We start from the raw sequence: 56,059 nt of genomic DNA on the forward strand, positions 1-56,059 counted from the left end.
TGGTGGTACGCCGCACCGGCGACGTGCTCCCGGACAAGACCTTCACCGTCGTCTTCAACGACATGAAGACCAACAACCTCACCCAGGCACCCGACTTCACCGCCGAACTCGGTGAACGCGTGGAGTTCATCGTCATCGCCCACGGCAACTTCTTCCACACCTTCCACATCCACGGACACCGCTGGGCCGACAACCGCACCGGCATGCTGGAAGACCTGGAGGACCAGAGCCGGATCATCGACACCAAGACCACAGGACCCGCCGAATCATTCGGCTTCCAGGTGATCGCCGGCGAACGCGTCGGCCCCGGGAAGTGGATGTACCACTGCCACGTACAGAGCTACTCCGATGCGGGGATGGCCGGGACGTTCACGGTGACCGGCGCGAGCGAGAAGGTGCCGCTGACCGTCACCGCCGCATCCCGCTGCGTGGGCACGTCGGTGTACGTCGCGGTCACGGCCGTCAACCACGGCGACGTGGCGGCGACCGTGACACTGACCACCCCGTACGGTTCCAGGACCGTGGCCGACGTGGCCCCGGGCAAGCAGGCGTACCAGTCCTTCAACACGCGGGCCAAGCAGATCGGCGCGGGCAAGGCCACCGTGACCGGGACCGCGACGATCGACGGCAAGAAGGTCACCTCGACCTACGAGACCGACTACAGCGCGATCAGCTGCGGCTGACCTGGCAGCGCCAGCACCGACCATCCTCCAGCTCGGACCACCCCCAGCTCGCCGCACCCGGGCGAGCGCCGTCACCGATTGGGAACCATGACCGAGAAAAACACTGATGTGACGCGACGCCTGCTCTCCCGGCGCGCCTTCGCCACCACCGCGGCGACAGCCGCCGCGGTCGCGCCGTTCGCCGTGGCGAGTCAGGTCACCGCCGCGCCCGCGGACAAGGCAGCGGGCAAGACCGCGGCCGGGGCCGGGGTCAAGACCGCCGGCACGCCGGGTGACGTCCGCCGCATCACGCTCTATGCGGAGAAGCTGCCCGACGGTCAGCTGGGCTACGGCCTGGAGGCCGGCAAGCCCACGATCCCCGGCCCCCTCATCGAGATGATCGAGGGCGAGACCCTCGAAATCGAGCTGGTCAACAACACCGACGTCACCGCCAGCCTGCACGTCCACGGAGTCGACTACGAAACGACCAGCGACGGCACCCGGATGAACAACAGCGTGGTGGAACCGGGAGGCCGGTACGTCTACACCTGGCGCACCCACACCCCGGCCACCCGCCCGGACGGCACCATCGCACCCGGCAGCGCCGGCTACTGGCACTACCACGACCACGTCGTGGGAACCGACCACGGCACGGGCGGCATCCTGCGCGGACTCTACGGGCCACTGGTGGTACGCCGCACCGGCGACATACTCCCGGACAAGACCTTCACCGTCGTCTTCAACGACATGAAGACCAACAACCTCACCCAGGCACCCGACTTCACCGCCGAACTCGGCGAACGCGTGGAATTCATCGTCATCGCCCACGGCAACCTCTTCCACACCTTCCACATCCACGGACACCGCTGGGCCGACAACCGCACCGGCATGCTCAAAGACCCGCAAGACCAAAGCCGGATCATCGACACCAAGACCACCGGACCCGCCGAATCATTCGGCTTCCAAGTGATCGCCGGCGAACGCGTCGGCCCCGGAATGTGGATGTACCACTGCCACGTACAGAGCCACTCCGACATGGGAATGGCCGGGACGCTCATGGTGACCGACGCGAACGGAAACGTGCCGGGCCACTCCATGGACGACATGCCGGACCACTCGATGAGTGGGATGCCGAGCCACTCCATGGACGGCTCGTAACGGCGACGCCGTCACACGTCCGGATCGGGGCTTCGGCTGGAAGCACTCCCTATGCCGTGAAGATCTCTTCCCTGGCCTGGTCGAGCGCGGCGAGGACGGCGCCGCGCAGCACCGGATTGCCCTCCACCTGGCTCGTGACGACCTGCGGCGGGACCGGGCAGATGCGCGCGACCGCCTCTTCCACGCGGGTGGTCAGCGCCGCCCCGCCGGCCCGGCAGACCTCTCCGGCCAGCACCACGAGGCCGGGGTCGAGCACCACGCACACCGACGCCACGCCGAGGGCGAGCCGCGAGGCGACCTCGTCGAGCAGGGGCTCGCCCGCGGACCCGGCGGCGACGGCAGCGGTCACGCAGTCGGCGGCGGTGTCCCCGGCGAAGCCGTGCCCGCGGGCCAGTTCGGTGACGGCCTCGGAGCTGACCAGCGACTGCAGGCCGCCCCCGAGCGACGGCAGCCGCCCGGGGACCGCCCTCACGTCGTCGGCGAGCGGCACGCCGGGCACCGGGAGGTAGCCGATCTCCCCCGCGCTGCCCGACCGGCCCCGGTGCAGCCGTCCGCCCAGCACGACGGCCAGGCCGATGCCCCGGCCCACCCACACGAGCACGAAATCGTCCACCTCCTGGGCGGAGCCCTTCGCGCGTTCGGCGATCGCGGCGAGGTTGACGTCGTTCTCGATCGTGACGTCCCGGCGCAGGTCGCGTGCCAGCGCCTCGTGGATGCCCTCGTGCCACTGCGGCAGGTCGAAGGAGAACCGCACATCGCCGGTGCGGGGGTCGACGACGCCGGGCGTGCCGATGACCACACCGCGTAGCCGCGACAGCGCCACCTTCGCGCTCCTGCAGGCCTTCACCACGGCCGCGTGCACCAGCGACACCGGGTCGTCCTGCCCCTCGGGGGAGGCCGTCACCTCGGCCACCACGTCGCCGTTGATGTCGGCGATCGACGCCGACACCCGGTCGGGGCCCACCTCGAGCCCCGCGACGTACGCGCAGGAGGCGATCACGCCGTACAACGCGGCGTTGGGTCCCCTGTTGCCCGCCTGCTCCCCCACGACCTCCACCAGGCCGCGCTCCTCCAGACGCGCCAGCGTCTGGGACGCGGTGACCTTGGACAGGCCGGTGAGCTCCCCGATCTGGCCGCGCGTCAGGGGACCCGAGGCGAGCAGCAGTTCCAGGGCGGCCCGGTCGTTGATCTCCCGGAGCAGCCGGGGCACGCCAGGACGTCGCTCCATGCTCCTGCTTCCCATCGTCTGAGTCTCCGGCCTGCCGTCGGTGCGCCCACCCACGCCCCTCCGGTCCGCTCGGCCCCCGGCGGCGCTTCGACCATGTGCGCCCGTGAATGAACAACAAGGTTTCCAGCAAGCTTAGCGAGCCGACAAGGGCGGGGAACGCCCCAGGTCGAACGTATTGGTAACGCTCCCATGTTTCATGAGGATGGCTCATATGAGCCTGAAGGGAGCGCCATGACCGAGACGGCCAGGCAGCCGCGCACCACACCGACCCGCCGATTTCCCGCTCCCCCGTGGCCACTGGTCATGCTCGTGACGGGCGTCGCGCTCCTGTTCGACGTGATGCGGGTGTTCCTGCCGTCCCTCATCACCCTGTACGGCAGGGCGGGCGAGACCGACCCCGCGAGCATGGGGATGTACGCCGCGCTGTGGTTCGTCCTGCCGTTCGCCGCCGTCCCCGCGGCGCGGCTCACGTCGCCCCGGATCGTCAGGACGGCGGGCGCGGTGGCGCTCGTCGTGGCCCGGCTCGGCCTGCAGGCCGCGGACGGGGGCGCCCCCCAGCTTCTGCTCGCCTCCGCCGGGGTCACGGCGGGCCTGGTCTTCCTCTACGGCTGCGCGCGGACGGTGGCGGACACGTGGGTGCCCGCCGGACTGATCGGCGGCCTGGCCGGCGCGTCGATCGTCCATCTGGCCCTCGACCGGGTGGACCTCGTCTGGCGGCTCGGGCCGCTCCCCTGGTTCGCCGCCGTCGCCCTCTGCGTCGCCTTCCTGCGGTCCGTACGGCTCTCGCCCGCATCCCCCATCCCCGCCCCGGCGGCCGTGTGGTTCGCCTTCGGCCCGATGCTCATGCTCGCGGGCATGTACTGCGGCGGCCCGGCCATACTCGCGCAGGACACCGCGCAGCACAGTGCGCCCTTCACCGCTCTGGCGGTCGCGCTCCAGGTCGCGGCGCTGTGCGCGGCCGTCGTCTACGCCTGGACCACGTCGTGGGGCTGGACGGCCGGGCTCTTCCTGATCGCCGGGGTGGCGGCGGCGGAGACCGGCGTGCAGGGCCTGCCGGCCCTCGTGACGACGGTCGCCCTCGGAGCCTGCGCCGGCGCCGCCGGGCGGCACACGGCCGCCACCTCGGGGAGCGCGGGAGGGCGCGGGGGCGTCGCGGTGCTGGGCGGGATGCTCGTGTTCCTGGCCGGGGCGTTCCTCTACTACGCGGCCTTCGACGCCGACCTGGGGTTTCCCAACACCCTGGTCCCGGTGGCGGTCGCCGTTCCGGTCGCCGCCGTCGCCGTACGCGGGGGCCGGCGGCGCCAGACCGCCCCGGCACGGCGGGCGCCGCGCCGATGGGGGTCGATCGCGGTGTCGCTGGCCCTGCTGACCGGCCTCCTCACCTGGCAGTCACCACCGGCCACGAAAACGATCACGGGGAACGAGTTCACACTCGTGGCGTACAACATCCGGATGGGCTTCGGGCTCGGCGGGCGGCTCGACCTCGACCGCGTCGCCGCCTGGGCCGCGACGCGACGCCCCGACGTGGTGCTGCTCAGCGAGGTGGACCGGGGCTGGCTGCTCAACGGCGGGCACGACGACCTGGCGAGGATCGCCCGCGGCCTGGGCATGCGCTACTACTTCGCCCCCGCCGCGGACCGACTCTGGGGCGACGCGCTGCTCACGAACCTGCCCGTCGCCGAGATCGGTTCGACCCGGCTGGGGCGGCACGGATACCCGACCGGCGCCCAGGCCCAGTCGATCGTGCTGAACATCGGCGACCACGAGGTGGGGATCGTGAACACGCACCTGCAGGAGCCGCGCGGGCAGGCACCCGAGGTGGCGGCGATCGCCCGGCGGCTCGCCGCGAACACCCTCCCACCCGGCATCGGTGTGGCCGACCCACGACCGGTGATCGTGGCGGGAGATCTCAACACGACGCCGTCCGATCCCCAGATGCGCGTGCTGGAGGCCGCGGGCCTGTCCGACCCCCTGCGGGCGCTCGGCGACCCGCCGACCTCGCCCGCCGACGCCCCCGTGCGGCGCATCGACCACGTGCTGATCTCGGACGGGCTCACCGCGGTGGCGGCCGACGCGCCCCGGGTTCCGTTCTCCGACCACCTCCCGCTCGTCGTGCGGCTCCGGCTGGATTAGGCCCGGCCGGGCCGTGTTGGCGGGCGGGCGTCCTACCGATGCCAACCAGGCGGGATAATCGACTACATGCGACTTTCTGCCCGTGTCGACTACGCCCTCCGTGCCGCCGCCGAACTCGCCGCGGCGGGTGAGGGACCCACCACGGTGGGCGAGCTGGCCAAGGAGCAGGAGATGCCCCCCAAATATCTGGAGAACATCCTGCTGCAGATGCGCCGCGCCGGACTGGTGCGCGGGCAGCGGGGCCCAGAGGGGGGCTATGTCCTGGCACGGCCGGCCAGTCAGATCTCGCTCGCCGACGTGATCCGCGCGGTGGACGGGCCGCTGGCCAACGTGCGGGGCGAGCGGCCCGAGCACGTCGGCTACCAGGGCGCCGCCCAGGCGCTGCAGCAGGTGTGGATCGCGCTGCGGGCGAGTGAGCGGGCCATCCTCGAAGAGGTCACCCTGGAGCAGATCGCCAAGGGCGAGCTGCCGGACCGAGTGACCGAGCTCGCCGCCGACCCGGCGGCGTGGGACTCACACATGCCCGTGTGAGCCGCCTGAACCCGATCCTCCCGGGAGGAGACCCGTGCCGGAGGGTGACGCCGTCTACCGGACCGCCAAGCGGCTCAGGCAGGCCCTCGACGGCCGGAGGCTGACCCGCAGCGACTTCCGGGTGCCCCGGTACGCCACCGCCGATCTGCGCGGCCGGACCGTGCTGACGACGGTCTCGCGCGGCAAGCACCTCCTGACCCGGGTGGAGGGCGGGCTCACCGTCCACACCCACCTGCGCATGGAGGGAAGCTGGCGCGTGGGCCCGGCGGGCCGTCCGGCGCCGAGAGGCGACGTGGTCCGGCTGATCCTCGCCAACATCCAGTGGCAGGCGGTCGGCACACGGCTGGGGATGGTCGATCTCGTGCCGACCGACCGTGAGGAGCGGGTCGTGGGGCATCTCGGCCCGGACCTGCTCGGGCCGGACTGGGACGCCGCCCTCGCCGTACGGAACCTGCTGCGCGCTCCGGAACGGACGATCGGGGAGGCGCTGCTCGACCAGCGCGACCTGGCGGGCATCGGCACGATCTGGCGGGCCGAGACGCTGTACGCGGCGCGGATGTCCCCGTGGCGCCCCGTGGGGTCGATCCCGCAGGACGAGCTGGAGGCGCTGGTCACGGTCGCCCACCGTCTGATGGACGCGAGCAAGGACACGCCGCTCCCGGTGACGACGGGCGATCCGCGCCCAGGGCGGTCGCTGCTCGTCTACGGCAGGGGACGCCGCCCGTGCCGCCGCTGCGGCGCCCCGATCAGCGGCGGGGAGATGGGACCGCAGCCGGCCGAGCGGCTGATCTACTGGTGCCCCGCCTGCCAGCGGGACTGAGAACCGACAATAGGGCGGTACGTAGACACGAAGGGGATTCCGTGCCGCCCACCGCCGCCCGCGTCATGCTGCTCGTCCTGTACACCGATCGGCTGGAGGAGTGCCGCGCCTTCTACGGCGCACTCGGCGTCGAATTCACCCGGGAGCGGCACGGCCGAGGCCCGGAGCACTACGCCGCCGTCCTGGCCGACGGCACCGTGTTCGAGTTGTACCCGGCGACCACCGAGCGCAGAACCGGAGCCGTACGGCTCGGTCTCCATGTTGACGGCGCCACCGCCGAGCCGCGGTTGGAGCCCGGCCGGCACCTCATGACCGATCCGGACGGCAGGGTGGTCGAGATCCAGGCGTCGTGATCACGGCGGTCAGCGAAGACAGCCGTACGGAGACGAGGGAGCCACGCGACCGAGGGACGTGAGGACGCCGCGGGACCGCGGTGCGGAAAAGGCCGCAGAGACGGGAGTGGACGAGCGCGGCCAAGCGCGAACGGGGCCCGAATGGGCACGCCGGAACGGAACGGTGCCTGCGAACCGGGCCTGCGAACCGGGCCTGCGGGGGCCAGGCGCCCGCCCGTGGGATCGGGACAGGGCACCCGGGTCCGGGTCGAGCCGGACTGCGAGCGCGGGGCCACGCCTGGCCTTCTGCCGGGCGTGTCCTATCGAGCCGTGTCTTATGGGGCCTGCGGGGACGGTCAGGCGAAGTCGTGGAGACGCCGACCGCCGGCGCGGCGGGGCGTCGAGACGCCGCCTAGGCGGCGACCATGTCCTTGACCTCGGGGAAGCCCTCGAATTCCGGCCCTGCGGGGACGGTCTCCGGGATGGGCAGGCGCTCGTGCTCAGGCACCTCTGCCAGCACGGGGGCGGCCTGCAGTTCGGCCAGCGCGAACTGGTCGGACACCTCGCGCAACACCTGGGACAGCGGGACCCCGAGCGCGCCGCAGATCGAGGCGAGCAGTTCGGAGGAGGCTTCCTTCTGACCGCGCTCGACCTCGGACAGATAGCCGAGTGAGACACGCGCCAGAGTGGAGACCTCGCGAAGGGTGCGATTCTGCCGCACCCTCAGCCGCCGCAGCACGTCACCGAGCAGCTGACGCAGCAGGATCATCTGTCGCTCCCTCCCCAAGGGGGGCGCCTTCACGACGCCTCTCACGGTGGGCTCATGTCGCCCCTTCTTCGTCTGCCCTTCGTACATACGCCTCGCCGTCATCATGGGTTCGCTCGGCCCCTTCGCCGGGCGTGCGCCTGTCTTGCTCCTCGCCTTTGGCTCACGGACCTCACTCACAGCTCCACCGTACCTGTAGAGGGCGACACCGCGGCAGACCGAGGCGAGCATGTTCGCTGGGGACGTAACGCGGTAATCACCCCGAATGTTCCCCCAAATTTGCCTTCAGCACACCTTCCAGCAGGGTCAACGCCTCCTGACAGGTGGCAGTTCTGATCCCGTCCCTGTCTCCGGTCAACCGCAGGTCGCGGTGCCAGAGCCGCTCTCCCGGTCCCGCCAGCGCGATGTGGACCGTGCCGACCGGCTTGCCGTCCTGGGGATCGGGGCCGGCGACCCCGGTCACCGCCAGGCCGTAGTCGGAGTCCGCGAGCTTGCGCACTCCTGTGGCCATGGCCGCGGCCACGTCGGGGTGCACCGCTCCCTCCCTGCCGAGGAGGTCGGACGGCACGTCGAGGACGCTCGCCTTGAGATCAGTGGCGTAGGCGATCACCCCGCCCCGGAAGGCGGCCGAGGCCCCCATCGGACCGGTCATCGCGGCCCCGATCAGGCCGCCCGTGAGCGACTCCGCCACGGCGACCGTCGCGCCCTGGCGAACCAGCAGGGACAGCACCTCGCTCGCCACGCCCATCATCGGCTTCGCGCGCTCCTCGCCACCTGCCGCAGCCGCACCGCCCGCACCACGTAGTCGGCGCCGGTTCCCACCGTGATCACCAGGGCGAGGCCCATGGCCGCCCACCTGACCAGATCCGGCACCCCCGGCACGATGTAGAGCGCGATGGCCACGATCTGCAACACGGTCTTCACCTTGCCCCCGTAACTGGCCGGGATAACCCCGTGCCGGATCACGAGGAAACGCAGCAGCGTGACCCCCGCCTCGCGGGCGACGATCACCAGGGTGACCCACCACGGGATCTCGCCGAGGTACGACAGGCTGAGCAGTGCGGCGCCGATCAGCGCCTTGTCCGCGATCGGATCGGCGATCTTCCCGAAGTCGGTGATCAGCGCGTACTTCCTGGCGAGCCAGCCGTCGAGCTGGTCGGTGAGGGACGCGAGCAGGAAGACGCCGAGGGCCGCCAGGCGCCAGCCCTCCCCCTCGACGAACAGGAAGACGGTGAAGACGGGGACGATCGCCAGCCGGGCGATGGTCAGGACGTTTGCGATGTTCCAGGTGCTGACGTGGCGCACCGTGCCGTCTCCTGCGCCCTCTACTGCGACCGCTCCGGCCACGTCGGCGGACGCCGGTATCGCCACCGGCGCGGCGGGCACGGCGGCGACCGGCGGCGCCGCGGGCTCCGGTGTCACCTCTCCCGGGCCCGCCACGTCCACCGGCGGCTCACCGCGCTCCGTCATGTGCCTGCCTTGATCCGGGCGATGAGGTCGACCCCCTCGGAGTCGACGGCGACCGCTTGGACGATCTGGCCGGGGACCAGGCCGATCCCCTGGACCGTGACCGCACCGTCCACCTCGGGGCCCTGGTGCGCCGCCCGGCCCTCGTATCCGCCGTCCCCGAGGTCCTCCTCGATCAGGACCTCCAGCTCGGTGCCGATGCGCTCCTCGGCCCGCTGGGCGGTCAGCTCCTCGGCGAGCTCGGTCAGCGTCGCGACCCGCTCCTCGATCACGTCCTGGTCGAGCTTGCCGTCGAAGCCGTACGCCTCGGTGCCCTCCTCGTCGGAGTAGCCGAAGACGCCGATGACGTCCAGCCTGGCCTCCTCAAGGAAGCCCACCAGTTCGTCGAACTCCTCCTGGGTCTCCCCCGGGAACCCCACGATGAAGTTGGACCTGATGCCCGCCTCCGGGGCGCGGTCGCGGATCTGCGCGAGCAGGTCGAGGAACCGCTTGGGGTCGCCGAAGCGCCGCATCCGCCGCAGCACGGTCCCGCTGGCGTGCTGGAAGGACAGGTCGAAGTAGGGCGCGACCCCCTCGGTGGAGGCGATCACGTCGAGCAGCCCGGGCCGCAGCTCGGCCGGCTGCAGGTAGCTGACCCGCACCCGCTCGATGCCCTCGATCGCGGCCAGCGGGGGCAGCAGCTTCTCCAGTGCGCGCAGGTCGCCCAGGTCCTTGCCGTACGACGTGGAGTTCTCGCTGACCAGCACGAGCTCCCTGACGCCCTGCCCGGCCAGCCAGGCGGCCTCGGCGAGCAGGTCCTCCGGGCGGCGCGAGACGTACGAGCCGCGGAAGGCCGGGATCGCGCAGAACGTGCAGCGCCGGTCGCAGCCCGACGCGAGCTTCAGCGAGGCCACCGGCCCCGAGCCGAGCCGCTTGCGCAGCATGCGCGGGCCGCTGGCGGGGGCGACGCCCTCCGGCAGCGGGTCCTCTTGGGCGTGACCGGGAATGTGGGCCCGGGCGGCCGCGCGCTCCACCGGCGTGATCGGCAGGAGCGTGCGACGGTCCCGCGGCGAGTGCGGGACCAGCGGCCTGCCCGAGAGGACGTCGTCGAGACGCTCCCCGATCTCGGCGTAGTCGTCGAAGGAGATCACGGTCGCCTCGGGCAGGGCGTCGGCGAGCTGCGCGCCGTACCGTTCGGCCATGCAGCCCGCCGCCACCACCTTCGCGCCCGAGTCGGCCGCGGCGAGCAGGGTGTCGATGGAGTCCTTCTTCGCCGAATCGATGAAGCCGCACGTGTTGACGACGACGACGTCGGGATCGTCGTCATCGGTGTGCCAGCCGGCGGCCTCCAGCCGCGCGGCCAGCTCCTCGGAGTCGACCTCGTTGCGGGCGCAGCCCAGCGTGATCAGCGATACGGTTCGGCGAGAAGACATGATGCGAACTACGGTATCGGCAGTCGGCGATTAACGGGGACTCGGGCCGCCCGCGTCGAAGGTCCGCCGGATCATCTGGCCGTCCTTGCCGGGCGTGCCGAGGTCCCTTCCGTTGACCTCCAGCCGCACCGCCCCCGCGTCGCCGATGGTCACCTTCATCCGGTCCTTGGCCGAATAGGTCGTGGTCTTCCCCTCGGGCAGCGTCCCCTGGAAGATCTCATGGCCCTTGGCGTCCCTCACGTTGAGGTAGGCCGGCTTGCGCGCGGTGACCTTCACGACCACGAGGCCGGGCGCGACGGCCTCCTCGAGGGTCTTCCTCTCGTGGCCCTTGTCGTGACGCGCGTGCGCGTGCGGCGCCGTCACCGGGAGCTGGGCGGCCGTCGGGCCCGTCTTCCCGCCGGAGCCCCCGAGCATCCGCGCGACGACGACGACCGCGACGATGGCCAGGGCCACCGCGACGGCCATCGTCCAGCTGGGGGCCCTGCGGGCCCGCTCCCCCACGTCGCCCCTGAACACCGCCGACGCCTTGACCGGTGACGCGATGTCGGCGTTCTCCTGCTCGTACTGCCGCAGGATCCCGTCCGGGTCCAGGCCGAGGTCGGAGGCGATGGTCCGGATGTGCCCGCGCGCGTAGAAGTCGCCCACCGAGAAGTCGTCGCGCTCGAAGCGTTCGATGACGGTCTCGCGGATCCGCGTGCGCTCGCTGAGCTGACGCACGGTCAGCCCGGCGCGCTCACGGGCTTCGGCCAAAACAGCACCAACGCTCATCGTTCCGCCCCCTGTCCGAGCTGAACAGCTCGCCCCACAATGCGTAGTTAGTCACATTCAATCAGTAACTGGCTACGATGGGTACCCGTGGGTGGGTCGAATATGCACGGAGAGTGCACGCCGGGGAGCGGCCCGGGGCCCGTTCAGCCGCGCCGCAGGGGCTTCAGCGCGAGATAGAGCCCGGCGGAGATGAGGAACCCGGCCTCGAACGCTATGTCCCCCACCTGGGGCACGCTCCGCGGCACCACGCCGACGTACTGCTCCTGATTGGAGAACAGCCAGACCGACAGGACGACCCCCGCCACCATCGCGACAGGCCCGGCCCAGTTGGCGTGCCGCCGGTCGAACATGAGCGGTTCGAGCGCGCGGACGTCCTGGCCGCGCCGCAGCAGCATGTCCGTCAGCACCACGCCCAGCCAGGGGCCGATCCAGTACGCGATGACCAGCAGGAACGCCTCATACTTGTGCCCGGCGTCCTCCAGGCCCGACAGCGCCACCGCGAAGCCGATCACGCCGCAGGCCAGCGCGACGATGGCCCGCCGCATCGTCAGCGGCAGCCGTACGCCGAGGGCGAGCAGCGACATAGCACCCGAGTAGACGTTGAGCGCGTTGGCCGACACGGCCCCGAGGGCGATCGCGAGCAGCGTCAGGTTCGCCACGAGCGCGGGCAGGTGGCCGGTGAACGCCGAGGTGGGCTGCCCGAGGGCGTCGCCGCCCCCGATCGTCACGGACGCCGCGCCGACGACCTCCAGCAGCACGCACGACACGAACACGCCGAGGCCCGCCGACAAGCCGGTGGCCCGCCTGCTCGCGTCCTGCGGCAGGTACCGCGTGTAGTCGGCGGCGTACGGGTTCCAGCCGGCCGCGTAGCCGAACGTGGCGCCCACGGTCAGCAGGAAGCCGCCGAGCCCTCCCCCGCTGCCCGCGTAGCCCGGCTCGGCCTTCGACAGGATGATCACGGAGGTGACCGCGAAGATCACCGCGAGAACCGGGAACGCGTACTTCTCGAAGGCCTGCACGAGGTTGTGGCCGAAGAACCCGAGCACCACCATGACCGCGACGACGATCAGCAGACAGGCCCAGCCCGGCAAACCCGTCAGCGTGTTCAGCGCGAGCGCGCCGCTCACGCTGTTGACCGCGAACCAGCCGATTCCGGCGGCGACGGAGTTGAACGCCGAAGGGATGACGTTGCCCCAATAGCCGAACGGCAGCCTGCCGAGCACCATCTGCGGCAGCCCCGCACTCACGCCCCTGGCCGACAGCACGCCGTGGGTGAGGGCCCCGAGGCCGCTGCCCACGACGACGGCGAGCACGGCCTGCCAGAAGCCGAGCCCGAACGCCGCCACGGCGAGGACCCCGAGGAAGATCGTGGCGAACTCCAGGTTCGGCGAGGTCCACGTCCAGAAGAGCTGCCGGGGCCTGCCGTGGCGCTCGGAGAGGGGGATGAACTCGATGCCGCCCGGCTCGATCGCGGCGACCTTGTCGCCGTACCGGCCCTCGCGTACGGCGACTTCGGGGGGTTCCAGAACTGTCATACGGTGATCGCCCTCAGCTTCTCGAGGAGGTAGTCGGACGCGCGGACGGGCTCGTGGGAGACCCGGCCGATCGGGGGGCCGAGCGACTCCACCTCGGCCAGGGGGTTGCACTCGTAGAAGTAGATGAGCGAGATCAGCTCCTCGTCCGGCGCCGACGGGTCGGGCGGGAGCACCCGGTGCCGGGTGGAGCGCCAGCGGTCGCCCGTCCAGCGGGCCAGCAGATCGCCGATGTTGATCGTGAACGAGTCCGGCACGAACGGCGCGTCGATCCACTCGCCGTCGAGCGTGTAGACCTGCAGGCCGCCGACGCCCCGCTGCCGGTCGAGCACGGTCACGGTGCCGAAGTCGGTGTGCGGCCCGATCCGGAACTGCCCCGGCTCCGGCTCGCCCACCTGCGACAGCGGCGGGTAGCGGTTGATGTTCATCGTGTACGACGGGTGGTCGGCCCGGGAGGCGAAGAAGTCCTCCTCGATTCCCAGAGCGGCCGCGCAGACCACCAGGAGTTCGCCGGCCAGCGAGCGCATCTCCGCCAAGTAGCGGGTGAGCAGCATCTGGAGTTCGGGCACCTCGGACGGCCAGACGTTGGCGAGGAACCAGTCGGTGTCGATCTCCGGGACGCCGATCGGCTGGTCGGCGCCCACGGCGAAGGTCTCCTTGAGGTCGGGCGGGGTGGGCGTGCCCTCGGCGTAGCCGTTGGCCTCGACGCCCGGCGGCAGCCAGCCCCGCTCCCCCACGGTGGCCGCGTACCGCTGCTTCGCCTCGGCGGGCAGGGCGAAGAACCGCCGGGCCGCGGCGCGCACGTCCTCGCGCAGCGCGGCCGGCACGCCGTGCCCGGTGACCAGCAGGAAGCCGATCTCGCGCAGCGCGGCGTCGACCTGGGCGGCCACCCGCGCCCGGCCGTCCGCCTCACCGGAGAACCAGGGAGTCAGGTCGACGACGGGAACCGAATTCATGTCTCATCTCCGATGTCCTCGTTCCAGACGGCGGGGTTGGCCGTGATGAAGGCCGTCATGAGCCCGGCGCACTCGGGGTCGTCGAGCACGACGACCTCCACCCCGGCCTCGGCGAGCCACTCGTGCGCGCCCATGAACGTGCGACACTCGCCGACCACCAGCCGCGGAATGCGGAACTGCCGGATCAGGCCGCTGCAGTACCAGCAGGGCGACAGGGTGCTCACCATGGTGGTCCCGCGGTAGGAGGGCTGGCGGCCCGCGTCGCGGAAGGCGGCGGTCTCCCCGTGCACCGAGGGGTCGCCGTCCTGAACCCGGCGGTTTCGCCCGCGCCCCAGCAGGCGGCCGTCCGGGCCGAACAGGGCCGCGCCGACCGGCACGCCGCCTTCGGCGAACCCCTTCCTTGCCTCTTCCAGGGCCACGCTGAGCATGGCTGCGTCGCTCGTCATGCGCTCACTATCCCTCCCCGCCGGGCCTTCGGGAACGGACGAAACGTCCGTACTATGACGACCCTTAACGGACGATCCGTATAGGGGTGCACCGATGCCTCTGACCCTGCGCGAGCTGCTGTCCTTCGAGGTGCTGCGGGAGGCCCGGCCGGAGGTCCTCGCCGGGAAGGGCGCGCTCGACCGGGTGGTCCGATGGGTGCACTCCAGCGAGATCTACGAGATCGGTCCCCTGCTCACCGGCGGCGAGCTGTTGCTGACGACCGGGCTCGGCCTGGCCGGCACCGACGCGGGGGCGCGGCGGCACTACCTGCGGGAGATCGCCGCCAGGGGCGTGGCCGGGGTCGCCCTCGAACTCGGCCGCACGTTCCCCGAGACGCCGCCCGAGCTGGTGGAGGAGGCCCGCAGGCAGGAGCTGCCCTTCATCACCCTGCACGCGGTCGTCCCGTTCATCCGGATCACCGAGCACGTCAACACGCTGATCGTCGACTACGCGAGCCGGCGGCTGCGGGTGGGCGACTCGGCCACTCGCGCCCTCAACGAGGCGCTCATCGCCGGCGCCGGGGTCGCCGGGGTACTGGCGACCGGAGCCGAGGTGGTGGGGGCACCGCTGATGCTGCTGTCCGCCAGCGGCGCGCTGGTCGCCGCCCACGGCGTGGGCAGCGACCGGGACGCCTGGCGCGCGGCTGAACGTGCGGTCTGCGAGTCACCGGTCACCCTCCACGGTCACCCCTGGGGGCGGCTGGTGGCCGGCCCCGGTTCGGCGCTGCCCGCCGACGACCTGGCGATCGCGCTGGAGCGGACGGCCGTCGCCCTCGCCCTCGCCATGCTCAGGACGGGCAGTCCGCCGAGCGAGCGCGACCGCCAGGCGTCCGCGCTGCTGCGGGACCTCATCGAGGGCACGGCCGAGGCCGACCCCGGCGTACGGGCGGTCATGGCGGGCCTGCCCACCGGGCCCGGCCACCTGCTGGTGGGCGTGGCCGTGGACGCCCTGGAGACGGCGGCCGCGCTCGCCGTGCTCGACCGGGCCGCGCACATCCTGCACACGACCGCCCTGCGGGGGCGGGTGAGCCGGCTGGTGCTCGGCGCCCTCGCGGTGCCGGTGGCCGTGGCGGACGCCGCCGGCGCGGCCGCCCAGGCGCTGGAGGAGGCGCTGCGGCGGCTGCACACCCCCCAGCTCAGAGTCGCCGTGGGGCACGCCGCGACCGGCCTGGCCGAGCTGGGCGGTTCGCTGCGGGACGCGCGGGCCGCGCTCGGGCTGCGGCGGGGTGCCCGGCTCGTCACCACCCGCGCGCTCGCCCTCGAACTGGAGCTCACCCGCCACGCCGACGCCCGGCACGCCGCCGAACTCGTACGGCGGACCATCGGCCGGCTGGTGGACTGGGACACGGCCCACCGGACCGACCTCGTCGGCACGCTGGAGGTCTTCCTGCTGCACGGGTGCAGCGCGACCCGGGCGGCCGCCGCGCTACACCTCGGGCGGCAGACGTTCTACCAGCGGCTGCAGCGCATCGAGACGCTGCTGGGCCACCCGGTGACCGACCCCGGCGCGCACGCGGCCCTGCTGCTCGCTACCGCCGCCCACCGGGTCGCCGGCGCTGATGTCAGGTGATCCAGCCCGTGCAGACGTCGGGGCCCCAGGCGCTGCCCAGCCACTTCTTGACGCAGGCCCGCGACGGGCGGTTCGGCGCCCACGCCTGCCTCCTCGGGCTCAGGCGTTGGAGGACGTCGTCCGAGGGGCCGGCGTGCACCCGTGCGCCGCCGAGGCGCGCCGGTTGGGTCCCTGAAGAGCCTGGCGAGGCCCGGCGGCTACTCGCCGCCGCGGAGGTCGGCGAGCAGGCCGGGCAGTTCGTCGGGCTTGACCAGCACCTCGCGGGCCTTGGACCCCTCGCTCGGACCGACCACGTTGCGGCTCTCCAGCAGGTCCATCAACCGCCCGGCCTTGGCGAAGCCCACGCGCAGCTTGCGCTGGAGCATGGACGTCGAGCCGAACTGGGTCGACACGATCAGCTCGGCGGCCTGGATCAGCAGGTCGAGGTCGTCGCCGATCTCCTCGTCGATCTCCCGCTTCGCGGCGGCGGGCGCGGCGACGTCCTCCCGATACTCGGCCTGCATCTGGGCCTTGCAGTGGGCGACGACCTCCGCGATCTCCTTCTCGGAGATGAACGCGTTCTGCAGCCGCATCGGCTTGCTCGCGCCCATGGGCAGGAACAGCGCGTCGCCCTGCCCGACGAGCTTCTCGGCTCCCGGCTGGTCGAGGATGACCCGCGAGTCGGCGAGCGAGGAGGTGGCGAACGCCAGCCGCGAGGGCACGTTCGCCTTGATCAGGCCGGTGACGACGTCCACGGACGGCCGCTGGGTGGCGATGACCAGGTGGATGCCGGCGGCCCGGGCGAGCTGCGTGATGCGGACGATCGAGTCCTCCACGTCGCGCGGCGCGACCATCATCAGGTCGGCCAGCTCGTCCACGATCACCAGCAGGTACGGGTACGGCTGGTAGACGCGCTCGCTGCCCGGCGGCGGCACCAGCTTGCCCGCGCGCACGGCCTTGTTGAAGTCGTCCACGTGCCGGAAGCCGCTGGCCGCCAGGTCGTCGTACCGCCGGTCCATCTCGCCCACCACCCATTCGAGGGCCTCGGCGGCCTTCTTCGGGTTGGTGATGATGGGCGTGATGAGGTGCGGGATGCCCTCGTACGAGCTGAGCTCGACCCGCTTGGGGTCGACCAGCACCATGCGGACCTCGTCGGGCGTGGCCCGCAGGAGGATCGAGGAGATCAGCCCGTTGATGCAGGTCGACTTGCCCGCGCCGGTGGCGCCCGCGATGAGGATGTGCGGCATCTTGGCCAGGTTGGCCACGATGGTGCGGCCCTCGACGTCCTTGCCGAGCCCGACGATCATCGGGTGGTGGTCGGCCTGGGCCACCTGCGAGCGCAGCACGTCGCCGAGCGACACGAGGTCCTTGTCGACGTTGGGGATCTCCACGCCGATGGCCGACTTGCCGGGGATGGGAGACAGGATCCGGACGTCCGCGGACTTGACGGCGTAGGCGATGTTCCTGGTGAGCGCGGTGACCTTCTCGACCTTGACGGCCGGGCCGAGCTCGATCTCATACCTGGTCACCGTCGGGCCCCGGGTGAAGCCGACGACCTGCGCGTCGATGGAGAACTGCTCCAGCACGCTGGTCAGCGCGTTCACGACCGTCCGGTTGCCCTTGGTCTCCTGCTTGGGCGCGCTGCCCGGCCGCAGCAGCGTGAGGTCCGGCAGCGTGTACGGCCCCTCCTGGCTGGACAGGACGAGCTGCTCCACCTTGCGCGGCGCGGGGGTCGGCAGCGGAGGCTGAGGCACCGGCTTGGGTATCTCCGGCTCGGTAGGCTCGGCCGACTCCACCACGTCGTCCACGAGGCCGGGGACGATCTCCGGCGAATGGTCCTTCTCCGACAGCACGGGCGTGTCGTACGGCTTGACGCCGTCGCCGCCCTCGGCGTCGCGCCCGCCGCCCGGCTGCTTGCGGGTGCGCTTCTTGGCCGGCGCGGGGGCCTTGCGGGGCTCCCCGGTCTCCTCCGGCCGCTGGAAGAGCATGTGCTGGATCTCGGCGAGACGCTCGGGGATGCGGTGGACCGGAGTGGCTGTGATCACCAGCAGGCCGAAGCCGGACAGCATCACCAGCAGCGGGATCGTGATGAACGCCGGCAGGATGCTCGACGGTGGAGCCGAGACGATGAAGCCGATCATGCCGCCCGCCGCCGACACGTTGGCCATGCCGTCGTTGGGCCCGCCTGAGGGGTACGGCGTGCCGTGGGCGACGTGCACGATTCCGAGGATCCCGGCCAGCAGCGCGGTCCAGCCGATGCCCATCCTGCCGGTCTCGGCGTTCTGGTCGGGGTGGCGCAGCAGCCGCCAGGCGAGCAGCGCGAGCAGCACGGGCACCGCCCAGGCGAGCGATCCCACCGTCCCGCGCACCACGGTGTCGACGAACTCGGCGAATCCCGTCTTGGTGTCCCGCCAGGTCAGGGCGGCGAGCACGATGGCGGCCGCGAGCACCGACAGTCCCTGCCCGTCGCGGCGGTGCACGGGGTCGAGGTCGCGGGCTCCCTGCCCGAGTGCCCGCGCCGCCATGCCCACGCCGTTCGCCACCAGCATCCACATGCCGATGACGAGCTTGCCGATCACGAGGAAGAACCAGCTGATCGGGTCCTGTCCGGTGGCGACCGGCCGCTTGGGCGCGGACCTGGGCGCCGCCCTGCCTCGGGAACCCGCCGGGGATCGCTTCGGGGAAGCCGTACGGGATCCGGAGCGCGACGCGGGGCGCTTGCCGGACCCCTGTCCGGACGTACGGGTGGCCATGATGCCGAAGTTACCCCGGATGCGGGCGATTACCGGGGCGGCGCGCCGGGAGGCCGCCCTTCAGAGTGCTGCCCTTCGGGGCACTGGCCTTCGGAGCGCTGCCCTTCGGGGCGCTGCCGGAGTCCCGCCGTCCATCGAGGAGCGAGGTCACCCGCCTGCGGCCGTCCTCGCCCGCCGGCACTTGCAGCACCAGCAGGAGATCGGGGTGCTCCGCCGGACGCAGCTGGAACACCTCCAGGTCCAGCCGCCCGATCTCGGGGTGGTCGATCGTGACCGTCGCGGGCCTGAAGCGGCGGACCGGGTAGTCCGCCCACCACTCCCGGAACTCCGGGCTGACCTCGCTCAGCTCCGCCACCAGCGCCGTGAAGGCGGGGTCACCCGGCCGGCGTCCCATCTCGGCGCGGAACTGGCTGATCACGGCGCGGGCGGCGGGTTCCCAATGGACCATCCGGGCGCGGTTGCCGGCGTCGGTGAACATCATCCACAGCAGGTTCCGCCTGCCCGGCGGGAGCGTCAGCGGATCGTGGCGGAGCAGGGCGTAGGGGGTGTTCCAGGCCAGATAGTCGAAGCGCGCGTCGTACACGGAGGCGGCGTTCGGGGCGGCGGCGTCCACCAGGCGCCGCAGCCGGTCCCGTGGCCGCGCCCCCTCGCCGGACGGCGTGTCCGGCGGGGCCAGGCCGGCCAGGTCACGCAGGTGGCGGTGTTCGTCGGGATCGAGCAGCAGCGCGCGGGCCAGCGCGTCGATCACCTGCGCCGACGCCGAGATGTCCCGTCCCTGTTCCAGGTAGGTGTACCAGGTGACACCGACACCCGAGAGCTCGGCGATCTCCTCGCGGCGCAGGCCGGGGGTGCGGCGCAGGGCCGGCTCGCCTTCCGGCAGGCCGACGTCGGCCGGACGCAGGCGGGCCCGCCGGGCGCGGAGGAACGCGCCGAGCTCGGCCCTGCGGTCCGACACCCTGGCGCGGCGGCCGGGCGCGTGACTGGCAGCACGAGTGCCAGGACCGCCGGACGCCCTCTCGTTATCGTGACGTCCATGATCCTTCACACCGCGAGTGTGCCACGGAGGTAGGCGCCATGAGCGATCCCGTACTGGTGGTCGGCGCCACGGGCCGGCAGGGCGGCGCCGCCGCCCGGCAACTGCTCGCCCGGGGCCGGAGCGTGCGCGCCCTGGTGCGCGACCCGGGCCGTTCCGCCGCGAAGACCTTGGAAGAGTCGGGGGCGGAACTCGTCGTGGGCGACCTCGACGACGAGGCGTCGCTGCGCCACGCGATGCGGGGTGTGGACGGGGTCTTCCTCGCGCTGACCATGATGCAGGGTCCGAGGATCACCGTCGAGGGCGCCGCCGCCGAGGAACGGCGGGGCCTGACGGTTGTCCGGCTGGCCGCGGAGATCGGCACGGGACACCTGGTGTACAGCTCGGTCCCCGGCGCGGACGCCCCTTCCGGAATCCCCCACTTCGAGAGCAAGGCACGGATCGAGCGCGAGATCCACGCCCTCGGGCTCCCGGCGACGATCCTGCGCCCGGTCTCCTTCATGGAGAACTTCGCCACCTACAACCGCCCGGTCCTGGAGGACGGCACGCTGGTCGTGCGGCTCCCCGCGCAGCCCGGCAAGCCGATGCAGCTGATCGGCGTCGAGGACATCGGGGTGTTCGCCGCCCTCGCCTTCGAGCGCCCCGGCCGGTTCCTCGGCCGCACCGTCGACCTGGGCGCCGACGAGCTCACCCCGTCCGAGATCGCCGAGACGTTCGGCCGGGTGTGCGGCCTGCCGGCCCGCTTCGAACGGACGCCGATCGAGCAGGTGCGCGCGTTCGACGAGTGGGTGGCCCGGATGTTCGAGTTCTTCGACGAGCAACCGCCCGCACAGGTCGATCTGCCGGCCCTGCGATCCGAGCACCCGAGGCTGATGACCTTGGAGACGTGGCTGCGCGCCACCGGCTGGAGAGCGTGAGGCGCAGGACACGGCTCCGCCGCCGGGGGCGGAGCCGGTCAGTAGGCGCGGCGCTGCCGCATGGCGGAGCGCTCGATGCGCTCGCGCGCTTCCAGGAGGCAGGAGGCGATCTCCTTCTCCCGCTCGGGCGTGAGGCGCGGGATCGGCACCGAGCAGCTGATGGCGTCGCGCGGCGGGTCGCTGATGTGCAGCGCGACGCCGAAGCAGCGCAGTCCCTCGGTGTTCTCCTCACGGTCCACCGCGTAGCCCTGCTTGCGCACCCGGTGCAGGTCGACCAGCAGCTCCTCGGCGTCCACGATCGTGTGGGCCGTCAGCGAGGGCAGCTCGGCGGGCAGCATCGCGCGCACCTCGCCGTCGTCCCTGCTCGCCAGGATCGCCTTGCCGAGCGACGTGGTGCTCGCCGGCAGGCGGCGGCCCACCCGTGAGAACGGCCGCAGGTAGTGCCGCGAGGCGCGCGTGGCGAGGTAGACGATGTCGAAGTGGTCGAGACGGGCGAGGTGCACCGTCTCGCCCGTCACCTCGGCCAGCCAGTCCAGTGCGTCGTGCGCGAGCTGGACCACCGGGTCGCCGTCGATGTACGTCGCCCCGACCAGCAGAGCCCGCATGCCAATCCGGTAGAGCGTGCCGGTGACGTCGGTCTCGATCCAGCCGAGGTCGACCAGCGTGCGCAGCAGGGCGTGCAGGCTGCTCTTGGGGTAGCCCAGCTTGCCCTGTAGGTCGGTGAGGCTGTGCAGTCCGGGATACTGCGCGAAGAAGTCGAGCAGCTCGACCGTCCGGAGTGCCGACTTCACGTGCGGCACGGGTTCCGCCATGTGTAACCTCCCTGACCCGCCTGTCCGCCTCCTATTGTGAGCCGGTTCCCCAGGAGGTGACCGTCCGGGAGGCGATGTAGTCCATATCCAGATCATCCCCCAGTCCGGGAGTGTCCGGCATCCGCACCTTTCCGTCGGCGAGCGGGTCGACGATCGACCGCAGGTGCGGGGCGGGCGTGTCGTAGTCCGAGTGCGGGTGCAGCAGCCCCCGCTCGTACCACTGTCCGCACAGCGTGGCACCGATCACCGCGAGGGCGCCGGAGCCGTTGCCGTGGATCTCGCAGTCCATGCCGAACGACTCGGCCAGGTGGACCGCCTTGATCGCCGGGATGATCCCGCCGGAGCCGACCACGCCGACCCTGAGGATGTCACAGGCCCCCGCGGCCACCCACTCCGCCCGCGCCATGTGCTTGCCCCAGGAGGTCTCCGGCCCGAGGATCGGCGTCCTGAGCTGGTCGGCGAGCCATCGGTACGACTGCACCGAGGCCTCCTCCATGGGCTCCTCGTACCACGCGAAGTTCAGCTCGTCGAGGGCCCTGCCGAGGGCCAGGGCCTCGGAGCGGGAGTACCAGTGGTTGCTGTCGAGCATGAGCGCGACGTCCGGGCCGACCGCCTCCCGGACCGCGGCGCACGCCTCGATGTCGCGGTCCACGCCGTACGGCATGGGCGGCATCCAGGTGTGCAGCTTGATCCCGCGATAGCCGCGGGAGACGAGTTCCTTGGCGAAGGCGGCGTAGTCCTCGGGGGTGGCCAGGCCGCCGGGGATGTCGTCGCCGCACATCGTGCTCGCGTAGGCGGGCACCTCGGAGCGGGCTCCGCCGAGGAGCTTCCAGACCGGCAGGCCGAGCTTGCGCCCGGCGAGGTCCCACAGGGCCTGGTCGGCCGCGCTGAGCGCCCGGTCGGACAGGTTGCCCTGGGCGCCCCGCTGCCGGCGGGCGACGCGGTGCCACAGCCGCTCCCGGTCGAGGCTGTCCTGACCGATCAGCGCCGGCCCGATGTGGCTCGTGATCACCGCCTCCCTGACGGTGTCCGGCGCCGCCAGGCAGTATCCGGTCGCGCCGTCGCTGTCGGTGACGGCCAGCAGCGCCTCCCGCACCTCCCGCGGCGGGCCGGGATGCCGGTGGCCGTGCCCGTCGACCACGGACCTGGTGACCGTGGTGAAGACCGTGACGATGACGCGTTCGACGGCCGCCATGGACTCTTCCCTTCTCTTTCGGTGCTGGAGGGGCCGGAGGGCCGGTGCGCGGTCAGGGACGCACCGGCCCGGTCCCGGGACGCGGCGGCGGTTGTCAGCCGCCGGTCGCCTTCTTCCACTCGGCCTGCGCGTCGGTCAGCTTCTGCGCCAGGGTGTCGAGGAACTCCTGGGGCTTCATCTGGCCGAGCAGCACCTTCTGGAAGAGGGGCTCGGTGTCGGCCTTGGTGATGGAGGAGAACTGGGGCAGGTAGTAGGGCGGCGAAACGACCTGGGTGTTCGGGTCGTTCAGCGTGTCGACGGCGGTCTTCAGGTGCTCCAGGCCCTGCAGCCAGGAGTCGCCCTGCGCCTCGGTGTTGGCCGGGATCTGGCCCGTCTGCTGGTTCCAGTAGCTGTTGCTGTCGTGGGAGACCAGGAACTCCACGAACTTCCAGGCGGCGTCCTTGTGCTCGCTGCTCTTGAACACCGCGAAGCCGTCCACGGGGTTGGCGACGACGGTCCGCTTGCCGCCGGGACCGGTCGGCAGCGCGAAGGCGCCGATCTTGTCCTTGCCGTGCGCCTTGACGTGGTCGTTGTAGGAGCCAAGGTTGTGGTGCATCATCGCGATCTTCCCGGTGCCGAACGCGGCGACCATCTTCGGGAAGTCGTTGGTGACGTCGGCCTCGGGGGTGTCCTTCTTGTACAGCCCGGCCATCTTGGTGAGGAACTCGACGTTCTTCGGGTCGTTGACCGTGCTCTTGCCGGACCCGTCGAAGAACTGGCTCACGCCGGAGTAGGAGTACATCTCGGCCAGGATCTGGAAGATCGAGCCCGCGCCGCCGCGGATGGTGTAGCCGTACTCGTCGGGCTTCTTGGTCAGGTCGTCGGCGTCCTTGAAGAACTCGTCCCAGGTGGTCGGCGCCTGCTGGAGCTTGTCCTTCAGGTACCACACCACGTCCATGTTGGAGGTGTTGGGCACCAGGTAGAGCTTGCCGTCGGGCACGGTCTTGCGGACCGAGTCGAGCATCGGCGTGGCCAGCTTGCCGTTCACCGAGCTCTTGGCCAGCCACTCGTCCGCCGGCTCCAGCGCCTGCTGGCCGGTCAGGTTGGCCAGGTACGACGTGGTGACGCCGCCGACGTCGGGGGTGTCCCCGCCCGCGATGGCGGTGTCGTACTTCTGCTGGACGGAGGCGATGGGGACGCCGACGTACTCGACGTGGATCGAGGGGTTGGCCGCCTCGAACCGCTTGATCAGCTCCTGGTAGATCGGGGTGCGGGCGCCCCCGTTGTTGTCCCAGAACGTGATGGTCGTCTTGCCGGAGCCCTCGCCGGAACCCGAGTCCGACCCACATCCGGTAGCGGTGACGGCGAGAACGGCGAGCGCCGCCCAGGCCACTTTGATCTTCATGGTTCCTCCTGCTTACGACAGGCTGGTCTCTTCAATGGTTGGGGGGTTGCTATCCCTTGACCGCGCCGGCGCTGATGCCGTGCACGAGATAGCGCTGGACCACTGCGAACACGCAGACCACCGGCAGGGCGGCGACGACGCCCCCGGCCGCGAGAGCCCCGAAGTCGGCGCTGTACTCCCCGATCGTGTAGCTGAGCCCGACGGGGATCGTGAAGCTGTCCTGCTTGCTGACGAACATCAGCGCGAACAGGAAGTTGTTCCACGTGTGGATGAAGGCGAACGACCCCACGGCGATCAGACCGGGCCGCAGCTGCGGCAGCACGATGGCGAGGAAGCCGCGGAACCGGGTGCAGCCGTCGACCATCGCGGCCTCCTCGACCGTGAACGGCACGGCCGAGATGAACCCGCTCATCAGAATGATCGACAGGGGCAGGTTGAAGACGGTGTCGGCGACGACGAGGCTGGCCAGGTTGTTGATCAGGCCGAGCGTCTTGAAGATCGAAAACAGCGGGATCAGCATCATCGCGCCCGGAATGAACTGGGTGCACAGCAGCACGACCATGAACAGGCCCCGGCCGCGGAACCGGTAGCGCGACAACGCGTACCCGCCCATGACCGCGATGACCGTGGTGAACAGCAGCGACCAGACCCCGACGATCACACTGTTCCTGAAGAACACCGCGTAGCCGATGTCGTTCCAGACGGTCTCGAAGTGCTCGAACGTGATCGGCCAGGGCACCGGGTCGGTCGATCCGGCCGGCCGCAGGGCGAACACGAGCATCCAGTAGAACGGCACGAGGGTGAAGACCAGGTACATCCCGAGGGGGACGTAGAGCCGCAGCACGCGGCCGGGATCGCGCCTCTTCCGTCGGCGGGTCCCCGCGGGCACCGCTCGGGTGCGCGGGCGGGTCATCACGTCGGCGCTCATTGCGAAACCCCTCGCCTCTTCATCGTTCCTCGCCGAACCGGCTGAGCCGGAGGTAGAGGATGGAGCAGAACAGCAGGATCACGAAGCCCGCCATCGTCAGCGCCGAGCCGTACCCGAAGTCCTTGGAGTCGACGGCCCGCTGCGCGACGTACAGCGGCAGCGTGGTCGTGACCTGCGCCGGGCCGCCGCCGGTGAGCGTGTAGAGCAGGTCGACGTTGTTGAACTCCCAGACCCCGCGCAGCAGCGTGGCCAGCACGATCGCGTCCCGCAGGTGCGGCAGCGTGACGTGGAGGAAGCGCCTGATCCGCCCGGCGCCGTCCACCGCCGCCGCCTCGTAGAGCTCGCCCGGGATGCCCTGCAGGCCGGCGAGCAGGAGGATCGCGAAGAACGGCACGCCGCGCCACAGCTCGGTCACGACCACGGCCGGGAAGACCGTGTCGGGGTTGCCGAGGACCGCCGCCTCGGGCTGCCCGAGAAAGCGCAGCACTCCGGTGCTCGGCGTGTAGAGCAGGATCCAGATGCCCGTCGTCAGCACCCCGGAGACGGCCCAGGGGGAGAAGACGAGCGACCGGGCGAGCCCCCTGCCGATGAAACTTTCATTGACGATCAGGGCCAGGGCCAGCCCGAGGATCAGCTGAAGGCCGATCTCGACGACCACCCATTTGGCGGTGAAGCCCAGGCTGTGCCAGAAGACCTCGTCCTCGAACAGCATCTGCCGGAAGTTGTCGAGACCGGCGAAGCCGTCCGCCCATGGCCGGGTGAGGTTGCGGTGCTGCAGGCTGTAGTACGCGACGCTGGCGATCGGGTAGACGAGAAACGCGGCGATGAGCGCGACCGTCGGCGAGATCAGCAGGTACGGCACGGCCCTGCGGCGCATCGTCGTCACCGGCGCATCTCCTCTGTGACTTTTTCCCGAACCATGTTCAAGACATATTCCTGAACGTAGTTCACAAACGTGGACGGATCAACGGTGATGTTCGGGGCTCGGTCCTGTCAAGAACCCGTGTCCTATTCGAAACATTCACCCTCTTGAGGCGCACGTCTTGACCGCGCGCCGCCGCGCGCCGTACGGTCCCGGTGTTCATAAATATGAATCAGGTTCAGATGGATGTCAGATGAATGACAGCTCAGAAGGATGACGGAGGAAGCCGGTGACATTCGACGGCCTGCTGTTCTTCCCGGTCACGCCCTGCGACGAGGAGGAGCGGCTCGACCTCGAGGTGTTCCGCCGGCACGTGCGGCAGGGCGTCGAGGCGGGGTGCGGCGCGGTCTTCGCCTGCTGCGGCACCGGTGAGTTCCCCTCGCTCAGCCTGCGCGACTACACCGCCTGCGTGGCCGCGGCGGTCGAGGAGGCGGCCGGCCGCGTCCCGGTGGTCGCCGGGACCGGCTACGGCACCGCGATGGCCCTGGAGTTCGCCAGGGCGGCAGAGGACGGCGGGGCCTCGGCCCTGCTCGCGCTGCCGCCGTACCTCGTGCAGGCGGGTCAGGACGGCCTGCGCCGCCACTACGAGGCGATCGCGGACGGCACCCGGCTGCCGATCATCCTCTACCAGCGGGACAACGCCGTCTTCGAGCCGGAGACGGTCGCGGCGCTCGCGGAGCACCCGGGCGTCATCGGGCTCAAGGACGGCTACGGCGACCTCGGCCTCATGCGCCGGATCATCGAGGCCGCCCCGCCCGGAATGCTCTATTTCAACGGCCTGCCGACAGCGGAGCTGTCCCAGCTCGGTTACCGGGACCTCGGGGTGGTCCGCTACTCCTCCGCCGTCTTCTGCTTCCTCCCCGACCTCGCGCTCGCCTGCTACCGGGCGCTGCGGGACGGCCGCGACGACGTCGCGAACCGTCTGATCGAGGGCTTCTACCGTCCCCTGGTCGACCTCCGCGGCGAGGGCCCGGGATACGCCGTCTCGCTCATCAAGGCGGGTGTGCGCCTGCGTGGTCTGGACGTGGGACCCGTCCGCCGGCCGCTGTCCGATCCCAGCCCCGAGCACCTCGACAGGCTCGCCGCGCTGATCGACCGCGGTCTCGCCCTTCTCGAAGAACTGGAGCGGTCGCCCAACCCGGCCTGAGCGCCGGCGACACGTACGGACTCGTCTCGGGGGAGCGACCGCGGAACGGAGACAGTCATGCCCGGAAGATCCTTACTCCTGTCGGCCGCCCTCGCGATCACGGCCGCCGTCCCCGTGCTGGGAGCGGGCCCCGCCGGGGCGGCCACCCCGCCGGCCGGGACGCCGGCCGATCTCGGGCGGCAGACGCTGCCCGCGGGCGACGGCTGGGCCTCGGCCGGCACCGGCACCACCGGCGGCGCGGCGGCCCCCGCGTCGAACGTCCACGTCGTCACCGACCGCGCGGGCCTGGCCGCGGCGCTCGCCTCCCCCGGCCCCCGCATCATCTACGTCAAGGGCGTCATCGACGTCGACAAGACCTGCGCGGACTTCGCCACGGGCGGCTACACGCTGGCCGGTTACCTCGCGGCGTACGACCCGGCGGTGTGGGGCCGCGACACCGAGCCTTCCGGGCCGATGGAGGACGCGCGGGCGGCCTCCGCCGCGGCGCAGACGAAGTACATCAAGCTCAAGGTGCCGTCCGGCACCACGATCGTGGGCCTGCCGGGAGCGACCATCCGGCACATCAACCTGCACGTGGACAAGGCGGACAACGTCATCATCCGCAACATCCGGTTCGAGGACGCGGCCGACTGCTTCCCCCAGTGGGACCCCACCGACGGCGCCGAGGGCAACTGGAACTCCCTCTACGACAACATCTCGGTCACCAACTCGACCCACGTCTGGATCGACCACAACTCGTTCACCGACGGGGACAACCCCGACTCGAACCAGCCGGTCTACTTCGGCCGGCCCTACCAGGTGCACGACGGGCAGGCGGACATCACCAGCGCGTCCGACTTCGTGACCGTGTCGTGGAACAAGTTCTCCGACCACGACAAGACGATGCTGATCGGCTCGACCAACAACCCCGCCAACGACCGGGGCAAGCTCAGCGTCACCGTGCACCACAACGAGTTCTCCGGCAACCTCCAGCGGCTGCCCCGCGTGCGGTTCGGCAAGGTGCACGTCTACAACAACTACTATCAGGTGCCCGACGCCGAGCCCTTCGAGTACGCGCTGGGCGTGGGCGTGGAGTCACAGATCTACGCCGAGAACAACTACTTCCGGCTGAGCCGGAGCGTGGACCCGGCCGACCTGCTCTACAACTGGGGCGGCACGGCGCTGACGGCCAAGGGCAACCTGCTGCGAGTCGGCGGCAAGGAGCAGCCCATCGACCTGATCGCCGCCTACAACGCGAAGAACGACCCCGACCTCGGCGCCGACGCGGGCTGGACGCCGACCCTGCACACGGGGATCGACCCCGCCGAGACCGTGCGCAGGGAGGTCTCCCGGCACGCCGGGGCCGGCGAGATCCACTGACGCCGGCGGCGCGCGGCCCCTCTGGACCCCAGAGGGGCCGCGCGTTCCGTGCGGCACGCCTCAGGCGGGCAGGCGGAGTCCGAGCTGCACGCACAGCTCGAGCTGGTCGTAGAACACCTCGCTGCAGGTGATCAGGCAGCCCTCGATCTCGAATATCCAGCAGCAGCGCACGCTTACCCGACGCCCGGTGGCCTCGACGACCTCGCCCGTGGTGAGCGGGAACGGGCCGGCGTGCGTGCCGATTCCCATGCCGACGGCGGCCACGGCCTCGTCCTTGACGATCTTCTGCCATACCGTGACGCGCGCGTCGGGGAACGCCTGCCAGAGCAGCGTGTGGTACGACGCGACATCCGAGCGGCCCCTCGCGGGTCCGCCGGGCCCCACCGCGACCGGCTGGGCGCAGTAACACCCCATGACCGTGTCCAGATCATGGGCGTTGTACGCGTTGAAATACCGGCCCACCACGTCGACCACCGCGAGACCCCCGATTCCCGCATCCGGAAGTCCAGGCTATCGAGACGCGGTTTTCGTCCTCCTCGTCCGGGTCCGAGCACGGAGGCGCCGCTCCCCCCGAGGGGAGAGCGGCGCGGAAACGTGCGCGGCGGGGCGTCAGGCGCGCAGGCGGCCGTCCACACGTTGCGGCACGCCGAGGGGGTTGTCGTCGCGCAACTCCGGCGGCAGCAGGTCCGCCGGCCAGTCCTGGTACGCCACGGGGGTCGTCCAGCGCCTGATCGAGGCCGCGCCGACGGAGGTGTGCGCCGGGGCCGTGGAGGCGGGCCAGGGGCCGCCGTGGTGCATCGCCCAGCAGACGGCGACACCGGTGGGCCAGCCGTTCCAGATGAGCCGCCCGGCCAGCCGGTTCAGCACCGGCACGAGGTCGCGGGCCTCCTCCGGGCCGGCCGCGTGGACGGTCGCGGTCAGCGACCCGGGCAGCCGGCGCAGCACGGCGGGCAGGTCGGCGGGGTCGCGATAGCGGACGACGATCGCCGACGGGCCGAAGCACTCCTCCCCCAGCTCGGGCAGCCCGTCCGCGAACGCCTCCAGGCCGGCGGCGAAGACCTGCGGGGTGATGCCGTCCACCGCGCTCCCACCGGCCAGCACGGTGAGCCGCTCGGCCAGCCGGCCGGACGCCCGCAGGTAGCCCTCGCGGATCTTGTCGGTCAGCATGGGCCCGCCGCTGGTGGCGGCGACCGCCTCGGCGACGGCCTGCTCGAACCCTCTCTCCGCCGGGACGAACACCAGGCCGGGGTTGGTGCAGAACTGTCCCACGCCCAGCGTCAGCGAGGCCGCGAACCCGGAGGCCACCTCGGCGGGGTCGGCCGAGGGCAGCACGACGACCGGATTGACGCTGCCCAGCTCGCCGTAGAACGGGATGGGGTCGGGCCGCTCGTCGATCAGCTTCTGGATGGCCTTCCCGCCCGCGAGCGAGCCGGTGAAGCCGACCGCCGTGACGAGCGGGTGCTTCACCAGCGGGGCCCCCGCCTCGAACCCGTGCACGAGCCCGAGCAGGTCGGGGTCCGGCAGGGCCTGCCGTACGACGGAGGCGGTCAGGTCGGAGGTGCGGGGATGCCCCTCGTGGGCCTTGACCACGACCGGGCAGCCGGCCGCGAGCGCCGACACCGTGTCGCCGCCCGCGACCGAGAACGCGAAGGGGAAGTTGCTGGCCGCGAAGACGGCCACGACGCCGAGCGGGTGGTTCATCCGGCGCACGTCGGGACACGGCGGAGTGGCGCCGGGGTCGGGGTGGTCGATCACCGCCTCGACCCAGCCGCCGTCCCGCAGGACGTCGGCGAACAGCCGGAACTGCGCGGCCGTACGGGCGATCTCGCCGCGCAGCCGCGCCTCCGGCAGCCGGGTCTCCTCCGCGGCGGCCGGCCACAGCTCCTCGGCGTGCTTGAGCAGGGCGTCGGAGACGCCTTCGAGCACGGTGGCACGCTCGGCCGGGGGCGTCGCCCGCCATGCCTCGCCCGCCGCGGCGGCCCGCTCGACCGCCGCCTGGACGGCATCGTTCACCTGCCCGGTCACCTCATCCCCCCGTCGTAAGGTTCTCGACATCGTAGCGGGGGCCGCAGAACGCCCCGCCGACCAGCGAATGCGGCAGCTCGCCGAGATCGGGCTCGCCGTGCTCGGCGATGAGCTTCTCGGCGTAGGCCTCCGAGTCGTCCTTGGGCTCGTAGCCGATGGCCCGGCCCTCCTCCAGCGACCACCAGCGGCGCGTGTTGGCCGACACGCCCCACACCACGTGGAAGCCGTCGGCCGCCAGCGACGCCTCGGCCAGCCGGGCGCAGTCGTCCGGGGACAGCCAGGTCGACAGCATGCGCACGTCCCTGGGCTGCTCGAAACACGAGCCGATGCGCAGGCACGTCACCTGCATGCCGTAACGGTCGTGGTAGAGCGAGCCGAGCGCCTCCTTGGTCACCTTGCTCACGCCATAGAAGGTGTCGGGGCGCGGGAACAGGTAGTCGGGGGCCTCGCCCGCGCTGCGCGGGAAGAACCCGACCGCGTGGTTGCTGCTGGCCAGCACGACGTGGCGCACTCCGGCCCGCCTCGCGGCCTCCAGCACCACGTAGGTGCCGTGGATGTTGACCTGCAGGATGTCCGCCCACGGCTGTTCGAGGCTGTGGCCGCCCAGGTGCAGCACCGCGTCCACGCCGTCCATCGCCGCGTCCATCGCCTCGGGGTCGGTGATGTCGGCGGTCACCGCCTCCTCGCCCGGCCCCGCCTCCAGCGGGACGACGTCGAGCAGGCGCAGCACGCGCCCCTCCCTGGCCAGCCGGGGTCGCAGCAGGGTGCCGACGCCGCCCGCCGCGCCGGTCATGAGAATTCGCATGTGCCTCCTGTCGGATCGGCCCTGCAACAGAGCGCGGCGCTCCGTGATCGTCCGCGCGACGTGCGGACCGTGTCAATGCCGAACGCCGCCAGTCTCGCAGCATCTCCCAACTGTTCACAAGCACGGGCAAAATTCACATACATGACCCACGGTCTCTTCTTGACGCAAGTGTTGTCAATTTCTACGGTCTTGCTAGCAACTGAACACAATTGCGGAGCCGGTTCAGGAACGTGAACAGGTCGCGTACGTGAACCGGAGGCGGGCGCATGCAGCGTCGTCTACCCGGTCAGCGTCATCCACTCGTCAGCTACGCACCACCGCTCGCGTTCCCGGCCTTCCTGCGGCGGTTCATGCGCGGGCTGACCAGCGGCGCGGTCAAGGCTGACCAGGTTGACTTTCGTCGGATCACCCGGCTAGCTTCGTGGACATATTGAAGAACTTTGTCCATATATATGGACACCCAAGGGAGTGGGCGGATGCAGCTCGACGGCGTTCTCTTCTTTCCGGTCACACCGTTCGGCCCGGACGGTGAGCTGGCCGAGGACGTGCTGGCCAAGCACGTGAGCCGAGGGGTGACCGAGGGCGCGGGCGGGGTGTTCGCCGCCTGCGGCACGGGCGAGTTCAACGCGCTGGGCATCGACGAGTACGCGCGGGTGGTGCGGATCGCCGTCGAGTCGGCGGGTGGGCGGGTTCCCGTCCTGTCCGGCGCCGGAGGCTCGCTCCCGTTCGCCCGCGAGTGCGCGCGCAGGGCCGCCGACGCGGGCGCGGACGGTCTGCTGCTGCTGCCGCCCTACCTGGTCAGCGCGCCCGCCGACGGGCTGGTGCGCTACGTCCGCGAGGTCGCGGCGGCCACCGACCTGCCGATCATCGTCTACCAGCGGGCCAACGCCCGCTTCACGGCCGCCGCCGCGGCGGCGCTGACCGGGATCCCCAACGTCGTCGGGTTCAAGGACGGCCTCGGTGACATCGACGCGATGCAGCGGATCATCCTCGCCGTACGGGAGGCGACCGACCGCGACTTCACCTTCTTCAACGGGCTGCCGACGGCCGAGATGACCGTGCCCGCCTATCGGGGGATCGGCGTGAGCCTGTACTCCTCCGCCGTGTTCTGCTTCCTCCCGGAGGTGGCGCTGGCCTTCCACAAGGCCGTGACCGCCGGGGACGACGACCTCACGCGGCGCCTGCTCGCCGGTTTCTACCGCCCCCTGGTCGAGCTGCGCGACCTGGTGCCCGGCTACGCCGTCTCGCTCGTCAAGGCGGGCGTCGCCCTGCGCGGCCTCGACGTGGGCCCGGTGCGGCCGCCGCTGGTCGACGCGGCTCCCGAGCACGTCGCCCGGCTGGAAAAGCTGATCGCGACCGGACTGGACATCGTCGGATGAGGAGCCGGATGAGGATTCGCGAGATCAACGTCACGCCGGTCGCCTTCCGCGACCCGCCGCTGCTCAACGCCGCAGGCGTCCACGAGCCCTGGGCGCTGCGCACGGTCGTCGAGGTCGTCACCGACGAGGGGCTGACCGGCCTCGGGGAGACCTACGGCGACCTCGACCACCTCGTGCGGGTGCGGGCCGCCGCCGAGGCGCTGATCGGCCACGACGTCTACGGCCACAACGCGATGTACGCCACCGTGGCCGGCCTCGTCGGGGCCGACGTCGTCACCGACCTGCACGGCCTGACCGGCACCTCCTCACGGGCCAAGACCGTCGACCGGATCTTCTCCCCCTTCGAGGTCGCCTGCCTGGACATCCGCGGCAAGGCGGTGGGCCGGCCCGTCGTGGACCTGCTCGGCGGCAGGGTGCGCGACGCCGTGCCGTACAGCGCCTACCTGTTCTACAAGTGGGCGGGTCATCCGGGTGCGCCGGAGGACGGCTTCGGCGCCGCACTCGACCCCGAGGGGGTGGTCGAGCAGGCCCGCCTGCTGATCGGCCGGTACGGCTTCCGCTCGATCAAGCTCAAGGGCGGCGTGTTCCCGCCCGAGCAGGAGGTCGAGGCGATCCGCGCGCTGCGTGAGGCGTTCCCCGAGCATCCGCTGCGCCTCGACCCCAACGCCGTGTGGAGCGTGGAGACCTCGATCCGCGTGGGCCACGAGCTCGACGGCGTGCTGGAATACCTGGAGGACCCGACCGAGGGCATCGAGGGCATGGCGCGGGTCGCCGCCGAGGTGCCGATGCCGCTCGCCACGAACATGTGCGTCGTCACCCCCGAGCACATCCCGTCGGCCGTACGCCAGGGAGCCATCGGCGTGCTGCTCACCGACCACCACTACTGGGGCGGTCTGGTGCGCTCGGCGCACATCGCCACGCTGTGCGAGACCTTCGGCATCGAGCTGTCCATGCACTCCAACTCCCACCTCGGCATCAGCCTCGCCGCGATGACCCATCTGGCCGCCGCCACCCCGGCGGTCACCCACGCCTGCGACACCCACACCCCCTGGCAGGACGGCCAGGACGTGGTCGCCCCATCTTCTGGCGGTAAAGGCGCGCTGCGGTTCGTGGACGGCGCGGTGCCGGTGCCGGACGGCCCGGGGCTCGGGGTGGAACTCGACCGCGACGCCCTCGCAATCATGAACGAGCAGTATGAGAAGTGCGGGGTCCGCTCCCGCGACGACACGACGTACATGAGGTCCGTCGACCCGTCCTTCTCCGCACGGAGGCCACGCTGGTGAACGTCATCTACGCCTACCCCTGGGACATCGCCGGCGACCCCGGCGCCGCCGCGCGCCTCAAGGCGCTCGGCGTCGACGCGGTGGCGCTCGCCGCGTCCTACCACACCACTCGCGCCGCGACCCCCGCCCATCCGGCCCACCGGCTGGTCGAGGCGCGGCACGCGGCCTGCTACGTCCCCGTACGCGAGGAGGCGTGGAAGGGCAACAGGCTGGTGCCCGGCACGCCGTCGTGGATGGACTCGGCCGACCCGTTCGGGGAGGCCAGAGACGCCCTGCGCGCCGCCGGGCTGCCGGTGCGGGCGTGGACCGTGCTGACCCACAACACGCTGCTCGGCTCGGCCAACCCCGACCTGGTCGTCACCAACGCCTTCGGCGAGATCTACCCCTATGCACTGTGCCCGGCGGCGGCCGACGTGCGCGACTACTGCCGCACGCTGGTCCACGAGGTCGTCGAGGTGGGCGACCCCGACGCGCTGATCCTGGAGGCGTGCGGCGCGCTCGGCTTCCGCCACGGCGGCCACCACGAGAAGACCGACGGCGCGGACTGGTCGCCCGTGCAGGTCGCGCTGCTGTCGCTGTGCTTCTGCGCGGCCTGCGTACGCCGCTACGAGGCGGCCGGGCTGGACGTCGCCGAGGTACGCGCGCGGGTGCGGACGGGCGTCGACGGCGCGCCGGGCTCGGTCGAGGACGCGCTCGGCGACCTGGCCGGCGCGATGCGCGACCTGCGCACGGGGCTCGCGGGCGAACTGCGCGACCTGCTGCTGGCCGAGGCCAGGGCGGTGCGGCCGGACCTGAAGATCGCCCTGCACGCCAACGCCGACCCGTGGGCGACCGGCCCGTTCGCGACCGTGCCCGAGGGGGTGGACGTCGACCTGCTCGTCGGCAACTGCTGGAACGCCCCCGAGGTGGACGAGGCCGGGCTGCGCGCCCTGGGCCGGCTCGGCCCCCGCGTGGGCGCGTACGTGCTGGCCCTGCCCCCGCGCCCGGCGGACGGCGCGGCGCTGTCGTTCCTGGCCGAGGCCTACACGGCGGCCGGCGCCGCCGAGATCCACTGGTATCACGGCGGCCTCGCCTCCGCCGCCCGGCTCAAGGCGATCGCGGAGGCGGTCCGCCGCTGACCCGCACCGGTCCGCACCGCGCCGCACAGTGCCGCACAGTGCCGCACAGTGCCGCACAGTGCCGGACGATGCGGGACAATCATGGGCATGCGGTTCGGCATCCTCGGCCCGACGGAGGCTCGGCCCGACGGCGACCGCCCGGTGCCGGTCGGCGGGCCGGGGCTGCGGGCGCTGCTCGGCCTGCTGCTCCTCAACGCGGGGCGGGTGGTCACCACCGACCGCCTGATCGACGGCCTGTACGGCGCCGAGCCTCCCTCCGGGGCGGACAACGCGCTTCAGGCCCAGGTGTCGCGGCTACGCAGGCACCTCGGCGACCTGGTCGTGCGGGAACCGGCGGGCTACCGGCTGGCGGTGGACCCGGACGACGTGGACGCGTCGCGCTTCGAACGGCTGGCGGCCGAGGGGCGGCGGGCGCTCGACGCGGGCGACCCCGCCCGGGCCGCCGGCCTGCTCGGTCAGGCCCTCGCGCTGTGGCGCGGCCCGGCGCTCGCGGACGTGCCCGACGCGCCGTTCGCACCCGCCCAGGCGGCCCGGCTGGAGGAGCTGCGCCTGTCGGCGGCCGAGGACCTCGCCGAGGCGGGCCTGGCCCTGGGACGGCACCGCGACCTGCTCCCTGAGCTGCAGGAACGGATCGCCGCGCACCCGCTGCGGGAGCGCTCGCGTGGGCAGCTCATGCGCGCGCTGTACGCCGCGGGCCGCCCGGCGGAGGCCCTGGCCGCCTACGACGACGCCCGGCGGGTCCTCGCCGAAGAACTGGGCGCCGACCCGTCGGCCGAGCTGTCCGCGATCCACCTCGCGGTGCTGCGCTCCGATCCGGCCCTCACCCCCGCCTCCGCCGCGCCCGGCGGGCGGCCGGTGCCGCTCACCTCTCTCGTGGGCCGCGCCGCCGAGCTGGAGCGCATCGAGGCGCTGCTCGCCGAGGCGCGGCTGGTGACGCTGACCGGTCCGGGCGGCACCGGGAAGACCCGGCTGGCGCTCGAGGCGGCCACCCGGTGGCCCGGCGAGGTCTGCCTCGTGGAACTGGCCCCGCTCACCGACGGCGCCGACGTGCCGCAGGCCGTGCTCGGCGCGCTCGGGCTGCGCGAGACCGCCGTGACCATCCCCACTCCCGGGACCCGGCAGACCACCGCCGATCCCGTCGCCCGTCTGGTGGCGGCCCTGACCCTGCGGCCGGTGCTGCTCGTGCTCGACAACTGCGAGCACGTCGTGGAGGAGGCGGCCCTGCTCGCCGACCGGCTGCTCGCGGCGTGTCCCGCCCTGCGCGTGCTGGCCACCGGCAGGGAGGCGCTCGGCATCACCGGCGAGCGCCTGTGCCCGGTTCCCCCGCTGCGGGTCCCCCCGCCCGGCGACGAGCTCGCGGTCGCAGACGCGCTCGCCTATCCGGCCGTAGGGCTGTTCGTCGAGCGGGCGGCCGCGGTGACGCCCGGCTTCGTCCTCGCGCCCGGCGACGTCGAGCACGTGCTGCGGATCTGCCGGGCGTTGGACGGGCTGCCGCTCGCCGTCGAGCTGGCGGCGGCGCGGCTGCGCTCGCTGCCACTGGCCCGGATCGCCGCCCGTCTCGGAACCGATGACGGTACAGCTGACATGGGACCGGAGGGCGACGCCCCCCGCTTCGCGCTGCTGTCGCGCGGCAGCCGTACGGCGCAGCCGCGCCACCGGACGCTGCGCGCGGTCGTCGAGTGGAGCTGGGACCTGCTCGACGAACCGGAACGCGCGCTCGCGCGGCGCCTGACGGTCTTCGCGGGCGGCGCGACGCTGGAGGCGGCCGAGCGGGTGTGCGGCCTGCCCGACACCGACGGCGTGCTCGCCTCCCTGGTGGACAAGTCACTCGTCGAGGTGGTGGACGACCGCTACCGGATGCTGGAGACGATCCGGGCGTTCTGCGCCGAACGGCTGGCCGAGGCCGGCGAGAGCGAGCCCATGCGCAAGGCCCACCTCGCGTACGTCCTGGACCTGGTCACCACGGCCGACCCGCACCTGCGCGGGCCGGACCAGATCGAGTGGCTGCGCCGGCTGGACGGCGAGCGCGACGACCTTCAGGCCGCGCTGCGCCACGCCGTACGCGCGGGTGATGTGGCGCCGGCGTTGCGGATGCTGTCGGCCATGAGCGGCTACTGGATCCTGCGCGGCCTGCGTGGGGAGGCGGCCCGGTCGGCCGCCGCACTGCTCGGCAGGATCGGCTCCGCGCCGCCCGAGGGGCTGGAGGAGGAGTACATCGTGTGCGCCTGCCTCGTGGGCTGGGGCGGAATGAGCGGCCCCGGCCTGGACGCCCGCGTGGCCGAGGCCGCCCGGCGGACCTACACCCTGCCCATGCCGCCCCGGCAGCCGTTCCTCCTCGTCCTGCACGCCTTGATCAACGGCCCGCCCCCACGGGAGGAGTTCCACGACATGGGCGGCCTGTTCGACGCGCTCAACCGCGACCCGTGGACGCGGACGCTCAGCCGCTTCAGCCTCTCGTACCTGAAAATGTTCGACGGCCGGCTCGCGGAGGCGGAACAGGAGCTCGCCGAAGCGCTCCGAGAGGCCCGTTCCATCGGCGACCTGTGGGTCCTGGTGATCATCCTGTCCGCGGTGGCCGACGTCGCCGACCGGCGGGGAGACCACGAACGGGTCGAGGCGCTGGTGAACGAGGCGCTTGAGCTGGCCGAGCGGCTCGGCGCGACGTCGGACGTCGCGGAGACCCTCTGCCGGCGCGCCTGGGCACGGATGCGCTCCGGACGCGTGGACGCCGCGAAAGACGACTACGACCGCGCCGCCGCGCTGTCCCGCCGCACGGGCGCCCCGGAGGTGCTCGCCGCGGCGCTCCTCGGGCTCGGCGAGCTCGCCAGGCTGGACGGTGATGTGGCCGGGGCCCGGCGCCGGTACGAGGCGGCCCTCGCGGAGTGCACGACCGCGTGGTTCAACATCGAGGAGACGCGCGCGCGCATCTACCTCGCGCTCGGCTGGGCCGCGCAGAATTCCGAGTCGGCCGCCGAGGCGCTGGCGTGGCACCGCCGCGCCCTCACCACCGTGCCCGGCACTCGCCGCAGCTTCGGGATGACCGCCGCGGTCGCGGAGGGAGTCGCCGGCGTCGCGCTGCTGGAGGGGGATCCCGGGCGGTCCGCGTGGCTGCTGGGCGTGGGCGCCGCCCTGCGCGGGGCTCCGGCCGCGGGCGACCCGGACGTCGCCCGGGTCGAGGCGCGCTCGCGAGCCGCCCTTGGCCGCGAGACGTTCAACCGGGCGTACGGCCAGGGCAGGGCGTACGCGCGCGAGCGGATGGCGATCACCGCGGACACGGATGCGGCGGCGCTGACCATCGTCGAAGGGCACCTGTCAGCGCTCGGTGGGTGAGCCGTCAGCGTCCGCAGGCACGCTGACGGCCATGAACGACACCTCCCGCAAGTGGGGCACGCTGGTCATCGCCTGCCTGGCCATGCTCCTGCTGTCTCTCGACCTCACCGTGCTGCACCTCGCGCTGCCGAAGCTCGGCGAGGACCTCGCGCCCTCGGCCACCCAACTGCTGTGGATCGCCGACATCTACGGCTTCGCGCTGGCCGCGTTGCTCGTCACCATGGGCAACCTCGGCGACCGGATCGGGCGCAGGCGGCTGCTGCTCGTCGGCTTGGCCGCCTTCGGCGCGACCTCGGTGCTGACGGCGTACGCGCCGAACGCGCCGCTGCTGATCGCCGCCCGCGCCCTGCTCGGCGTGGCCGGCGCGACGATCATGCCCTCGACGCTGTCGCTGATCCGCAACGTGTTCCCCGACCCGAAGGAGCGGACCACCGCCGTCGGCATCTGGAGCAGCGTGGGTGCGATCGGCTTCGCCCTCGGGCCGATCGTCGGCGGCCTGCTGCTCGGCCACTTCTGGTGGGGCTCGGTCTTCCTGATCAACGTGCCCGTCGTCGTGGCCGTCCTGGCCGCCGGGTTCGTCGTGCTGCCCGAGTCGCGCAACCCCCGTCCCGGACGGCTCGACCTCGTCAGCGTCCCGCTGTCCGCCGTGGGCGTGCTCGGCCTGATCTACGCGATGAAGGAGGCCACGACCGGCGGCGTCGCGCAGGCCCCCGTGATCGTCGCGGCGGTGATCGCGGTCGCCGCGCTGGTCGTGTTCGTCCGCAGGCAGACCCGGCTGCCCGAGCCGCTGATCGACATCGCGCTGTTCCGGCGGCGCGCGTTCGCGGCCACGGTCGGCGCCGAACTGGTCGCGGTCTTCGCGATGCTCGCCATGTCGGTGGTCTTCGCGCAGTACTTCCAGCTCGTCATGGGCTGGTCGCCGCTGACCTCCGGGCTCGCCGGCATGCCGGGCGGCCTCGCCGGGGGTCTCGGCGGCGCGTTGTCAGGAGTGCTGGTGCACCGGATGGGGCGCGGACCGGTCGTCAGCCTCGGGCTGGTGCTGACCGCGATCGGTTTCATCCTGTTCAGCCGGATCGATACCGAGACGCCCTACCTCTACATGCTCGTCGCCATGCTCATCCAGGGCGTCGGCATGGGCTTCACGTTCGCGGTGACCGGCGACACGCTGCTCGCCTCGGTGCCCAAGGAGCGGGCCGGCGCGGCGAGCGCGATCTCGGAGACCGCACACGAGATGGGCGGCGCGCTCGGCATCGCCGTGCTCGGCACCGTGCTGACCAGCGCCTACCGCAACGGCCTGGTGCTTCCGCCCGGCCTGCCCGGCGGCGCGGCGGCCGAGGCCCGCGACACGCTCGCGGGCGCGCTGAAGGCCGCCACCGCGCTCCCGGGCGACGCCGCGGGGGCCGTCGCCCGGGCCGCCCGCCAGGCGTTCGTCGAGGGCATCCACGTCACCGTGCTGACCGGCGCGGCCATCCTGCTCGTGCTCGCGGTCGCCGTGCCGTTCGCGCTGCGGGGAGTGCCCAAGGTGATCCCCGAGACCGCGGACGAGCCGGTCCCGGTCAAGTGACCCCCGGTCATGTGACTTGGGACAGCCAGCGGTCGTGGGCGCCGTCGAAGGGACCGGTACGGCTGCCCACGGCCTTCATCAGCCAGGCGGCCGACCGCTCCGCCTGCCGGATGATCTCCTCCGGGTACGCGTACCGCACCTGGTGCTCGGCGAACTCGTCCTCGTCGTCCAGGATCAGCCGTCCGTCGCGCATCCGGAGCACGTCGAGGTCGAGGTCGACCATCGTGATCCGGGCGTCGCCGCGCACGGGGACCGTCGTGACGTCGCAGTAGATCTCCGCCTTGTGCGGCGGCGCGTTGAACGCCGCCGTCCACCACGCGTCGCGGGGAAACAGGATGACGGACGCGAACTCGAAGACCGTCGAGGGCTCGTGCCCCCGCTGGGCGATCATCCCGGAGGGACAGCCGACCCAGACCCCGTGCTCGTCCTCGCCCAGCACCCTCGCGTGGTGGTGCCAGTGCAGCGATCCGCCGTACTTGCGGTAGACGATCCTCACCTCGGACACGGGCGGGACGCTACGCCACGCCCGTCTCCGAGTACAACGGGATTACCGGCTAGACCTCGACGACCACCGGGATGATCATCGGGCGGCGGCGGTAGGTGTCGCTCACCCAGCGGCCCACCGTACGCCGGATGGTCCGGCGGATCTGCATCTCGTCGGCCACGCCGGACGCGGCGACCTCCTGCAGCGCGGCCTCGATCTGCGGGATGACCGCGTCGAACGCGTCGGGGTCGATGCCCGAGCCGCGGGCGGTGATCTCCGGCCCGCCGGTGAGCTTCCCGGTGGTGGAGTCCACGACGACGACGATGGAGATGAACCCCTCGTCGCCCAGGATGCGCCGGTCCTTGAGCGCCACGTCGGTGATGTCGCCCACCGAGGTGCCGTCGACGAAGACGTACCCGCACGGGACCGCGCCGGTGATCCTCGCCTGGCCGTCGACGAGGTCCACGACCACGCCGTCCTCGGCGATGACGATGTTCTCCTGGGGGACGCCGGTCAGCTCGGCCAGCCGGGCGTGCGCCCGCAGGTGCCGCCACTCCCCGTGCACCGGCATGAAGTTGGACGGCTTGGTGAGGTTGAGCACGTACAGCAGCTCGCCCGCGGCGGCGTGGCCGGAGACGTGCACCCGCGCGTTGCCCTTGTGGACCACGCGCGCGCCCCAGCGGTTGAGGCCGTTGATGACCTTGCTGACCGCCGTCTCGTTGCCCGGCACGAGCGACGAGGCGAGCAGGACGGTGTCGCCCTCGGCGATCCTGATCGGGTGGTCGCGGTTGGCCATGCGCGACAGCGCGGCCATCGGCTCGCCCTGGGAGCCGGTGCAGATCAGCACCACGTCCTCCGGCGGCCACTCCTCGATCTCCCGGGAGTCCACGAGCAGGCCCCCCGGCACCTTCAGGTAGCCGAGTTCGCGTGCCACGCCCATGTTGCGAACCATCGACCTGCCGATGAGCGCGACCTTGCGGCCGTGCTTCTCGGCCGCGTCCATGATCTGCTGGACGCGGTGGATGTGCGAGGCGAAGCTCGCCACGATGATCCGCTTGGACGCGCTGCGGAAGACCTCGTCGATGACCGGCGCGATCTCCCGCTCGCTGGTGACGAAGCCCGGCACCTCCGAGTTGGTGGAGTCGGACATCAGCAGGTCGACGCCCTCGCCCCCGAGCCGGGCGAACGCCCCGAGGTCGGTCAGCCGCCCGTCCAGCGGAAGCTGGTCCATCTTGAAGTCGCCGGTGTGCAGGACGAGGCCCGCAGGGGTGCGGACCGCCACGGCCAGCGCGTCGGGGATCGAGTGGTTGACCGAGACGAACTCGCACTCGAACGGCCCGAACGAGCGCCGCTCGCCCTCGATCACCTCGACCTTGACCGGCTGCATCCGGTGCTCGCTGAGCTTGCTCTCGATGAGCCCGAGCGTCAGCCGCGAGCCGACGACCGGGATGTCGCGCCGCTCCCGCAGCAGGTACGGCACCGCGCCGATGTGGTCCTCGTGCGCGTGCGTGAGCACGAGCGCCTCGATGTCGTCGAGCCGCCCCCGTATGTAGTCGAAGTCGGGCAGGATGAGATCGACGCCCGGCTGGTCGGGCTCGGGGAACAGCACGCCGCAGTCCACCACGAGCAGACGGCCGTCGTACTCGAAGACCGCCATGTTGCGGCCGATCTCACCGAGACCGCCCAGCGCGACGATGCGCAGGCCGTTTTCCGGCAGCGGCGGAGGCGGCCCGAGTTCGGGATGCGGATGACTCATTCCGCGCCCTCCGCCCCGCGCCCGGCGCCGTACGCGCTCACGCGCGGTTCCCTGTTTTCACTTCTTCTGGTCAAGTCGCTCATTCGGCTCCATCTGTTGATCTAATCCACAAGCTTGAGGCCCCCCGTGATGAGGTCCTCCCGAAGCGCTGTGATCTGCTCCTCCGTGGCGTCCACGAGCGGCGGGCGGACGTACCCGGCGTCCTGACCCACCAGCTTCAGCGCCGCCTTGACCATGATCGCGCCCTGGGTGCGTGTCATGATCGCCGAGACCACCGGGAGGAGCTGACGGTGGACGGCCAGTGCGTTCTCGACATCACCGGACCGGTAGGAATCGACCATCGAGGCCAGCTCGGCGCCCACCACGTGGCCCACCACGCTGACGTATCCCGCCGCGCCGACCGAGAGCCACGGCAGGTTCAGCAGGTCGTCGCCGGAGTAGAAGACGAGGTCGGTGGAGGCCATCACCTGCGAGCCCGCGAACAGGTCGCCCTTGGCGTCCTTGACGGCGGCGATGCGCGGGTGCTCGGCCAGCCGGAACAGGGTCTCGATCGTGATGGGCACCCCGGCGCGGCCGGGAATGTCGTACAGCATCACCGGAAGGCCGGTCGCGTCCGCGACGGCCGTGAAGTGCCGGAGCAGGCCCTCCTGCGGCGGTTTGTTGTAGTACGGCGTCACCACCAGGAGACCGTGCGCACCCGCGCGCTCCGCGGCCTTGGCCAGCTCGACGCTGTGCCGCGTGTCGTTCGTACCGGCGCCGGCCACGACGGCGGCCCGGTCGCCCACGGCCTCGACGACCGCACGGAGGATCCGGTCCTTCTCCTCGTCGGAGGTGGTGGGGGACTCCCCCGTGGTGCCGCTGACGACCAGGCCGTCGTTGCGCTGCTCGTCCACGAGATAGGCGGCGAGCCGCTGGACGCCCTCGTAGTCGACGGCGCCGTCAGAGGTGAACGGCGTGACCATCGCGGTCAGCGTGCGGCCGAATGGGGCGTCGGAGGTTCCAGTAGGCGATGCCATAGACCGAACGGTACCCGGATCCGCAGGAGTGATGGACCTCGCCACCCCGTTATGTCCAGTACCGCCCCGCGGACGCCGCAGGCAGCGGAAGAGGCCGCCGATATGTGCTCGGGGGTACACACATCAGCGACCTCTAACCGGGAATCGCCGCGCCTTACGCGGACGTTACACATCGCTGACGAATTTTTTCCGGAAGGCCGCGAACAGCGGCTTCTGCACCCCTGGGGTGCCTTCGGGGGCCGGCGGCAGAGCCTCGGCGGGAAACGCCGGGGCGGATCAGTGGACCTCCCCCGAGAGGAGCCTCACCCACAGCTCCTCCATCCGCGTGGCGACGAGCCGCTCGGTCTCGCGGATCTCCACCTTCTTGCCCCGCGTCGTCCGCCGGATGAACAACAGCCCGCCCGCCGCGCACAGCTCGTAGATCGTCGCCTTGCACTCACACGTGTGGCGGCGCACCCGCACGCGATCGCTCCGATTGGTGGGATTCATCCAGCTGATCTTCTTATGCCCGTCCCTGGGAGGGCTGGCATGGATGCCGTGATAGGGCGGCGGGAGGGGAATATCAGCACCTGGCCGCTTAGCGGCACAATCACCCATTAGCAGCCCTTTCACCAGGCAAAGTTGGAGTCACAGGCCATCTCCGTCACTCTCGGTCGCCCGGCGAATACGCCAAGATTTGGAGGACCCGTCACCCCCTCAGGGATGGATTGATGGCAAACTCTGATCCGGTCTACCTGCGCGTAGTCGAGGACATTCGCCGCCAGATCGTCGACGGCACGCTCCCCCCGGGCGCACCGATCCCCTCGCGGCACCAGATCACCCGGAAGTACAGCGTCGGTGAGACGGCCGCCCGCCACGCGCTGCGCGTGCTCGCCCAGGAGGGCCTCATCATCGGCCGCGTGGGCTCCGGGCACCGGGTGCGGGAGAAACCGATCCTGCTCCCGCTCCACCGCAGCCGCCTCCCCGAACCGCACGCCGCCTTCGCCAACGACATGCAGGCGGGCGGACGACAACCCAGCTGGAGCTGGCGCAGCGAGCTCGCCGACGCCCCTCCCGACATCGCCCACCGGTTGCGCGTCGGGGAGTGCAGCCCCGTGATCAGGACCCGCTACGTCTTCCGCGGGGACGGCCGCCCGGTGCAGTTGCTCACCTCGTACGAACCGGTCGAGCCAGGCCAGAGCCAGGCGCCCGAGGAGGGCACGTACGAACGCAGGAGCGCGGCCTTCCGGCTCGTGGCGAGCGGCCTGCCGCTCACCGAGATCAGCGAGACCGTGCTCATCCGCGTGCCCCAGCCGACCGAGAGCGACCTGCTCGAGCTGCCCGCCGGCGTCCAGGTGCTCCAGATCGAGCGCACGTACTGGGCCGGGGAGCGTCCGGTGGAGACCAGCGACGCCGTGGTGCCCGGCGACAGATTCCGCCTGGTCTACGGCATTCCCAGTCCCCTCTGACTGTCGGTGCCCACTGGTACAACCGATCCGGATCCCCCATCCGGAGGTGCCGATGCGCGTCAAGGACATGCCCCTGGCCGACCAGCCGCGTGAGCGGCTGCTGGCGTCGGGAGCCGCCGCGCTCGCCGACAGGGAGTTGCTCGCCCTGCTGCTCGGCTCGGGCAGCAGGGGCGTGAGCGCCGTCGAGCTCGCCTCCCAGCTCATCGCCCACTGCGGCGACCTCGGCGAGCTGGCCCGCTCCGAGGCACATCGGCTGCTCGCCGTCCCTGGCGTGGGTCCCGCCAAGGCCGCCCGCGTGGCGGCCGCGTTCCATCTCGTACGGCGGGCCCAGGCGGAGCCGGAGCGAAGCCGGATCACCTGCTCGGCCGACATCGCTTCGGCTGCCGCTCCCCTGCTGCACGGACAGCCGCGCGAGCGGCTCGTCGTGGTCGTGTGCGACGGCCGCGGCGCCGTGCTGCGCCGGACCGTGGTCACCGAGGGCGGCAGCGACCACACCCCCGCGCCCGTCCGCGACATCGTCACGACCGTCCTCCTCTCCGGCGGGGCCGCCTTCGGCCTCGCCCACAACCACCCGAGCGGATCGCTCGACCCCAGCCCCGCCGACGTCGAGGTCACGGCCCGCCTCCACGAGGCCGCCGACACCGTCGGCCTCCGCTTCCTCGACCACGTGATCGTCACCGACACCGCCTGGCGCCGAGTGCCCCACGATGAGTAGCAGGATCGTCACTATAAGTCCTACCGTTACCGCCGGTCTACAGCACGTATCTGCCAGGGCCTTAAGATGTTGCATTTTGTGCGACGATGTCTGGTTCGGTCTATGGTTTGATCGTGCTCGACCGAGATGGACCCGTACCTGTCTACAAGCAGATCGCCGAGATCCTTCGAGAACGCATCGACAGCGGCGAGCTGGCCCCGGGCAATCCCATGCCGAGCGAGGCGCAACTCGAGGCCGAGTACGGTATAGCGAGGACGACGGCACGCCGGGTCGCTCGGGAGCTACGCGAGCAAGGTCTCGTCTACACGGTTCAGGGCGAGGGCACCTTCGTCGGCGATCAGGCCACTCCGCGTGCGCGCCGCAAGAAACCCCTCTACCAGGAGATCGCCGAAGAGGTCGCGCAGCGCATCCGACGGCAGGAATTCACGCCGAATCGCGCCATCCCCAGCGAGAAGGCGCTCATGAAGCAGTACGGCGTGGCCAAGGTGACCGTGCGACTGGCCGTCGGATTCCTCCGGGACCAGGGCTACGTCTTCACCGTCCCTCATCGCGGCACTTATGTGTCATCTCCGGATGACTGGCCAAAGGACTGACCATGCGATTCGAGAAGAGGCGTCCGATCGGGGCGGCCGACTCCTAACGTGGTGGTGTGCTTGACCACGACGGCGACACGCATCTCTACCTTCAGGTGACCGAGATCCTGCGTCGGCGGATCGAAGACCTCCCACCCGGCTCCCCGGTCCCCAGCGAGGCGGCCATTCAGCGCGAGTTCGGCGTGGCGCGAACCACCGCACGCCGGGCTCTGCGGGTACTTCGGAATGACGGTCTCGTATACACGGTCCCCGGCCAGGGAACGTTTGCCGGCGCTTCCGATGCAAGGGCCGCAGCGCCTCGCTCGAACCCTGCTTACCGGCAGATCGCTCAGGAAATCGTCGAGCGAATACGACAGGGAAGTTTGGCACCCCGCCGTTCGGTGCCGAGCGAGACGAGCTTGGTGCATCGATATGGCGTAGCCCGCGAAGCCGTGCGTCGAGCCATAGCCGTACTTCGCGAGGAAGGCTGGGTCTACACCGTTCCCCAACGCGGCTCCTACGTGTCTCCCCCGGAGAACCGGCCGACCGAAGACTGATCACGCCCCGCGTAGGCGGGAGCGCTTCGCGCCGGAGTGCTTCGCGCCGAATGAGGAGCCGCCGTCGAGTTCGTCCACCGCAAGGCGACAGAGTCCGTACGCCGACTTTCGTACGCGAGCGGCCATCCGGGGGCGGATGCCAGATCAGCCTGTGATTGCCAGGCTGCGGTCATGCGGAGACGTACGGCTTGGCTGCTGTTGATCGTGGCGGTTGTCGCCACCTCGGTGCTCGTCTATCCCTACCTGGGCCTTGACGCAGACGACAGCCGCCTCGATGTGCGTGACAGCCTGCACTACTACGTTCTGGTCGGTCATATCTGGACCGCCGCGGTGGCGCTCGTACTCGGCTCCCTGCAGTTCATGCCCGCGGTGCGGGCGCGCGGGCGGATCCACCGGACCCTCGGCCGGGTCTATCTCCTCGCCGGGGTGCTGCCGTCCGCGGCGGCCACGATCCCGGTCGCGCTGTGGTCGGGCCGACTCATGACGCAGATCGGCCTCACGACCGCGGCCGTCCTGTGGCTGATCACCGGTGGCCTCGCGTATCGGGCCGCCCGCCGGCGCGACTTCGACAGTCACCGCGACTGGATGATGCGCAACTACGCCCTGACGTTCCTCGCCGTCACCGCGCGCGTCCTCGTGCCCCTGCTCCTGCTGGTCCAGATCCCCTTCCGCGGAGCCGACCCGGGATCGATGGGAGAGCTCGCGACCTCGGTGATCCCGATCGGCCAGACGCTGGGCTGGATCGTCAACCTGGTCGTGGTCGAGACCATCATCAGGAGGCGCCTGTCCGAAGCCCGCCGGATGGAACGGCTCAGCCGATGAGGGCCATCGCCTTGTCGCTCAGGCCCGCCGGAGCGGTCTTCGGGTTGCCGGCGGCGAAGGGCGGCCGCGGGTCGTACTCGATCGCGAGCTGCACGGCCTGCGCCGTCTCCTCGTCGCGCATCTCGGCCAGCAGGGTCAGGGCCATGTCGATGCCGGAGGACACACCCGCCGCCGTCACGACCTTGCCGTCGATCACCACGCGTTCGCTGACCGGCTCGGCGCCGAATCCGGCGAGCTGGTCGAGCCATCCCCAGTGGGTCGTCGCCCTGCGGCCCTTCAGCAGCCCAGCCGCGCCCAGCAGGAACGAGCCGCTGCACACCGAGGTCGTCCACCGGGTGCCCTCGTGGGCCCGCGCGATCCAGCCGAGCAGCTCCGTGTCGGACAGCGCCTCGATCGTCCCGGGTCCTCCCGGCACGACGACCACGTCCGGCGCGGGCAGGTCGCCGTACGACGCGGTGGCCGCGAGACTCAGGCTCCCCCGGTCGTCGAGCACGGGCCCGGGCTCGGCCGCGACGAACGTGACCGTGCAGCCCGGCGCGAAGGCGAGCACCGTGTAAGGCCCGACGGCGTCGAGCGCGGTGAACCGGGGATAGAGGGGGATCGCGATGTTCATGATCTGCTGCCTTCCTTCGATCGGAACCGGCGGCGGTAGTCGCCTGGTGAGACACGCCAATGGCGGCGGAAGACCCGATAGAGGGTCTCGGGAACGCCGAGCCCCGACTCCCTGGCCACCCGGTCCAGGGGATGGCCGGTGGTCTCCAGCAGCCGCCGGGCGGCGTCGGCCCTGCTGCGTTCGACATACCTGCCGGGTGAGACCCCGGTCTGCTCGGTGAAGACGCGGGAGAAGTGCCGCTCGCTCATCCCGGCCCTCCGGGCCAGCGCGGGCACGCTCAGGTCCTCGGCCGGGTTGGCGTCGATGAACGCCTGGATCTCGCGCAGCGGCTCGGCGCGCGGGACGGCGGCCCGCATGGGGGCGCTGAACTGGCTCTGCCCGCCCGGGCGGTGCAGGTACACCACGAGTCCGCGAGCGACGTTGCGGGCGAGCGTGTGGCCGTGGTCGTCGGCCACGAGCGCCAGGGCGAGATCCACTCCCGAGCTGACCCCGGCCGAAGTCCAGACGTTCCCGTCGCGGATGTAGATGGGATCGGCGTCCACCTCGACGTCCGGGTAGCGGTCGGCCATCTCCCCCGCGACCAGCCAGTGGGTGGTCGCGCGCCTGCCGCCGAGCAGCCCGGCCTCCGCGAGGAGGAAGCTCCCGTTGCAGACGGAGGCGACGCGCCGGGCCTCCGCCGCCAGCCGGGCGATGCCCATGACCAGTTCCTGGTCGCCCAGGTGCTCCGGCACGGATAGCCCGCCCACGACCAGTAGCGTCTCGATCGGCCCCTCGACCTCGCCCAGCGCGGTCTCCGCGAGGGTCACGATCCCGTTCTGCGCAGGCACGGCTCCGGCGCGCACGGCCGCCACCTCGACCCGGTAGCCGGGCTCCGGAGCGAACAGTCCCGCCGTGGCGAAGACGTCGGCCGGACCGGCGAGGTCGAACATCTGGAAGCCATCGAAGACCACGATGACCACGCGTCGCTGCATGCCCCAATGCTTCCGAGCAGGGCTTCATGGCGTCAATGACACGGATATTGCACATTACGCCACAGGGCGCCACGAGGCCGCGATCACGGCACGGCCCGCCCCGAGTTCGCGCCGGCCCACCCGCCACCCGCCGCCTTGGCCGGTGGCACGTTCGAGGAACCGACGACGAAGCGCTTGTCAGATTTGAGCTGGGTCTCTGCGGCGCTGCCGGACGCCGGGCGCCAAGGAGGTGGCCAGGACGATGCCGAGCGCTCGAGAACTCAAGGACAGACTCTTCGCGGCGATCAACTGTCACGACCTCTACGACGTACTGGACTGTTACGCGCCCGACGCCGTGTACATCAGCACCATGGGCATCGCCGAGGGGCGTGAGCAGATCGCGCCGCCGATCTCACTGCACCGTGATCTCTACTGCACCGTGATCTCTACTGCACCGGGCCCGAGCCGGGGCCGAGCAGGGACGCCGCGAGCGACCGCAGTCCGGCGGCGAGCCGCTCGGACTCACCGTCGAGCAGCAGCCGCGCCACCGGTTCATTGTGCAGCGAGCCGATGAGGAGGTGGGCGACGAGCGTGGCGTCCAAGTCCGGGCGCGCCCGCGCGATCAGCTCCGAGACATGAGCATGCCACCGCCGGTAGACCGGGTTGGCCTCCCGGGGACCGGCCGCGCTTCTCTGCGTGGCCACGGCGTGTTCGTGCGCCGTGATCAGGCCGACGTTACGCGAGGCGAGAGCCACCATGGCGTCGAGGAAGGCCAGGATCCTCTCGTGCGGCGGCGCCCCCGGACCCAGCGGAGGGGGACCGGCGGCGATGGCCTCGCTCAACTCCTGTGCGCGTTCCTCCATCAGCGCGAGCATCAGCCCGGCCCGGCTGCCGAAACGGTGGAACACCGTGCCCTTGCCCACGCCCGCGGCCGCCGCGACCTGCTCGATCGACACCTCGTCGGGCCGGTGCAGCCGCAGCAGTTCCTCCGCCGCCTCCAGGATCGCGCGCCGATTTCGCGCCGCATCAGCGCGCTCGCGCCGCTGTTCGCCCACTCGTGCCCTCTCGATAGACAACTTGACCAGCGGTCCATATAGTAGCGCTCACATCAACTTGACCTATGGTCCAGTTATCTCTGGCAAGAGGGGAAACACATGCGTGCGATCGTGATGCACGAGAGCGGCGGACCCGAGGTCCTTCGGCTGGAAGAGGTCCCCACGCCCACCGCGGGCCCCGGGCAGGTGCTCGTACGGACGGAGGCGGTGGGCGTCGGCTACGCCGACACCCTGCTGCGCGGGGGCGCGTTCCCCTTCCCCACGCCGCTTCCGGCGGTGTTCGGCTTCGAGGCCGCAGGGACGGTCACCGAGGTCGGGGAGGGGGTGGACCCGTCCCTGTCCGGCGCCCGCGCACACGTCATGAACCTGGACGGCGCGAGCGGCGCGTACGCCGAGTACGTGGCGGCGGACGCGGGTGCTCTCACCCTCATTCCCGATGAGGTGACGGCGACGGACGCCGTCGCCGTGGCCGTGCAGGGGGCGTTGGCGCTGGCCCTGCTACGGGCGGCGCGCCTGAACGGAACGGAGAACGTGCTGATCGAAGCGGCGGGAGGCGGCACCGGCGGCTACCTGACCCTGCTCGCCAGGGAGTCGGGCGCCGGCCGGGTGATCGGGACGGCGGCCAGCGAGGCCAAGCGACTCAGGGCACGGGCCTTGGGCGCCGACCAGGTGCTCGACCACTCGGACCCGGACTGGCCCGACGGGGTGCGCGACGCTCTCGACGGCGGGACGGTGGACGTGGTCTTCGAATCCCTCGGCGGCGCCTCGGCCGGGCGACTGCTGGACGCGCTCACACCCGGCAGCGGCCGGATCATGCTCTACGGCGTCCTCAACGGCGCGCCCGGCATCGCTCCCATGGACCTCCTGCGGCGCGGGCTGACCCTCGTGGGCTGCGGCGGCATGGACGCCTGGGCCCAGGAGGTGCTAGCCGCCCGCGCGGACGTGCTGGGCATGGTCGCCGAGGGTCGCCTCCTCCCGCAGGTCGACACCGTGCTCCCACTCGCGGAAGCCGCGAAGGCACACCGGCGCATGGAGGACAGGGCCGCCATGGGCAAGATCGTGCTCGTGCCCTGACGGGAGTCCGATGCTCAGCCGCCGCGCCGGGCGCACGCCTCTCGGCGGCAACAGTCCCGCTGCGCGGGACGGCATGCGCAGCGAGTCCCACCCGCTGTCATGGCCGAACCCTAGTTCGCGCCGCCGACATTTCAGCGGGACGCGCGGTCGTCCACGAGCCGATCACCTTTCCAGGATGGGCCCCACGAGCATCGGGCGGCCCAACATGTCCCGCGTGAACGACACCCCGGTGATCTTCGCCGCCAGGGCGAAGCCCCTCGGCACGGCGGTGGCGTAGTTGTCCTCCCAGACGGCGTCCCACGCGTCGTCGTCCTCCGGCCTGTCCAGGCACATGCCCAACTCACGCATGAAGCCGTTGAGCCGGTCGGGGTCGGAGCCGTGACGCTCGTACGGGTGCCGCAGCCGGTAGCCGGTGACGACCGTGCCGTCGATCGCGTACTCGAAACTGTGCTCGGCGGCGTAGTCGTGCCGGTTGATCGCCACCACCTCGCAGCCTCGGGACAGCGGGGTCAGCACCTCGGGGAGCGTGACCATCCAGCCGAAGGGCTCGATGGCCACGCACCACTCACCGGCCGGGAAGACGCCCACGTGGCCACCGCCGTCTCCGCCGTCCGTCTCCTCGAGGAACTCGTACACCTTGTCGTCGAGCTCGGCGAAGTCCGACTCCCGGCCCGAGTCCTCGCCGCGGCTGAAGCGGCGCACGACCTCCGCCGGGTCGAGCCCGCGGAAGAAGGCCACACTGAAGATCACACCCAGCCGGCCGCCGCCCTCGGACTCGGACACGTTGAGCCACTGGAACGGGATCAAGGGGTCGGTCGTCGTCACGCGGGCCATGGTGGCAGGTCACACCGACAGTCCCGGGCCTCGGATGACGGACGAAAGTTTCATCGTCCTCTCGCCCCTACCAGCGGCACCGGCGGTGGGGTGAAGGCGCACTGTCGACGGGCTCTCGGCCGCGAAAGATCCTCCCGGGAGACGCGGCCATGCGACGCGGGGGGATGCGGATGCGAAAGGTCTTCCCCTCGGGCGGCCAGCACGTGACCTCCGGCTGGTCGGCTCAGTGGACCCAGAGCGGGAGCGGTGTGGACGCCCAGGGCTACGAGTGGAACAAGGACCTCGCTCCCGGGCGGACCGTGTACATCGGCTTCACCGGCACGAACACCGGAACCAATCCGGCACCGGCGTTCTTCAGCGTCAACGGCGCCAAGTGCACCTGAACCTCGAGGACACGACCGGCCCCGCGTCACTCCTCGCCGGAGAACCTCTCCCAGGCGGACTGCCTGGTCATGCCGAGTGCAGCACCGATCCTGGCCCAGGTGGCGCCCCGGTCGCGCGCCCGATGCACCCAGACCCGCAGGTTGTCCTCTACCTGCGTACTCACCTCGGCGATACGCGGAAGGAACTCCAGGATCTGCTCGACGGTCATGCTCTCGGCGTACGGAATCTCCGGCGTCTCGACGGACTGGGCCGCCAGGATCTCGGCGCAGAGCCCGACGCATTCGTTGCAGATGTGGACGCCGGCACCGGCGATCATCTTGGCCACGTCGGTCTTCGGCTTGGAGCAGAACGAGCAGCGGATGTCCTGTTCCGCCAGAGAAGGAGCCGGCATGTCGCCTCCAAGGGGATAACGTGTCAGGCTATTCCTGACGCCCGCCCGAAAGGCTAGACCGTCAGGAGCAGCCTGACAATGGATCATCTGGAAAGCGTTGTTTCCCGCCGGCTCAGCTCTTGGGGCCGAAGGCGTGCGGGACCTCTCCCTTGCGTCCGCAGCGCGGGCAGGGCCGGTATCGCCCGGACCACCAGGTGGCCTTGAGCGTGCCGCTCCCCTTGCACTTGGGGCATCTGGACAGGTAGTTGCGTACGTAGTCGGAGACGAGCCAGATGCCGAAGAAGGCTCCGGCGAGGACGAGAAAGGTCTGGGAATCCACCATGGCTCCGTAGTCGGGGACAGACCGGCGACGAACGCGTCGCCGTACGGAAGCCGGTCGCGCGGGGGCGCGGTCACCGTCACTCACCGGCCGGGCGAGGCAGTGCGTGAGGTGGGCGCGGGTCGTCACCCGCACCGCGGGTGCGCGCATGGCCTGCGAGGGAACGCGCATCGCTGCCTCCGTGAGCACTGGTCGCACGGGAGAGGACGCCACACGGCCCCCGGCCGGTGACAGCCGGGGGCCGTTTCGTTGGAGTCACAGGACCCTGGGGGGCGGCAGCCCTCAGACTCGCTCGGGCTGGAGCTCCGCCGCCTGCTCCACACCCACTCGGGGCCGTCGCAGGACGACGTACGCGGCCACGAGGGCGCTGACCAGCAGGACGAGGGAGACCGTGAAGGCCAGCCGGTAACCGCCGGTCAGCGCGACCGCCTCGCTCGCCCCGCCCGCCAGCAGCCCCTCCGTGCGGGAGGCGGCCAGCGTGGACAGCAGCGCGACGCCGACGGCCATCCCGACCTGCTGGGTCGTGTTGAAGAACCCCGAGACCAGGCCCGCGTCGTCGGAACGGGCGCCGGACATGCCGAGCGCGGTCAGGGCCGGAAGCACCAGGCCCCCGCCCATGATGAGCACCATCACGGGGAGCAGGTCGGTCACGTAGCGGGCGTCGACAGGGACGCGGGTGAGCCAGGCCATCGCGCCGATCAGGAGCACCAGACCGCCCAGCAGCACGGCACGCGCGCCGAAGCGGGTGCTCAGCCGTGGGGACACGAACAGCGACACCCCCGCGATGGCCAGCGCCGCCGGGAGCATGGCCAGGCCGGTGTCGAGCGCGCCATACCGGAGCACCTGCTGCATGAAGAGCGCCACCATGATCTGGAAGGCGAACATCGCGCCCAGCGTCAGGACCTGCACCAGGTTGGCCCCGGCGACGGCGCGCGAGCGGAGGATCCGCAGCGGCATGAGCGGGGTCCGGGCGGTCGCCTGGCGGACGAGGAACGCGGCCAGCAGCACGAGCGCAACCGCGCCGAACCACAGGGAGCGCAGGCCATACCGCTCGATCTGGACCACGGCGTAGATGCCCAGCATGAGACCGGCCGTGACCAGCAGGGCGCCGACGGCGTCCGCGCCCGCCGACAGCCCGAGCCCCCTCTCGGCGGGCAGCGCCCGGACCGCCAGCGCGATCGTGACCACGCCGATCGGCACGTTGACGAGGAAGATGTAGTTCCAGCCCAGCGCGTCGGTGAGGACTCCGCCGAGCACCTGGCCCAGCGACGCCCCGGCGGCGCCGGTGAAGCTGAAGACGCCAATGGCCTTCGCCCGCTCCCCCGCGTCCGTGAAGGTCGTCACCAGGATGCCGAGCACGACAGCCGAGGCCATGGCGCTGCCGACGCCTTGAAGGAACCGGGCGCCGATCAGCGTCCCCGGCCCGGTGGCGGCTCCGGCCAGCAGGGAGGCGGCGGCGAAGACGGCGTTGCCCGCCAGGAACATGGCCCGGCGTCCGATCAGGTCGCCCAGCCGGCCCGCCAGCAGGAGCAGTCCCCCATACGCGATGAGGTAGGCGTTCACGGTCCAGCTCAGTTCGGCGGGCGCGAAGCCGAGATCCCGCTGGATGGCGGGCATGGCCACGGTCACGATGCTGCCGTCGAGCACCGTCATCAGCATCGTGGCGGACAGCACGCCCAGCACGAGCCACCGGGATCGGGATATACGCGACATGAGTCGCCTCCTGTTCATGAGGAACAGGAGAAACCGTAGCAGATAGTTTCGTTGCAGACGATCCCCTACGGACCAATCATCCGCGGTGACGCGCCCGCCTGACCGGCTGCGGCGCCTCCACCGCCGTGGCCAGATGCCCCGTGACCAGCCGGTTGAGCGCGCGTACCAGCACCTCCGCCTCTTCCTCCGGCAGCGATCCGAGGGCGGCCCGGTGGACGCCGTCGACGACCTCCTGGCTCCGCTTCGCCACCTGCGCGCCCTTCTCCGTGACCGCGACGATCCGGGCGCGCCGGTCGGTGCTGGACGGGCGGCGCTCGGCGAGGCCGGCCTTCTCCAGAGCGTCGAGGGTGACCACCATCGTGGTCTTGTCCATGTCGCCGAGCTCGGCGAGCTGGATCTGCGTGCGCTCCTCCTGCAGCGCGTGGACGAGCACGCAGTGCATGCGCGCCGTCAGGCCGATCTCGGCGAGGGCCGCCGCCATCTGCGTTCGCAGCACGTGGCTGGTGTGGTCGAGCAGGAAGGACAGGTCGGGCTCGTTACGCGAGGGTGCCATGGCGGTCATGCACCCAGGCTACCAATTCGTCCGCTTGCGGATTATCTCCAAGAGTCCTGCTGGCGTCACCTCCGGGCGGTCACAGTGTCCGCAGGGCGGTCTCGATCGACGCCTGACTCGCCGGGACGAGCGGGAGCCGTACGGCGGCGGTGGGAATGCGGCCCTGCGCGTGGAGGACGCCCTTCAGGACGGTCGGATTGGGCTCGGCGAACATGGCCGCCGACATGAGCGACAGCCGGTGACCGAGGGCGCGGGCGTGCTCGGCCTCTCCGGCCCGCCACGCCCGGAAGAGCTCGGCGAATTCGCCGGTGCGCAGGTGGGCGGAGGCGAGGATGCCGCCGGCGGCGCCCAGGGCGAGCAGCGCGGACAGGAACGGGTCGTCCCCGGCGAGCACCGCGAAGTCCGCCGGCGGGTCGGCGAGCAGGGCGACCGTGTCGAGGTCGACGCCGCCGACCGCGTGCTTGACCCCGGCCACCATGGGCAGCGCGCCCAGCCGGCGCAGCGTGGCCGCGCCCACCGACTGCCCCGTTCGATAGGGGATGTTGTACACGACCAGCGGCACCGGGGTCTGCTCGGCCAGCGCGGTGAAGTGGGCGAGCACGCCGGCCTCGGACGGGCGGACGAACGCCGGAACCGTCACCAGCGCCGCGTCCGCCTCCCCCTTGAGGGCGCGCAGCGCCTCGGCCGTGCTCCGCGTGTCGGCCGACCCCGCGCCGACGGTGAGCGTCGCGCCCCGTTCGCGGCATACCCCGGCGCAGAGTTCGATCACCGCGCGCCGTTCCTCCTCGGTGAGCGTGGCGACCTCCGCGGTGGTGCCGAGCGCGACGAGCCCGGACGCGCCGTCGTCGAGCACGCCGTATGCCAGGTCCTGGAGCGCGTCGAACGCGATCTCGCCGTCCTCGGCGAACGGGGTGATCAGCGGGATATGGATGCCGGAAAGAGTCATACCGCGATCCTTCCGGCGAGCAACCGTGTAGGTCCAGTTCGCATTTCTGTCGAAACCGTTAAGCTGAACTGATGCTCGATGTCCGCAGGCTCCGCCTGCTTCGT

At 71.4% G+C, this 56,059-nt stretch carries 55 protein-coding genes (2 of these 55 only partly in view); 23 read left to right on the forward strand and 32 right to left on the reverse strand.

Features of this window, described 5'->3' with window-relative positions:
• Together HHX35_RS03950 and HHX35_RS03955 are read left to right on the forward strand one after the other, a co-directional pair.
• Positions 1-683, forward strand: the 3' portion of a protein-coding gene (locus tag HHX35_RS03950) for a multicopper oxidase domain-containing protein (protein WP_220504916.1). The gene continues 532 nt to the left of window position 1, outside the view; 683 of the gene's 1,215 nt are visible here — the last part of the coding sequence; its start codon lies off the left edge, out of view; the stop codon is at positions 681-683.
• A 108-nt stretch (positions 684-791) separates the two neighbouring features.
• Complete coding sequence (locus HHX35_RS03955; protein ID WP_220504917.1) at positions 792-1,820, forward strand: multicopper oxidase domain-containing protein; 1,029 nt, start codon at positions 792-794, stop codon at positions 1,818-1,820.
• A 49-nt stretch (positions 1,821-1,869) separates the two neighbouring features.
• Here HHX35_RS03955 and HHX35_RS03960 read toward each other — a convergent pair whose 3' ends face one another.
• The gene (locus HHX35_RS03960; protein WP_182897590.1) at positions 1,870-3,048 is read right to left on the reverse strand and encodes an ROK family transcriptional regulator; all 1,179 of its coding nucleotides are present in this window, start codon (positions 3,046-3,048) and stop codon (positions 1,870-1,872) included.
• Between the two features lie 231 nt (positions 3,049-3,279).
• On the opposite strand from HHX35_RS03960, the gene HHX35_RS03965 reads away from it, so the two are divergent.
• The 4 genes from HHX35_RS03965 (at position 3,280) to HHX35_RS03980 (ending at position 6,885) form a co-directional block, all read left to right on the forward strand.
• A complete protein-coding gene (locus HHX35_RS03965) occupies positions 3,280-5,181 on the forward strand; it encodes an endonuclease/exonuclease/phosphatase family protein (RefSeq protein WP_182897591.1) in 1,902 nt (633 codons plus the stop codon).
• Positions 5,182-5,247: 66 nt separating this feature from the next.
• Positions 5,248-5,712, forward strand: a complete 465-nt coding sequence (locus HHX35_RS03970; RefSeq protein WP_139576126.1) for an Rrf2 family transcriptional regulator — start codon at positions 5,248-5,250, stop codon at positions 5,710-5,712.
• Between the two features lie 34 nt (positions 5,713-5,746).
• Positions 5,747-6,532, forward strand: a complete 786-nt coding sequence (locus tag HHX35_RS03975; protein ID WP_182897592.1) for a DNA-formamidopyrimidine glycosylase family protein — start codon at positions 5,747-5,749, stop codon at positions 6,530-6,532.
• A gap of 65 nt (positions 6,533-6,597) precedes the next feature.
• Positions 6,598-6,885 (forward strand): glyoxalase/bleomycin resistance/dioxygenase family protein, encoded by a 288-nt coding sequence (locus HHX35_RS03980; protein ID WP_182897797.1) that lies wholly within the window; start codon positions 6,598-6,600, stop codon positions 6,883-6,885.
• A 391-nt stretch (positions 6,886-7,276) separates the two neighbouring features.
• On the opposite strand, the gene HHX35_RS03985 is transcribed toward HHX35_RS03980, so the two are convergent.
• The 8 genes from HHX35_RS03985 to HHX35_RS04020 form a co-directional block, all read right to left on the reverse strand.
• Entirely contained in the window at positions 7,277-7,633 is a 357-nt protein-coding gene (locus HHX35_RS03985; protein ID WP_139576123.1) for a helix-turn-helix domain-containing protein, read from the reverse strand.
• A gap of 253 nt (positions 7,634-7,886) precedes the next feature.
• Positions 7,887-8,381, reverse strand: coding sequence for a CinA family protein (locus HHX35_RS03990; RefSeq protein WP_139576122.1), 495 nt, complete (start codon positions 8,379-8,381; stop codon positions 7,887-7,889).
• Positions 8,378-9,100: a CDP-diacylglycerol--glycerol-3-phosphate 3-phosphatidyltransferase gene (gene pgsA, locus HHX35_RS03995; protein WP_182897593.1), complete on the reverse strand. Its 723-nt coding sequence runs from the start codon at positions 9,098-9,100 to the stop codon at positions 8,378-8,380. Before pgsA ends, HHX35_RS03990 begins: the two co-directional genes overlap by 4 nt.
• Positions 9,097-10,509, reverse strand: coding sequence for a 30S ribosomal protein S12 methylthiotransferase RimO (gene rimO, locus HHX35_RS04000; RefSeq protein ID WP_182897594.1), 1,413 nt, complete (start codon positions 10,507-10,509; stop codon positions 9,097-9,099). Before rimO ends, pgsA begins: the two co-directional genes overlap by 4 nt.
• Before the next feature lie 30 nt (positions 10,510-10,539).
• On the reverse strand, positions 10,540-11,259 hold the full coding sequence (locus tag HHX35_RS04005; RefSeq protein ID WP_182897595.1) for a helix-turn-helix domain-containing protein: 720 nt from the start codon (positions 11,257-11,259) through the stop codon (positions 10,540-10,542).
• Positions 11,260-11,420: 161 nt separating this feature from the next.
• Positions 11,421-12,812, reverse strand: coding sequence for a cytosine permease (locus tag HHX35_RS04010; RefSeq protein WP_182897596.1), 1,392 nt, complete (start codon positions 12,810-12,812; stop codon positions 11,421-11,423).
• Positions 12,809-13,765, reverse strand: coding sequence for an isopenicillin N synthase family oxygenase (locus HHX35_RS04015; protein WP_182897597.1), 957 nt, complete (start codon positions 13,763-13,765; stop codon positions 12,809-12,811). Before HHX35_RS04015 ends, HHX35_RS04010 begins: the two co-directional genes overlap by 4 nt.
• Positions 13,762-14,211, reverse strand: a complete 450-nt coding sequence (locus tag HHX35_RS04020; protein WP_182897598.1) for a nucleoside deaminase — start codon at positions 14,209-14,211, stop codon at positions 13,762-13,764. The genes HHX35_RS04015 and HHX35_RS04020 overlap by 4 nt, the downstream gene beginning before the upstream one ends.
• Positions 14,212-14,305: 94 nt before the next feature.
• Here HHX35_RS04020 and HHX35_RS04025 point away from each other — a divergent pair, with 94 nt between their 5' ends.
• Positions 14,306-15,820 carry a PucR family transcriptional regulator gene (locus HHX35_RS04025; protein ID WP_182897599.1) on the forward strand — a complete coding sequence of 505 codons (1,515 nt, stop codon included), beginning with the start codon at positions 14,306-14,308 and terminating at the stop codon, positions 15,818-15,820.
• 197 nt (positions 15,821-16,017) lie between these two features.
• On the opposite strand, the gene HHX35_RS04030 is transcribed toward HHX35_RS04025, so the two are convergent.
• Together HHX35_RS04030 and HHX35_RS04035 are read right to left on the reverse strand one after the other, a co-directional pair.
• On the reverse strand, positions 16,018-18,552 hold the full coding sequence (locus tag HHX35_RS04030; RefSeq protein WP_182897600.1) for a DNA translocase FtsK: 2,535 nt from the start codon (positions 18,550-18,552) through the stop codon (positions 16,018-16,020).
• Between the two features lie 10 nt (positions 18,553-18,562).
• Positions 18,563-19,507, reverse strand: coding sequence for a helix-turn-helix transcriptional regulator (locus HHX35_RS04035; RefSeq protein WP_182897601.1), 945 nt, complete (start codon positions 19,505-19,507; stop codon positions 18,563-18,565).
• Between the two features lie 119 nt (positions 19,508-19,626).
• On the opposite strand from HHX35_RS04035, the gene HHX35_RS04040 reads away from it, so the two are divergent.
• Positions 19,627-20,502: an NmrA/HSCARG family protein gene (locus HHX35_RS04040; protein ID WP_182897602.1), complete on the forward strand. Its 876-nt coding sequence runs from the start codon at positions 19,627-19,629 to the stop codon at positions 20,500-20,502.
• Positions 20,503-20,540: 38 nt separating this feature from the next.
• On the opposite strand, the gene HHX35_RS04045 is transcribed toward HHX35_RS04040, so the two are convergent.
• From HHX35_RS04045 to HHX35_RS04065, 5 genes are all read right to left on the reverse strand, one after another.
• Positions 20,541-21,314, reverse strand: coding sequence for an IclR family transcriptional regulator (locus HHX35_RS04045; RefSeq protein ID WP_139576111.1), 774 nt, complete (start codon positions 21,312-21,314; stop codon positions 20,541-20,543).
• A 31-nt stretch (positions 21,315-21,345) separates the two neighbouring features.
• Positions 21,346-22,509 carry an enolase C-terminal domain-like protein gene (locus HHX35_RS04050; protein WP_182897603.1) on the reverse strand — a complete coding sequence of 388 codons (1,164 nt, stop codon included), beginning with the start codon at positions 22,507-22,509 and terminating at the stop codon, positions 21,346-21,348.
• Between the two features lie 94 nt (positions 22,510-22,603).
• Entirely contained in the window at positions 22,604-23,893 is a 1,290-nt protein-coding gene (locus HHX35_RS04055) for a sugar ABC transporter substrate-binding protein (RefSeq protein WP_182897604.1), read from the reverse strand.
• 49 nt (positions 23,894-23,942) lie between these two features.
• Positions 23,943-24,821: a carbohydrate ABC transporter permease gene (locus tag HHX35_RS04060; RefSeq protein ID WP_139576108.1), complete on the reverse strand. Its 879-nt coding sequence runs from the start codon at positions 24,819-24,821 to the stop codon at positions 23,943-23,945.
• A 19-nt stretch (positions 24,822-24,840) separates the two neighbouring features.
• Positions 24,841-25,698 (reverse strand): carbohydrate ABC transporter permease, encoded by an 858-nt coding sequence (locus HHX35_RS04065; protein WP_139576214.1) that lies wholly within the window; start codon positions 25,696-25,698, stop codon positions 24,841-24,843.
• A gap of 274 nt (positions 25,699-25,972) precedes the next feature.
• Here HHX35_RS04065 and HHX35_RS04070 point away from each other — a divergent pair, with 274 nt between their 5' ends.
• Positions 25,973-26,890, forward strand: a complete 918-nt coding sequence (locus HHX35_RS04070; protein ID WP_182897605.1) for a 5-dehydro-4-deoxyglucarate dehydratase — start codon at positions 25,973-25,975, stop codon at positions 26,888-26,890.
• A 57-nt stretch (positions 26,891-26,947) separates the two neighbouring features.
• On the forward strand, positions 26,948-28,249 hold the full coding sequence (locus HHX35_RS04075) for a polysaccharide lyase family 1 protein (RefSeq protein WP_182897606.1): 1,302 nt from the start codon (positions 26,948-26,950) through the stop codon (positions 28,247-28,249).
• Between the two features lie 60 nt (positions 28,250-28,309).
• On the opposite strand, the gene HHX35_RS04080 is transcribed toward HHX35_RS04075, so the two are convergent.
• The 3 genes from HHX35_RS04080 to HHX35_RS04090 form a co-directional block, all read right to left on the reverse strand.
• The gene (locus tag HHX35_RS04080; RefSeq protein ID WP_182897607.1) at positions 28,310-28,723 is read right to left on the reverse strand and encodes an ester cyclase; all 414 of its coding nucleotides are present in this window, start codon (positions 28,721-28,723) and stop codon (positions 28,310-28,312) included.
• 135 nt (positions 28,724-28,858) lie between these two features.
• Entirely contained in the window at positions 28,859-30,262 is a 1,404-nt protein-coding gene (locus HHX35_RS04085) for an aldehyde dehydrogenase (NADP(+)) (RefSeq protein ID WP_310738886.1), read from the reverse strand.
• 13 nt (positions 30,263-30,275) lie between these two features.
• On the reverse strand, positions 30,276-31,079 hold the full coding sequence (locus HHX35_RS04090) for an NAD(P)-dependent oxidoreductase (RefSeq protein WP_182897609.1): 804 nt from the start codon (positions 31,077-31,079) through the stop codon (positions 30,276-30,278).
• A gap of 476 nt (positions 31,080-31,555) precedes the next feature.
• Between HHX35_RS04090 and HHX35_RS04095 the strand changes: the two genes are divergently transcribed.
• From HHX35_RS04095 to HHX35_RS04115, 5 genes are all read left to right on the forward strand, one after another.
• Positions 31,556-32,458: a 5-dehydro-4-deoxyglucarate dehydratase gene (locus HHX35_RS04095; protein WP_182897610.1), complete on the forward strand. Its 903-nt coding sequence runs from the start codon at positions 31,556-31,558 to the stop codon at positions 32,456-32,458.
• A gap of 8 nt (positions 32,459-32,466) precedes the next feature.
• On the forward strand, positions 32,467-33,741 hold the full coding sequence (locus HHX35_RS04100; protein WP_182897611.1) for a glucarate dehydratase family protein: 1,275 nt from the start codon (positions 32,467-32,469) through the stop codon (positions 33,739-33,741).
• A complete protein-coding gene (locus HHX35_RS04105; protein ID WP_182897612.1) occupies positions 33,738-34,859 on the forward strand; it encodes a hypothetical protein in 1,122 nt (373 codons plus the stop codon). The genes HHX35_RS04100 and HHX35_RS04105 overlap by 4 nt, the downstream gene beginning before the upstream one ends.
• An 87-nt stretch (positions 34,860-34,946) precedes the next feature.
• Positions 34,947-38,189 (forward strand): BTAD domain-containing putative transcriptional regulator, encoded by a 3,243-nt coding sequence (locus HHX35_RS04110; protein WP_182897613.1) that lies wholly within the window; start codon positions 34,947-34,949, stop codon positions 38,187-38,189.
• 31 nt (positions 38,190-38,220) lie between these two features.
• A complete protein-coding gene (locus HHX35_RS04115; RefSeq protein ID WP_182897614.1) occupies positions 38,221-39,753 on the forward strand; it encodes a DHA2 family efflux MFS transporter permease subunit in 1,533 nt (510 codons plus the stop codon).
• Positions 39,754-39,760: 7 nt separating this feature from the next.
• Here the strand turns inward: HHX35_RS04115 and HHX35_RS04120 are convergent, their stop codons facing one another.
• The 4 genes from HHX35_RS04120 to HHX35_RS04135 all read right to left on the reverse strand — a co-directional run bounded on the left by HHX35_RS04120 (position 39,761) and on the right by HHX35_RS04135 (position 43,498).
• Positions 39,761-40,258, reverse strand: a complete 498-nt coding sequence (locus HHX35_RS04120) for a DUF402 domain-containing protein (protein ID WP_182897615.1) — start codon at positions 40,256-40,258, stop codon at positions 39,761-39,763.
• A 49-nt stretch (positions 40,259-40,307) separates the two neighbouring features.
• Entirely contained in the window at positions 40,308-41,993 is a 1,686-nt protein-coding gene (locus HHX35_RS04125) for a ribonuclease J (RefSeq protein ID WP_182897616.1), read from the reverse strand.
• A 101-nt stretch (positions 41,994-42,094) separates the two neighbouring features.
• Complete coding sequence (dapA, locus tag HHX35_RS04130; protein ID WP_182897617.1) at positions 42,095-43,009, reverse strand: 4-hydroxy-tetrahydrodipicolinate synthase; 915 nt, start codon at positions 43,007-43,009, stop codon at positions 42,095-42,097.
• 276 nt (positions 43,010-43,285) lie between these two features.
• Positions 43,286-43,498 carry a hypothetical protein gene (locus HHX35_RS04135; protein WP_259404700.1) on the reverse strand — a complete coding sequence of 71 codons (213 nt, stop codon included), beginning with the start codon at positions 43,496-43,498 and terminating at the stop codon, positions 43,286-43,288.
• A gap of 221 nt (positions 43,499-43,719) precedes the next feature.
• On the opposite strand from HHX35_RS04135, the gene HHX35_RS04140 reads away from it, so the two are divergent.
• The 5 genes from HHX35_RS04140 to HHX35_RS04160 all read left to right on the forward strand — a co-directional run bounded on the left by HHX35_RS04140 (position 43,720) and on the right by HHX35_RS04160 (position 47,123).
• On the forward strand, positions 43,720-44,457 hold the full coding sequence (locus tag HHX35_RS04140; RefSeq protein ID WP_139576095.1) for a GntR family transcriptional regulator: 738 nt from the start codon (positions 43,720-43,722) through the stop codon (positions 44,455-44,457).
• A 52-nt stretch (positions 44,458-44,509) separates the two neighbouring features.
• Entirely contained in the window at positions 44,510-45,172 is a 663-nt protein-coding gene (locus tag HHX35_RS04145; protein WP_182897618.1) for a RadC family protein, read from the forward strand.
• An 86-nt stretch (positions 45,173-45,258) separates the two neighbouring features.
• Positions 45,259-45,765 (forward strand): GntR family transcriptional regulator, encoded by a 507-nt coding sequence (locus HHX35_RS04150; RefSeq protein ID WP_182897619.1) that lies wholly within the window; start codon positions 45,259-45,261, stop codon positions 45,763-45,765.
• Between the two features lie 56 nt (positions 45,766-45,821).
• The gene (locus tag HHX35_RS04155; protein WP_182897620.1) at positions 45,822-46,301 is read left to right on the forward strand and encodes a winged helix-turn-helix domain-containing protein; all 480 of its coding nucleotides are present in this window, start codon (positions 45,822-45,824) and stop codon (positions 46,299-46,301) included.
• A gap of 171 nt (positions 46,302-46,472) precedes the next feature.
• On the forward strand, positions 46,473-47,123 hold the full coding sequence (locus HHX35_RS04160; RefSeq protein WP_182897621.1) for a DUF2306 domain-containing protein: 651 nt from the start codon (positions 46,473-46,475) through the stop codon (positions 47,121-47,123).
• On the opposite strand, the gene HHX35_RS04165 is transcribed toward HHX35_RS04160, so the two are convergent.
• The 3 genes from HHX35_RS04165 to HHX35_RS04175 form a co-directional block, all read right to left on the reverse strand.
• Positions 47,113-47,736, reverse strand: coding sequence for a DJ-1/PfpI family protein (locus HHX35_RS04165; protein ID WP_182897622.1), 624 nt, complete (start codon positions 47,734-47,736; stop codon positions 47,113-47,115). The two genes, HHX35_RS04160 and HHX35_RS04165, sit on opposite strands and share 11 nt — an antisense overlap.
• Entirely contained in the window at positions 47,733-48,707 is a 975-nt protein-coding gene (locus tag HHX35_RS04170) for a GlxA family transcriptional regulator (RefSeq protein WP_182897623.1), read from the reverse strand. The genes HHX35_RS04165 and HHX35_RS04170 overlap by 4 nt, the downstream gene beginning before the upstream one ends.
• 425 nt (positions 48,708-49,132) lie before the next feature.
• On the reverse strand, positions 49,133-49,762 hold the full coding sequence (locus HHX35_RS04175) for a TetR/AcrR family transcriptional regulator (RefSeq protein ID WP_220504918.1): 630 nt from the start codon (positions 49,760-49,762) through the stop codon (positions 49,133-49,135).
• Between the two features lie 78 nt (positions 49,763-49,840).
• On the opposite strand from HHX35_RS04175, the gene HHX35_RS04180 reads away from it, so the two are divergent.
• The gene (locus HHX35_RS04180) at positions 49,841-50,815 is read left to right on the forward strand and encodes a zinc-binding dehydrogenase (protein ID WP_182897624.1); all 975 of its coding nucleotides are present in this window, start codon (positions 49,841-49,843) and stop codon (positions 50,813-50,815) included.
• A 162-nt stretch (positions 50,816-50,977) separates the two neighbouring features.
• On the opposite strand, the gene HHX35_RS04185 is transcribed toward HHX35_RS04180, so the two are convergent.
• Positions 50,978-51,640, reverse strand: a complete 663-nt coding sequence (locus HHX35_RS04185) for a DUF6461 domain-containing protein (RefSeq protein WP_182897625.1) — start codon at positions 51,638-51,640, stop codon at positions 50,978-50,980.
• A 179-nt stretch (positions 51,641-51,819) separates the two neighbouring features.
• On the opposite strand from HHX35_RS04185, the gene HHX35_RS04190 reads away from it, so the two are divergent.
• Positions 51,820-52,032 (forward strand): cellulose binding domain-containing protein, encoded by a 213-nt coding sequence (locus tag HHX35_RS04190; RefSeq protein WP_220504920.1) that lies wholly within the window; start codon positions 51,820-51,822, stop codon positions 52,030-52,032.
• A gap of 26 nt (positions 52,033-52,058) precedes the next feature.
• On the opposite strand, the gene HHX35_RS04195 is transcribed toward HHX35_RS04190, so the two are convergent.
• From HHX35_RS04195 to HHX35_RS04215, 5 genes are all read right to left on the reverse strand, one after another.
• Positions 52,059-52,424, reverse strand: a complete 366-nt coding sequence (locus HHX35_RS04195; RefSeq protein ID WP_182897627.1) for a ClpX C4-type zinc finger protein — start codon at positions 52,422-52,424, stop codon at positions 52,059-52,061.
• 112 nt (positions 52,425-52,536) lie between these two features.
• On the reverse strand, positions 52,537-52,914 hold the full coding sequence (locus HHX35_RS04200) for a hypothetical protein (protein WP_182897628.1): 378 nt from the start codon (positions 52,912-52,914) through the stop codon (positions 52,537-52,539).
• A gap of 111 nt (positions 52,915-53,025) precedes the next feature.
• Positions 53,026-54,456 (reverse strand): MFS transporter, encoded by a 1,431-nt coding sequence (locus HHX35_RS04205; protein ID WP_220504921.1) that lies wholly within the window; start codon positions 54,454-54,456, stop codon positions 53,026-53,028.
• 76 nt (positions 54,457-54,532) lie between these two features.
• A complete protein-coding gene (locus tag HHX35_RS04210; RefSeq protein ID WP_139576081.1) occupies positions 54,533-55,018 on the reverse strand; it encodes a MarR family winged helix-turn-helix transcriptional regulator in 486 nt (161 codons plus the stop codon).
• 70 nt (positions 55,019-55,088) lie between these two features.
• Positions 55,089-55,955 carry a dihydrodipicolinate synthase family protein gene (locus HHX35_RS04215; protein ID WP_182897630.1) on the reverse strand — a complete coding sequence of 289 codons (867 nt, stop codon included), beginning with the start codon at positions 55,953-55,955 and terminating at the stop codon, positions 55,089-55,091.
• A 71-nt stretch (positions 55,956-56,026) separates the two neighbouring features.
• Between HHX35_RS04215 and HHX35_RS04220 the strand changes: the two genes are divergently transcribed.
• Positions 56,027-56,059, forward strand: partial view of a LysR family transcriptional regulator gene (locus HHX35_RS04220; protein ID WP_182897631.1) — the start only. Its footprint extends 867 nt past the window's final position; only the first 33 of its 900 coding nucleotides appear in the window; the start codon lies at positions 56,027-56,029; its stop codon lies beyond the right edge, outside the window.

The sequence above is a fragment of the Microbispora sp. H10830 genome, from assembly GCF_014161375.1.
Classification (GTDB): Bacteria; Actinomycetota; Actinomycetes; order Streptosporangiales; family Streptosporangiaceae; genus Microbispora; species Microbispora catharanthi.

Bases quoted from the DNA above. Each gene is read 5' to 3' on its own strand.
- rimO (WP_182897594.1), bottom strand. From the start codon at position 10,509: ATGTCTTCTCGCCGAACCGTATCGCTGATCACGCTGGGCTGCGCCCGC.
- HHX35_RS04060 (WP_139576108.1), bottom strand. From the start codon at position 24,821: ATGAGCGCCGACGTGATGACCCGCCCGCGCACCCGAGCGGTGCCCGCG.
- HHX35_RS04100 (WP_182897611.1), top strand. From the start codon at position 32,467: ATGAGGATTCGCGAGATCAACGTCACGCCGGTCGCCTTCCGCGACCCG.
- HHX35_RS04180 (WP_182897624.1), top strand. From the start codon at position 49,841: ATGCGTGCGATCGTGATGCACGAGAGCGGCGGACCCGAGGTCCTTCGG.
- HHX35_RS04025 (WP_182897599.1), top strand. From the start codon at position 14,306: ATGCCTCTGACCCTGCGCGAGCTGCTGTCCTTCGAGGTGCTGCGGGAG.
- HHX35_RS04210 (WP_139576081.1), bottom strand. From the start codon at position 55,018: ATGACCGCCATGGCACCCTCGCGTAACGAGCCCGACCTGTCCTTCCTG.
- HHX35_RS04075 (WP_182897606.1), top strand. From the start codon at position 26,948: ATGCCCGGAAGATCCTTACTCCTGTCGGCCGCCCTCGCGATCACGGCC.
- HHX35_RS04050 (WP_182897603.1), bottom strand. From the start codon at position 22,509: ATGGCGGCCGTCGAACGCGTCATCGTCACGGTCTTCACCACGGTCACC.
- HHX35_RS03960 (WP_182897590.1), bottom strand. From the start codon at position 3,048: ATGGAGCGACGTCCTGGCGTGCCCCGGCTGCTCCGGGAGATCAACGAC.
- HHX35_RS04145 (WP_182897618.1), top strand. From the start codon at position 44,510: ATGCGCGTCAAGGACATGCCCCTGGCCGACCAGCCGCGTGAGCGGCTG.
- HHX35_RS03980 (WP_182897797.1), top strand. From the start codon at position 6,598: ATGCTGCTCGTCCTGTACACCGATCGGCTGGAGGAGTGCCGCGCCTTC.
- HHX35_RS04065 (WP_139576214.1), bottom strand. From the start codon at position 25,698: ATGCGCCGCAGGGCCGTGCCGTACCTGCTGATCTCGCCGACGGTCGCG.
- HHX35_RS04135 (WP_259404700.1), bottom strand. From the start codon at position 43,498: ATGAATCCCACCAATCGGAGCGATCGCGTGCGGGTGCGCCGCCACACG.
- HHX35_RS04190 (WP_220504920.1), top strand. From the start codon at position 51,820: ATGCGAAAGGTCTTCCCCTCGGGCGGCCAGCACGTGACCTCCGGCTGG.
- HHX35_RS04030 (WP_182897600.1), bottom strand. From the start codon at position 18,552: ATGGCCACCCGTACGTCCGGACAGGGGTCCGGCAAGCGCCCCGCGTCG.
- HHX35_RS04150 (WP_182897619.1), top strand. From the start codon at position 45,259: ATGTCTGGTTCGGTCTATGGTTTGATCGTGCTCGACCGAGATGGACCC.
- HHX35_RS04140 (WP_139576095.1), top strand. From the start codon at position 43,720: ATGGCAAACTCTGATCCGGTCTACCTGCGCGTAGTCGAGGACATTCGC.
- HHX35_RS04095 (WP_182897610.1), top strand. From the start codon at position 31,556: ATGCAGCTCGACGGCGTTCTCTTCTTTCCGGTCACACCGTTCGGCCCG.
- HHX35_RS04015 (WP_182897597.1), bottom strand. From the start codon at position 13,765: ATGAATTCGGTTCCCGTCGTCGACCTGACTCCCTGGTTCTCCGGTGAG.
- HHX35_RS04125 (WP_182897616.1), bottom strand. From the start codon at position 41,993: ATGAGTCATCCGCATCCCGAACTCGGGCCGCCTCCGCCGCTGCCGGAA.
- HHX35_RS04055 (WP_182897604.1), bottom strand. From the start codon at position 23,893: ATGAAGATCAAAGTGGCCTGGGCGGCGCTCGCCGTTCTCGCCGTCACC.
- HHX35_RS04160 (WP_182897621.1), top strand. From the start codon at position 46,473: ATGCGGAGACGTACGGCTTGGCTGCTGTTGATCGTGGCGGTTGTCGCC.
- pgsA (WP_182897593.1), bottom strand. From the start codon at position 9,100: ATGACGGAGCGCGGTGAGCCGCCGGTGGACGTGGCGGGCCCGGGAGAG.
- HHX35_RS03965 (WP_182897591.1), top strand. From the start codon at position 3,280: ATGACCGAGACGGCCAGGCAGCCGCGCACCACACCGACCCGCCGATTT.
- HHX35_RS04110 (WP_182897613.1), top strand. From the start codon at position 34,947: ATGCGGTTCGGCATCCTCGGCCCGACGGAGGCTCGGCCCGACGGCGAC.
- dapA (WP_182897617.1), bottom strand. From the start codon at position 43,009: ATGGCATCGCCTACTGGAACCTCCGACGCCCCATTCGGCCGCACGCTG.
- HHX35_RS03985 (WP_139576123.1), bottom strand. From the start codon at position 7,633: ATGATCCTGCTGCGTCAGCTGCTCGGTGACGTGCTGCGGCGGCTGAGG.
- HHX35_RS04205 (WP_220504921.1), bottom strand. From the start codon at position 54,456: ATGTCGCGTATATCCCGATCCCGGTGGCTCGTGCTGGGCGTGCTGTCC.
- HHX35_RS04215 (WP_182897630.1), bottom strand. From the start codon at position 55,955: ATGACTCTTTCCGGCATCCATATCCCGCTGATCACCCCGTTCGCCGAG.
- HHX35_RS04090 (WP_182897609.1), bottom strand. From the start codon at position 31,079: ATGCGAATTCTCATGACCGGCGCGGCGGGCGGCGTCGGCACCCTGCTG.
- HHX35_RS04195 (WP_182897627.1), bottom strand. From the start codon at position 52,424: ATGCCGGCTCCTTCTCTGGCGGAACAGGACATCCGCTGCTCGTTCTGC.
- HHX35_RS04115 (WP_182897614.1), top strand. From the start codon at position 38,221: ATGAACGACACCTCCCGCAAGTGGGGCACGCTGGTCATCGCCTGCCTG.
- HHX35_RS04045 (WP_139576111.1), bottom strand. From the start codon at position 21,314: ATGGCGGAACCCGTGCCGCACGTGAAGTCGGCACTCCGGACGGTCGAG.
- HHX35_RS03990 (WP_139576122.1), bottom strand. From the start codon at position 8,381: ATGATGGGCGTGGCGAGCGAGGTGCTGTCCCTGCTGGTTCGCCAGGGC.
- HHX35_RS04170 (WP_182897623.1), bottom strand. From the start codon at position 48,707: ATGCAGCGACGCGTGGTCATCGTGGTCTTCGATGGCTTCCAGATGTTC.
- HHX35_RS03970 (WP_139576126.1), top strand. From the start codon at position 5,248: ATGCGACTTTCTGCCCGTGTCGACTACGCCCTCCGTGCCGCCGCCGAA.
- HHX35_RS04040 (WP_182897602.1), top strand. From the start codon at position 19,627: ATGAGCGATCCCGTACTGGTGGTCGGCGCCACGGGCCGGCAGGGCGGC.
- HHX35_RS04165 (WP_182897622.1), bottom strand. From the start codon at position 47,736: ATGAACATCGCGATCCCCCTCTATCCCCGGTTCACCGCGCTCGACGCC.
- HHX35_RS04020 (WP_182897598.1), bottom strand. From the start codon at position 14,211: ATGACGAGCGACGCAGCCATGCTCAGCGTGGCCCTGGAAGAGGCAAGG.
- HHX35_RS04200 (WP_182897628.1), bottom strand. From the start codon at position 52,914: ATGCGCGTTCCCTCGCAGGCCATGCGCGCACCCGCGGTGCGGGTGACG.
- HHX35_RS04010 (WP_182897596.1), bottom strand. From the start codon at position 12,812: ATGACAGTTCTGGAACCCCCCGAAGTCGCCGTACGCGAGGGCCGGTAC.